Origin of the sequence: Pseudomonas sp. GM60 (assembly GCF_000282415.1) — a bacterium.
In the GTDB taxonomy this organism is placed as follows: Bacteria; Pseudomonadota; Gammaproteobacteria; order Pseudomonadales; family Pseudomonadaceae; genus Aquipseudomonas; species Aquipseudomonas migulae.
The window spans coordinates 1-57,671 of the sequence record NZ_AKJI01000077.1 but is presented as its reverse complement, the minus strand read 5'-3'; the positions used below and the strand labels follow the sequence as shown (position 1 = coordinate 57,671).

Annotated in this window: 49 protein-coding genes and 1 pseudogene (1 of these 50 running past the window's edge); 34 read left to right on the top strand and 16 right to left on the bottom strand. The window is 60.0% G+C overall.

Features of this window, described 5'->3' with window-relative positions:
* The 4 genes from purH to tspR all read left to right on the top strand — a co-directional run.
* On the top strand, nucleotides 1–1,029 hold the 3' portion of the coding sequence (gene purH, locus PMI32_RS10270) for a bifunctional phosphoribosylaminoimidazolecarboxamide formyltransferase/IMP cyclohydrolase (protein WP_008031255.1). Its footprint begins 579 nt before the window's first position; the window shows 1,029 of its 1,608 coding nt (coding positions 580–1,608); its start codon lies beyond the left edge, outside the window; the stop codon is at nucleotides 1,027–1,029.
* A gap of 155 nt (nucleotides 1,030–1,184) precedes the next feature.
* Nucleotides 1,185–2,480 carry a phosphoribosylamine--glycine ligase gene (purD, locus tag PMI32_RS10275; RefSeq protein ID WP_008031253.1) on the top strand — a complete coding sequence of 432 codons (1,296 nt, stop codon included), beginning with the start codon at nucleotides 1,185–1,187 and terminating at the stop codon, nucleotides 2,478–2,480.
* A 99-nt stretch (nucleotides 2,481–2,579) separates the two neighbouring features.
* On the top strand, nucleotides 2,580–5,357 hold the full coding sequence (locus PMI32_RS10280) for a hybrid sensor histidine kinase/response regulator (RefSeq protein ID WP_008031251.1): 2,778 nt from the start codon (nucleotides 2,580–2,582) through the stop codon (nucleotides 5,355–5,357).
* 64 nt (nucleotides 5,358–5,421) lie between these two features.
* Nucleotides 5,422–6,018, top strand: a complete 597-nt coding sequence (gene tspR, locus PMI32_RS10285) for a type III secretion system genes modulator TspR (RefSeq protein ID WP_008031249.1) — start codon at nucleotides 5,422–5,424, stop codon at nucleotides 6,016–6,018.
* A 54-nt stretch (nucleotides 6,019–6,072) separates the two neighbouring features.
* Here tspR and PMI32_RS10290 read toward each other — a convergent pair whose 3' ends face one another.
* The 6 genes from PMI32_RS10290 to PMI32_RS10315 all read right to left on the bottom strand — a co-directional run bounded on the left by PMI32_RS10290 (nucleotide 6,073) and on the right by PMI32_RS10315 (nucleotide 12,535).
* Complete coding sequence (locus PMI32_RS10290) at nucleotides 6,073–6,864, bottom strand: hypothetical protein (RefSeq protein WP_008031247.1); 792 nt, start codon at nucleotides 6,862–6,864, stop codon at nucleotides 6,073–6,075.
* A gap of 412 nt (nucleotides 6,865–7,276) precedes the next feature.
* Nucleotides 7,277–8,980, bottom strand: coding sequence for a precorrin-3B C(17)-methyltransferase (cobJ, locus tag PMI32_RS10295; RefSeq protein ID WP_008031245.1), 1,704 nt, complete (start codon nucleotides 8,978–8,980; stop codon nucleotides 7,277–7,279).
* Nucleotides 8,980–9,711 carry a precorrin-2 C(20)-methyltransferase gene (locus tag PMI32_RS10300; RefSeq protein ID WP_032828913.1) on the bottom strand — a complete coding sequence of 244 codons (732 nt, stop codon included), beginning with the start codon at nucleotides 9,709–9,711 and terminating at the stop codon, nucleotides 8,980–8,982. The genes cobJ and PMI32_RS10300 overlap by 1 nt, the downstream gene beginning before the upstream one ends.
* Nucleotides 9,711–10,337, bottom strand: a complete 627-nt coding sequence (locus PMI32_RS10305) for a precorrin-8X methylmutase (protein ID WP_008031239.1) — start codon at nucleotides 10,335–10,337, stop codon at nucleotides 9,711–9,713. Before PMI32_RS10305 ends, PMI32_RS10300 begins: the two co-directional genes overlap by 1 nt.
* Complete coding sequence (cobG, locus tag PMI32_RS10310; protein ID WP_008031238.1) at nucleotides 10,330–11,637, bottom strand: precorrin-3B synthase; 1,308 nt, start codon at nucleotides 11,635–11,637, stop codon at nucleotides 10,330–10,332. The genes PMI32_RS10305 and cobG overlap by 8 nt, the downstream gene beginning before the upstream one ends.
* 145 nt (nucleotides 11,638–11,782) lie before the next feature.
* Nucleotides 11,783–12,535 carry a hypothetical protein gene (locus tag PMI32_RS10315; RefSeq protein WP_008031237.1) on the bottom strand — a complete coding sequence of 251 codons (753 nt, stop codon included), beginning with the start codon at nucleotides 12,533–12,535 and terminating at the stop codon, nucleotides 11,783–11,785.
* 168 nt (nucleotides 12,536–12,703) lie between these two features.
* On the opposite strand from PMI32_RS10315, the gene PMI32_RS10320 reads away from it, so the two are divergent.
* From PMI32_RS10320 to ureC, 23 genes are all read left to right on the top strand, one after another.
* Nucleotides 12,704–13,915 carry a bifunctional cobalt-precorrin-7 (C(5))-methyltransferase/cobalt-precorrin-6B (C(15))-methyltransferase gene (locus PMI32_RS10320; protein WP_008031235.1) on the top strand — a complete coding sequence of 404 codons (1,212 nt, stop codon included), beginning with the start codon at nucleotides 12,704–12,706 and terminating at the stop codon, nucleotides 13,913–13,915.
* Nucleotides 13,908–15,005, top strand: a complete 1,098-nt coding sequence (locus PMI32_RS10325; RefSeq protein WP_008031233.1) for a cobalt-precorrin-5B (C(1))-methyltransferase — start codon at nucleotides 13,908–13,910, stop codon at nucleotides 15,003–15,005. Before PMI32_RS10320 ends, PMI32_RS10325 begins: the two co-directional genes overlap by 8 nt.
* Entirely contained in the window at nucleotides 15,002–15,724 is a 723-nt protein-coding gene (locus PMI32_RS10330; protein ID WP_008031231.1) for a cobalt-precorrin-6A reductase, read from the top strand. Before PMI32_RS10325 ends, PMI32_RS10330 begins: the two co-directional genes overlap by 4 nt.
* 164 nt (nucleotides 15,725–15,888) lie before the next feature.
* Nucleotides 15,889–16,287 carry a DUF2946 domain-containing protein gene (locus PMI32_RS10335; protein ID WP_008031229.1) on the top strand — a complete coding sequence of 133 codons (399 nt, stop codon included), beginning with the start codon at nucleotides 15,889–15,891 and terminating at the stop codon, nucleotides 16,285–16,287.
* A 48-nt stretch (nucleotides 16,288–16,335) separates the two neighbouring features.
* Nucleotides 16,336–16,815 (top strand): copper chaperone PCu(A)C, encoded by a 480-nt coding sequence (locus PMI32_RS10340; RefSeq protein ID WP_008031228.1) that lies wholly within the window; start codon nucleotides 16,336–16,338, stop codon nucleotides 16,813–16,815.
* Between the two features lie 21 nt (nucleotides 16,816–16,836).
* A complete protein-coding gene (locus PMI32_RS10345) occupies nucleotides 16,837–17,292 on the top strand; it encodes a DUF2946 domain-containing protein (protein ID WP_008031226.1) in 456 nt (151 codons plus the stop codon).
* Nucleotides 17,293–17,460: 168 nt separating this feature from the next.
* Nucleotides 17,461–19,578, top strand: coding sequence for a TonB-dependent copper receptor (locus tag PMI32_RS10350; RefSeq protein ID WP_008031224.1), 2,118 nt, complete (start codon nucleotides 17,461–17,463; stop codon nucleotides 19,576–19,578).
* A gap of 161 nt (nucleotides 19,579–19,739) precedes the next feature.
* Entirely contained in the window at nucleotides 19,740–21,119 is a 1,380-nt protein-coding gene (locus tag PMI32_RS10355; RefSeq protein WP_008031222.1) for a PepSY-associated TM helix domain-containing protein, read from the top strand.
* Between the two features lie 148 nt (nucleotides 21,120–21,267).
* On the top strand, nucleotides 21,268–23,388 hold the full coding sequence (locus PMI32_RS10360) for a TonB-dependent receptor (protein WP_008031219.1): 2,121 nt from the start codon (nucleotides 21,268–21,270) through the stop codon (nucleotides 23,386–23,388).
* 116 nt (nucleotides 23,389–23,504) lie between these two features.
* On the top strand, nucleotides 23,505–24,293 hold the full coding sequence (locus PMI32_RS10365; RefSeq protein ID WP_008031217.1) for an ABC transporter ATP-binding protein: 789 nt from the start codon (nucleotides 23,505–23,507) through the stop codon (nucleotides 24,291–24,293).
* Nucleotides 24,290–25,237, top strand: coding sequence for an ABC transporter substrate-binding protein (locus PMI32_RS10370; RefSeq protein ID WP_008031216.1), 948 nt, complete (start codon nucleotides 24,290–24,292; stop codon nucleotides 25,235–25,237). The genes PMI32_RS10365 and PMI32_RS10370 overlap by 4 nt, the downstream gene beginning before the upstream one ends.
* On the top strand, nucleotides 25,234–26,244 hold the full coding sequence (locus PMI32_RS10375) for a FecCD family ABC transporter permease (protein ID WP_008031214.1): 1,011 nt from the start codon (nucleotides 25,234–25,236) through the stop codon (nucleotides 26,242–26,244). The genes PMI32_RS10370 and PMI32_RS10375 overlap by 4 nt, the downstream gene beginning before the upstream one ends.
* A 315-nt stretch (nucleotides 26,245–26,559) precedes the next feature.
* Nucleotides 26,560–27,825, top strand: coding sequence for an urea ABC transporter substrate-binding protein (urtA, locus tag PMI32_RS10380; protein WP_008031211.1), 1,266 nt, complete (start codon nucleotides 26,560–26,562; stop codon nucleotides 27,823–27,825).
* 143 nt (nucleotides 27,826–27,968) lie between these two features.
* On the top strand, nucleotides 27,969–29,471 hold the full coding sequence (gene urtB, locus PMI32_RS10385) for an urea ABC transporter permease subunit UrtB (protein ID WP_008031208.1): 1,503 nt from the start codon (nucleotides 27,969–27,971) through the stop codon (nucleotides 29,469–29,471).
* Nucleotides 29,471–30,550 carry an urea ABC transporter permease subunit UrtC gene (gene urtC / locus PMI32_RS10390; protein ID WP_008031207.1) on the top strand — a complete coding sequence of 360 codons (1,080 nt, stop codon included), beginning with the start codon at nucleotides 29,471–29,473 and terminating at the stop codon, nucleotides 30,548–30,550. Before urtB ends, urtC begins: the two co-directional genes overlap by 1 nt.
* Complete coding sequence (urtD, locus tag PMI32_RS10395) at nucleotides 30,547–31,416, top strand: urea ABC transporter ATP-binding protein UrtD (protein ID WP_008031205.1); 870 nt, start codon at nucleotides 30,547–30,549, stop codon at nucleotides 31,414–31,416. Before urtC ends, urtD begins: the two co-directional genes overlap by 4 nt.
* A gap of 131 nt (nucleotides 31,417–31,547) precedes the next feature.
* Nucleotides 31,548–32,246 carry an urea ABC transporter ATP-binding subunit UrtE gene (gene urtE / locus PMI32_RS10400; RefSeq protein WP_008031204.1) on the top strand — a complete coding sequence of 233 codons (699 nt, stop codon included), beginning with the start codon at nucleotides 31,548–31,550 and terminating at the stop codon, nucleotides 32,244–32,246.
* Between the two features lie 30 nt (nucleotides 32,247–32,276).
* Nucleotides 32,277–33,116, top strand: coding sequence for an urease accessory protein UreD (locus PMI32_RS10405; protein ID WP_032828893.1), 840 nt, complete (start codon nucleotides 32,277–32,279; stop codon nucleotides 33,114–33,116).
* A 153-nt stretch (nucleotides 33,117–33,269) separates the two neighbouring features.
* A complete protein-coding gene (gene ureA, locus PMI32_RS10410; RefSeq protein ID WP_007907366.1) occupies nucleotides 33,270–33,572 on the top strand; it encodes an urease subunit gamma in 303 nt (100 codons plus the stop codon).
* Between the two features lie 9 nt (nucleotides 33,573–33,581).
* Nucleotides 33,582–34,115 carry a GNAT family N-acetyltransferase gene (locus PMI32_RS10415; RefSeq protein WP_008031200.1) on the top strand — a complete coding sequence of 178 codons (534 nt, stop codon included), beginning with the start codon at nucleotides 33,582–33,584 and terminating at the stop codon, nucleotides 34,113–34,115.
* Between the two features lie 6 nt (nucleotides 34,116–34,121).
* A complete protein-coding gene (locus tag PMI32_RS10420; protein WP_008031197.1) occupies nucleotides 34,122–34,655 on the top strand; it encodes a GNAT family N-acetyltransferase in 534 nt (177 codons plus the stop codon).
* Nucleotides 34,655–34,960, top strand: coding sequence for an urease subunit beta (locus tag PMI32_RS10425; RefSeq protein WP_008031195.1), 306 nt, complete (start codon nucleotides 34,655–34,657; stop codon nucleotides 34,958–34,960). Before PMI32_RS10420 ends, PMI32_RS10425 begins: the two co-directional genes overlap by 1 nt.
* Nucleotides 34,961–35,127: 167 nt before the next feature.
* Nucleotides 35,128–36,828 (top strand): urease subunit alpha, encoded by a 1,701-nt coding sequence (gene ureC / locus PMI32_RS10430; RefSeq protein WP_008031192.1) that lies wholly within the window; start codon nucleotides 35,128–35,130, stop codon nucleotides 36,826–36,828.
* 54 nt (nucleotides 36,829–36,882) lie between these two features.
* Here the strand turns inward: ureC and PMI32_RS10435 are convergent, their stop codons facing one another.
* Complete coding sequence (locus PMI32_RS10435; RefSeq protein ID WP_008031190.1) at nucleotides 36,883–42,174, bottom strand: dermonecrotic toxin domain-containing protein; 5,292 nt, start codon at nucleotides 42,172–42,174, stop codon at nucleotides 36,883–36,885.
* Between the two features lie 236 nt (nucleotides 42,175–42,410).
* On the opposite strand from PMI32_RS10435, the gene PMI32_RS10440 reads away from it, so the two are divergent.
* Nucleotides 42,411–43,532, top strand: coding sequence for a sensor histidine kinase (locus PMI32_RS10440; RefSeq protein WP_008031188.1), 1,122 nt, complete (start codon nucleotides 42,411–42,413; stop codon nucleotides 43,530–43,532).
* 94 nt (nucleotides 43,533–43,626) lie between these two features.
* Here the strand turns inward: PMI32_RS10440 and PMI32_RS10445 are convergent, their stop codons facing one another.
* Both PMI32_RS10445 and PMI32_RS10450 read right to left on the bottom strand, forming a co-directional pair.
* The gene (locus tag PMI32_RS10445; protein WP_008031186.1) at nucleotides 43,627–43,932 is read right to left on the bottom strand and encodes a chaperone modulator CbpM; all 306 of its coding nucleotides are present in this window, start codon (nucleotides 43,930–43,932) and stop codon (nucleotides 43,627–43,629) included.
* Between the two features lie 23 nt (nucleotides 43,933–43,955).
* A complete protein-coding gene (locus PMI32_RS10450) occupies nucleotides 43,956–44,903 on the bottom strand; it encodes a DnaJ C-terminal domain-containing protein (protein WP_008031184.1) in 948 nt (315 codons plus the stop codon).
* A 298-nt stretch (nucleotides 44,904–45,201) separates the two neighbouring features.
* Between PMI32_RS10450 and PMI32_RS10455 the strand changes: the two genes are divergently transcribed.
* A complete protein-coding gene (locus tag PMI32_RS10455; RefSeq protein WP_008031182.1) occupies nucleotides 45,202–46,476 on the top strand; it encodes an Hsp70 family protein in 1,275 nt (424 codons plus the stop codon).
* Nucleotides 46,477–46,594: 118 nt separating this feature from the next.
* On the opposite strand, the gene PMI32_RS10460 is transcribed toward PMI32_RS10455, so the two are convergent.
* The 3 genes from PMI32_RS10460 to PMI32_RS10470 all read right to left on the bottom strand — a co-directional run bounded on the left by PMI32_RS10460 (nucleotide 46,595) and on the right by PMI32_RS10470 (nucleotide 49,000).
* Entirely contained in the window at nucleotides 46,595–47,608 is a 1,014-nt protein-coding gene (locus tag PMI32_RS10460) for an AI-2E family transporter (protein ID WP_008031181.1), read from the bottom strand.
* Between the two features lie 227 nt (nucleotides 47,609–47,835).
* Complete coding sequence (locus PMI32_RS10465) at nucleotides 47,836–48,141, bottom strand: PsiF family protein (protein ID WP_008031179.1); 306 nt, start codon at nucleotides 48,139–48,141, stop codon at nucleotides 47,836–47,838.
* A gap of 64 nt (nucleotides 48,142–48,205) precedes the next feature.
* Entirely contained in the window at nucleotides 48,206–49,000 is a 795-nt protein-coding gene (locus PMI32_RS10470) for an AraC family transcriptional regulator (protein ID WP_032828890.1), read from the bottom strand.
* A 96-nt stretch (nucleotides 49,001–49,096) separates the two neighbouring features.
* Here PMI32_RS10470 and PMI32_RS10475 point away from each other — a divergent pair, with 96 nt between their 5' ends.
* Nucleotides 49,097–49,984, top strand: coding sequence for a DMT family transporter (locus PMI32_RS10475; protein ID WP_008031174.1), 888 nt, complete (start codon nucleotides 49,097–49,099; stop codon nucleotides 49,982–49,984).
* A 90-nt stretch (nucleotides 49,985–50,074) separates the two neighbouring features.
* On the opposite strand, the gene PMI32_RS10480 is transcribed toward PMI32_RS10475, so the two are convergent.
* From PMI32_RS10480 to PMI32_RS10490, 3 genes are all read right to left on the bottom strand, one after another.
* A complete protein-coding gene (locus PMI32_RS10480) occupies nucleotides 50,075–50,965 on the bottom strand; it encodes an esterase/lipase family protein (protein WP_008031172.1) in 891 nt (296 codons plus the stop codon).
* Between the two features lie 108 nt (nucleotides 50,966–51,073).
* Nucleotides 51,074–51,379: a DMT family transporter gene (locus PMI32_RS10485; RefSeq protein ID WP_008031171.1), complete on the bottom strand. Its 306-nt coding sequence runs from the start codon at nucleotides 51,377–51,379 to the stop codon at nucleotides 51,074–51,076.
* Nucleotides 51,380–52,018 (bottom strand): FMN-dependent NADH-azoreductase, encoded by a 639-nt coding sequence (locus PMI32_RS10490; protein ID WP_008031168.1) that lies wholly within the window; start codon nucleotides 52,016–52,018, stop codon nucleotides 51,380–51,382.
* Nucleotides 52,019–52,126: 108 nt separating this feature from the next.
* On the opposite strand from PMI32_RS10490, the gene PMI32_RS10495 reads away from it, so the two are divergent.
* The 3 genes from PMI32_RS10495 (at nucleotide 52,127) to PMI32_RS10505 (ending at nucleotide 54,850) form a co-directional block, all read left to right on the top strand.
* Nucleotides 52,127–53,098: a LysR substrate-binding domain-containing protein gene (locus tag PMI32_RS10495; RefSeq protein ID WP_238541029.1), complete on the top strand. Its 972-nt coding sequence runs from the start codon at nucleotides 52,127–52,129 to the stop codon at nucleotides 53,096–53,098.
* Between the two features lie 238 nt (nucleotides 53,099–53,336).
* Nucleotides 53,337–54,107, top strand: coding sequence for a hypothetical protein (locus PMI32_RS10500; RefSeq protein WP_008031165.1), 771 nt, complete (start codon nucleotides 53,337–53,339; stop codon nucleotides 54,105–54,107).
* Between the two features lie 80 nt (nucleotides 54,108–54,187).
* Complete coding sequence (locus PMI32_RS10505; RefSeq protein WP_008031162.1) at nucleotides 54,188–54,850, top strand: hypothetical protein; 663 nt, start codon at nucleotides 54,188–54,190, stop codon at nucleotides 54,848–54,850.
* Between the two features lie 75 nt (nucleotides 54,851–54,925).
* Here PMI32_RS10505 and PMI32_RS10510 read toward each other — a convergent pair whose 3' ends face one another.
* The gene (locus tag PMI32_RS10510) at nucleotides 54,926–56,995 is read right to left on the bottom strand and encodes an AsmA family protein (protein WP_008031160.1); all 2,070 of its coding nucleotides are present in this window, start codon (nucleotides 56,993–56,995) and stop codon (nucleotides 54,926–54,928) included.
* Nucleotides 56,996–57,383: 388 nt separating this feature from the next.
* Between PMI32_RS10510 and PMI32_RS10515 the strand changes: the two are divergent.
* Nucleotides 57,384–57,671 (top strand): annotated as a pseudogene (locus tag PMI32_RS10515) (hypothetical protein); the annotation flags it as partial.

Here is a 57,671-nt window from a genome sequence, read left to right as displayed (position 1 = left end):
TACATGGGCACCGTGAACCAGGCCGCTGACACCCTCACCACCGAAGGTCGCAGCGAGTTCCCGCGCACCTTCAACAGCCAGTTCATCAAGGCTCAGGAAATGCGCTACGGCGAGAACCCGCACCAGAGCGCGGCGTTCTACGTTGAAGCCAAGCCGGCTGAAGTTGGTATCGCCACCGCGACCCAACTGCAAGGCAAGGAGCTGTCCTACAACAACGTGGCCGACACCGACGCCGCGCTGGAATGTGTGAAGAGCTTCGTCAAGCCGGCCTGCGTGATCGTCAAGCACGCCAACCCGTGTGGTGTTGCCGTGAGCCCGGACGCCGAAGGCGGCATCCGTCAGGCCTACGAACTGGCCTACGCCACCGACACTGAATCCGCGTTCGGCGGCATCATCGCCTTCAACCGCGAGCTGGATGCCGAGACCGCCAAGGCGATCGTCGAGCGTCAGTTCGTCGAAGTGATCATCGCCCCAAGCGTCAGCGAAGAAGCCCGCGCCATCGTCGCGGCAAAAGCCAACGTGCGCCTGCTGGCCTGTGGCGAGTGGTCGGCTGACCGCGCTGCTGCCTGGGACTACAAACGCGTCAACGGTGGCCTGCTGGTGCAGAGCCGCGACATTGGCATGATCAGCGCCGATGACCTGAAAGTCGTGACCAAGCGTGCACCGACCGAACAGGAAATCCACGACCTGATCTTCGCCTGGAAAGTCGCCAAGTACGTCAAGTCCAACGCCATCGTCTACGCCAAGAACCGCCAGACCATCGGTGTCGGCGCTGGCCAGATGAGCCGCGTGAACTCCGCGCGCATTGCCGCGATCAAGGCTGAACATGCCGGCTTGCAGGTGGCGGGTTCGGTCATGGCATCCGACGCGTTCTTCCCGTTCCGCGACGGCCTGGACAACGCGGCCAAGGTCGGCATCACTGCGGTGATCCAGCCAGGCGGCTCGATGCGTGACAACGAAGTGATTGCAGCAGCTGATGAAGCCGGCATCGCCATGGTGTTCACCGGCATGCGCCACTTCCGTCACTAAGAACACGATCAACTGTAGGAGTGAGCCTGCTCGCGATAGCGTCCTTTCAGACACATTGATTCTGACTGTAACGCCGCCATCGCGAGCAGGCTCACTCCTACAGAAAAGCATCTCTGCGGTGCATCACAGAATTAGCGTCATCCGAGGTTTTTGAAATGAATGTTTTGATCATTGGCAGCGGTGGCCGTGAACACGCCCTGGCCTGGAAAGTGGCTCAGGATCCGCGCGTGCAGAAAGTTTTCGTGGCTCCGGGCAACGCCGGCACCGCCATTGAAGCCAAGTGCGAAAACGTCGCTATCGATGTGCTCGCACTGGAGCAACTCGCCGACTTCGCCGAGAAAAACGTTTCCCTGACCATCGTCGGTCCGGAAGTGCCGCTGGTTGCCGGCGTCGTCGACCTGTTCCGCTCCCGTGGCCTGGACTGCTTCGGTCCGACCGCTGGCGCCGCGCAGCTGGAAGGTTCGAAAGCCTTCACCAAGGATTTCCTGGCACGCCACAAGATCCCGACCGCCGACTACCAGAACTTCACCGAGATCGAGCCAGCCCTGGCTTATCTGCGTGAAAAAGGCGCACCGATCGTGATCAAGGCCGATGGCCTGGCCGCCGGTAAAGGCGTGATCGTTGCCATGACACTGGCCGAAGCCGAAGACGCCGTGCGCGACATGCTCGCGGGTAACGCGTTTGGCGAAGCCGGTTCGCGCGTGGTCATCGAAGAATTCCTGGACGGCGAAGAAGCCAGCTTCATCGTCATGGTCGACGGCAAGAACGTACTGCCGATGGCCACCAGCCAGGACCACAAACGCGTCGGCGACGGCGACACCGGCCCGAACACCGGCGGCATGGGTGCTTACTCTCCTGCGCCAGTCGTCACCAGCGAAGTGCACAAGCGCGTCATGGACCTGGTGATCTGGCCGACCGTGCGCGGCATGGCCGAGGAAGGCAATGTTTACACCGGTTTCCTCTACGCTGGCCTGATGATCGACAAGGCTGGTAACCCAAAAGTCATCGAATTCAACTGCCGTTTCGGCGACCCTGAGACCCAACCGGTTATGCTGCGCTTGCAGTCGAGCCTGGTGTTGCTGGTCGAGGCGGCCCTGGCGCAAGCGCTGGACAAGGTCGAAGCCCAATGGGATCCACGTCCGAGCGTCGGTATTGTTTTGGCGGCAGGCGGCTATCCTGGCGACTACGCTAAAGGCGTCGCCATCAACGGTCTGGATGCAGCCGCAGCGCTGGAAGGCAAAGTCTTCCACGCCGGTACTGCGCTCAAGGACGGTCAAGTGGTGACGGCCGGCGGTCGGGTGCTTTGCGCCACTGCCATGGGTGCCAGCGTCGATGCTGCCCAGCAGCAGGCTTACAAGCTGGCCGCGAAGATTGACTGGGAAGGCTGCTTCTATCGCAACGACATTGGCTACCGTGCCATTGCCCGTGAGCGTGGCGAAAATCAGGAATAAGCGATCCATTCGGCAGGGCTTGGGATTCAAGCCCTTGCCGGACTATTCCGGCGCCGCGCATAGTTATATTCTGGCATCAACCTACGAAGGGATTTCGCCGTGCGCTGGCTCAGGATTGCCATAGGTTTCACAGTCACGCTGCTGACGCTGCTCTGCATGCTTCCGGCCCAAGCCGCGCAAGGCAGTGGCTGGGCGCTATTGCTTGACGAACAGGGCGACCTGCAACTCAGCGACATCCGTTCCGCTCGTTTCACCAATCAATTCAGCCCCATCGAACTCGAACGCCTCACCGCGGCCGAGCCCGGTGGTGCACTCTGGCTGCGCTTCAGACTGGCACCCGGCAAGCATGAGCAGTTGTTGCGGGTGTTCGCTCCCGACCTGTCGCACCTCAATCTTTATGTGCTGGACGGCGACAAGCTGATCGAGCAATTGAACACCGGCACCGAACAGCCTCAGGCAGAACGGCCACTACCCAACAGCGACTTCATGTTGCCGTTGCCGCAAAGCGACAAACCCCTCGACGTCTACCTGCGCCTGGTGTCCGAGCACCAGATGCGGCCTTACATCACCCTGCAATCGGCAATCATGACCGCAGCCAATCAGAGCCAGACGCTGATTTACGGTCTGCTGTTCGGCTGCATCGGGATGCTGATCCTGCACAACCTGATCCGTTACGCTTACACCCGCTCGCGCAGCAGCCTGTGGCTGGCAGGTTGTGAAGCGTTGCTGATGCTCAGCCTGGCGCTGCTGCTGAATCTCGCGGGCCCATGGCTGTCGGACTGGCATGCGGTGCAAACGCCGGGCGCTTACCTCGCCCTGCTGCTGACCGCACCGTGCGGGCTGATGTTCGCCTACCGTTTCTTCGCCCCGCTCGGCCCTCACCCGCTGAACAAGCTGCTGCTGGGCGACATCCTGTTCATTGTGGCTTGCGGCCTGTTGCTGTTGTTCGTCAACACGCTGCCGCTGAACATCATCACCTACGCGCTGGTCGCCCTCGCGGGCCTCACCATGTTGTTCGTCAGCGCCTGGCACTGGCAAAAAGGCTATCGCCCGGCCCGGCTGTTCGTGGCCGCCATGGTGGTGTTCAACGTCGGTACGCTGATTATCCTGCCGGCGCTGCTCGGCCTGACGCTGGTAGAACCGCAAGGCCTGATCATTGCCCTGCTGGTGTTCATTTGCATCAGTGGCCTGTTGATGAGCATTGCCCTGAGCGAACGCCAGCGCAGCATCACCGAAGACCGTTTCAGCGTCAGCCGCGATCTGGCCGCCAGCAACGCAGAGATCAATGCCAAGGCCGAATTCCTGGCTAAGATCAGTCATGAAATCCGTACCCCGATGAATGGCGTTCTGGGCATGACCGAGCTGTTGTTGGGCACGCCACTCTCGGTCAAGCAGCGCGATTACGTGCAAACCATTCACAGCGCCGGCAACGAACTGCTGACCCTGATCAACGAGATTCTCGACATTTCCAAGCTCGAATCCGGGCAGATCGAGCTCGACGATGTGCAGTTCGATCTCAATGCGCTGATCGAAGACTGCCTGAGTATCTTCCGCGCCAAGGCCGAACAGCAGAACGTCGAGCTGATCAGCTTTATCCAGCCACAAGTGCCGCGGGTCATCAGCGGTGACCCGACGCGCCTGCGCCAGACGCTGCTGAGCCTGCTGGAAAACGCCCTGAAGAAAACCGACGAAGGCGAGATCCTGATTGTCGTCGCCCTCGACGAGCGCACGGCCAAACCGCGTTTGCGCATTGCCGTACAAGACAGCGGCGAGCCGATGGACGCCGAAGAACGCGACGCGTTGATGCACGCCGAACTGCACAGCAAGAACTTCCTCTCGACCACCCGCCTGGGTGGCAACCTGGGGCTGGTGATCGCCCGTCAGTTGATTCGCCTGATGCAAGGGGAATTCGGCATCAAGAGCGGCGCCAGCCAGGGCAGCACCTTATGGCTGACCTTGCCGCTGGACCCCGACCGCCTCGAACACCCGACGTCCGACCTCGATGGCCCGCTGCAGGGAGCACGGGTATTGGTGGTGGACGACAACGACACTTGCCGCAAGGTACTGGTGCAGCAGTGCAGTGCTTGGGGCCTGAATGTCAGCGCGGTCCCGTCCGGCAAGGAAGCCCTGGCGTTGCTGCGCACCAAGGCCCACCTGCGCGATTACTTCGACGTGGTCCTGCTGGACCAGAACATGCCCGGCATGACCGGCATGCAACTGGCGGCCAAGATCAAGGAAGACCCGAGCCTGAACCACGACATCCTGCTGATCATGCTCACGGGCATCAGCAATGCGCCGAGCAAGATCATCGCGCGCAACTCCGGGATCAAACGCATCCTCGCCAAACCGGTGGCCGGCTACACCTTGAAGACCACGCTGGCGGATGAGCTGAATCAACGTAACAAGGGCCTCGCGGTATCGCAGTTCCCATCCACCGGCCCGACCCTGCCGGTCAAGGTTCCCAGCGACTTCCGCATTCTGGTGGCCGAAGACAACAGCATCTCAACCAAGGTGATTCGCGGCATGCTGGGTAAACTCAACCTGCAACCGGACACCGCCAGCAATGGCGAAGAAGCCTTGCAGGCAATGAAAGCCCAACGTTACGACCTGGTGCTGATGGATTGTGAAATGCCGATCCTCGACGGTTTCTCCGCTACCCAGCAATTGCGTGCCTGGGAAGTCGGCAACCAACGGATTCGCACCCCCGTGGTGGCATTGACCGCACACATCCTCGCCGAGCATAAAGAGCGCGCACGTCAGGCCGGCATGGACGGCCACATGGCCAAACCGGTCGAGCTGTCGCAGTTGCGCGAGCTGATCGAACATTGGGTTGCCCAGCGCGATCAGCAGCAACGGACGGCAACGCAACCGTCCTGAGCCGACAGACCCTGCAACGCCTGATAGACTCCCCCACGACTTCTCTCGCCAGTGAGCCTGCATCATGCTCCACGTGTTGTTCAGCGTTTACCTGAAGATGCTGGTGCTCTACAGCCCGTTCTTCGTGTTGTCCTGTTTCATCAGCCTGACCCGCGGTTATTCGCGCAAGGAACAACGGCGGCTGGCCTGGAAAGTGGCAACGGCCACACTGATTTCCAGTGTCTTGCTGTACTTGTTCGGACGGTACATTTTCAGTGTTTTCGGCATTACCGTGGATGCGTTCCGCATCGGTGCCGGCAGCGTGCTGTTTATCTCGGCACTGGGCATGGCCCAGGGCAAGTCGGCGGTCCAGACCGATAACGTGCAGCAGGACGTCACCATCGTCCCGCTGACCATCCCCCTGACCGTCGGCCCCGGCACCATCGGCGCCTTGCTGGTGATGGGCGTGAGCCAGCCCCACTGGGATGACAAGCTCACCGCCATCCTCAGCATTGCCCTGGCCAGCTTTACCGTTGGTGTGGTGCTTTACCTGTCGAACCGCATCGAGCGCATTCTCGGCGACCAGGGCTTGCAGATTGTCAGTCGGCTGATGGGGTTGTTTGTATGTGCACTGGCAGCACAAATCATCTTCACTGGCGTAAAAGGCTACCTGGTGCCTTAGTGCCAACCCGTCACTGAAAGCCAGGGGCTTATTGCCCCTGGCGGCCGGACTTCATTAAACCGGCGCAAACTCCATGAAAACGGCCTCTCTGAGATCATCAAGGTACTTGATGCACTCAGCCTCTCTCCTCAAGTCTTCTTCGTGAATGGTAAAGTGCGCCTTACCTTGAAAAATCGGAAGTTCGGAAGTATCCCATTCCACAAAAAGAACTTTCGCATTATTGTCCGATGAGTCGTAACGGACCGTCGCCACGGCCATTGTCACTTCAGCTTCTTCGTCTTGCTTGCAAACAGACACGCCAAAATTACCACCACTGGCTTCAGTTGCATGACGCTCAAAAAGCTTGACGGCTTCAGGTTGTTTTTTCAGTGCATCAATAGTTTTGTCTGCGACAACTTTCAGCGCATTCGCGGCCGTACCCGCCAGGCCACCGGCTACAGAATGAACAATATCCAGCGCTACATTATCCAGCGTCAACTTGGCAGAGGTGGATTTGTACTGGGTAAAGGCACTGTGGTATTCGGTCCAGCCCGTGGCAAACATCAGTTTTTTAAAGCACTCGTATCGGGCGATTTTCTGCTCTTTAGCGGGAAACAGCACTTTTGAAGCGATATCGGCATACGCGTACGTGTTTTTTACGATGCGCTTGTTGCGCCGCGACATCCCGTCCAGAAAGCCCACCACACCGCTGCCCATGATCGCGGCATTCATTTCATCCCGGTCAAACGGTAGCTTTACTGCGGAGCGCGCCTGGATTTTCGGACCGGCAAGTTCAAGTTTGGCTCGACATTGTTCAAGACATTGATCGAAATAAAGACTGGCTTCTGCTTCATTCATTTTATTCATCTTATAAACCTTAAATTCAAACATATAAAAGCCGAACTGGCTCCACCAAAAAACTATCGCACCCACCGAATGAATTCAACAGCGTCAGGACTTATAAAAAAACAATAAAACAACCTACAAATATCGAGATGTAACGAACCACAATTAATTACAACAAACCAATAAAAACCAAACTACAGAAAAACCCAATAGATCCGCACACGCCTGCACGCCCCATAAAAAAACAAGAACTCAACTTACGCATAAAGGTAAATAATCCGACTCACCAAGAGAGCTAAAAGGCAAATATCCTCTATTCATTCAGGAATTAACCTACATCCTCTGGCGAATGTTTTTTACGGCACAGCAAAGAAAAAGCCACGGCAAATCGAGTGGAAACCCGGCCGTGGCTTTTTTAGCGAAGCGCAATGCCTCAGGTGGCAGGCTTTTCTCCATACCAACGCGGCGTGTACACCCAGTCACCACCCCCCATACGCGAAAACACGCAGGTCGTAGACGAACCCACCAGGACCATGGTGCGCATATCCACCTGGTCCGGGGTCAACTGGCCAAGCGTCGTCACTCGTAGCGTCTGCCCCGGGCGACCGATGTCACGCCCCAACACCACCGGCGTCGCAGGTATGCGGTATCGCGCGACGATCTCCAGCGCCCGGCCAAGTTGCCATGGACGGGAGCGTGAAATCGGGTTGTAGAACGCCAGGGCGAGGTCGGCCTGTGATGCAAGGTCCAGACGCTTCTCGATGATCTCCCATGGCTTGAGGTTGTCCGACAGCGACAACACACAGAAGTCATGCCCCAGCGGCGCACCGGCTTGAGCCGCAGTCGCCAGTGAAGCAGAAACCCCCGGCAGAATTTCCAGATCGACGTTGTGCCACGCGGCATCGCTGGACTCGTGAAGTGCTTCGAGCACCGCAGCCGCCATGGCGAACACTCCCGGATCACCGGAAGAAACCACCACCACCGACCGTCCTTGCGCCGCCAGTTCAAATGCGTGGCGCGCACGCTGCATCTCTTCGCGGTTGTCGGTGCAATGCATGACTTGATCCGCACGGAACGGGCCGGCCATGCGCACATAGGTTTCATAACCGAGCACATCATTGGCGCGCGCCAGTTCGGCCTTGACCGCCGGCACCATCAGCTCGGCAGCGCCAGGGCCAAGACCGATCACCGCCAGACGACCGCGAGGACGACCGATCGACAATGGGTCCAGAGGTTGCTCGGCCACCGCGATTGCAAGGGTGTCATCGCCGAAGATCTTCACAGACTGACCGAGGGCGTTGCGTGCCAGCTCACTGACTGCGCCGACATCGTTGCCAAAACGCAGCGGCACACCCAGCTCAAGCGCCGCTTCACGCAGCGCCGCACTCGACATTTCGCTATCGGCGGCCAGCAGACAGGCCACCGATTGCACGGCGATCTTTGCCTGATGCAACGCCTCGCGAATCGCACCCGGCAGATCGGCCACGCCGGTCCCGACGGCCACCAACACGTTGCGCGGATAGATCAACAGCTCGTTGGCCGCCGGCGTACGCTCGGCATGACCGACGTGAACGGCCAGCCGCGCCTGCGGGTCCTCGGGCAACTGCGCCTGCGCCAACCACGGGGCCGCGCCTTCGATGCGCACCGTTTCACCGGCGAGCAAATCGGAAACGAAGCGCTTGCCCAGTTCGAGATCGCCCAGGGCATAACCGCTGGGTGGATTGAGCAGGCAGGTGCCGAAGCGCAATTCGCCACTGGTGGTGATCGCCGCCGCGACGTCCAGTGCAGCCGCAATTTCTCGCGCCAGCACGTTCACGCCACCCAGACCGCCCAGCAACGGCACCACTGCGCTGCCGTCTTCAGCAACGGCCAGCACCGGCGGCTCGGCGCCCTTTTCCAGCAGCAACGGCGCCAGGGTGCGAATCACGATGCCAGCGGCGCACAGGGCAATGATCGGCGTGTCCTGCTGATAGAGCTCACGCAGGGTCGCGCCGAACTCGTGATAGATGCGGTCCGCGCCCTCGACCCGCTCAGCCAGTCCGTGGATCAAGGCGCCTGGGTACACCTGCTGAATCTTGCGCGCGGTCGCGAGGCTGCCATTGCCGAGAATGACAATCGCCGGAACTGGACGAGTCATCAGCCTTGCCACCTTTCACCTGGAACGATGATCAGCGAGAAGTACGGCGAGGACATCGGTTCGACCTGATCCAGCGGTACGATCTTCTGATTGGCCATGGTCGCGCGCTCGACATACAGCGCGCGCTCGGCCAACCCGAGTTCTTCCAGCACCTGACGGACTTTGGGAAAGTTGCGCCCCAGCTTCATGATCACCGCCGCATCCGCATCGGCGAGACGCCGCTTGAGATCGTCGTGCGGCAACACGCCGGACAGCACCGACAGGCTCTGATTGCGATACACCAACGGCGCGCCAAGCACCGAAGCACCGCCGAGCATCGAACAGACACCGGGCACGACTTCGGCCTCATATCGCTCGGCCAGGCGATCGTGCAGGTACATGTAGGAACCGTAGAAGAACGGGTCGCCTTCGCAGATCACCGCCACGTCTCGGCCCGCATCCAGGTGCGCGGCAAGTTCTTCGCCGGCCGCATCGTAGAAATCGCTGATCACCTCTTCATAGGACAGCGGTGCCGGCAAGGCTTCGGTGGTCACCGGATACACCAGCGGCAGCAGGGTTTGAGCGTCCTGCAAATGCGCTTCGATGATGCCGAAGGCGTTGCCCTTTTTGCCCTTGGCAACGAAGTACGCCACCACCGGCGATTCGCGCAGCAGGCGCAGGGCCTTGACGGTTATCAGTTCCGGATCACCGGGGCCGACGCCGAGGCCGATCAAACGTCCAGGTTGCTGCATCATTCGATCTCCGTGGCGAGGGCATTGACGGCGGCGGCGGCCATGGCGCTACCGCCCAGCCGGCCTTGCATGATGACAAACGGCACACCGCGACTGTCGGCGGCGAGTGCGGCCTTGGATTCGGCGGCACCGACGAAGCCCACCGGGAAGCCAAGGATCAGCGCCGGTTTCGGCGCGCCGGCGTCGAGCATTTCCAGCAGATAAAACAGTGCGGTCGGCGCGTTGCCGATCACCACCACGCTGCCTTCCAGGTGCGGGCGCCACAGCTCCAGCGCGGCAGCGGAACGGGTGTTGCCCAGCTCACGGGCAAGCTCCGGAACGCTTTCATCGCGCAGGGTGCAGATGACTTCATTGTTCGCGGGCAAACGCGTGCGGGTCACGCCTTCGGAGACCATCCGCGCATCACACAGGATCGGTGCACCGGCGGCCAAAGCATCGCGCCCGGCCTTGCCCGCGCCTTCCGAAAATTGCAGGCCGCCAATCGCATCGACCATGCCGCAGGCGTGTATCACCCGCACCGCGAGTTTTTCCAGATCGGCCGGGATTCGCTCGAGGTTGGCCTCGGCACGAATGATCGCGAAGGAGTTGCGATAGATCTCCTGACCGTCGCGGATGTAATCAAGCATCAAGGGGGCTCCGTGAGCGGGCGTCGAGCAAGGCGTCGACCGCTTCAATAGTAAGGTTGCGTGCATGCAGGGCGCCGAAACCCGGCTGCCCCGCTTCGCGAAAATAGAGGTCGTAATGACCGGGGGCGACGGCCAGCAAAGTGACCGGCGCACTGTGCGCGGCGGCACAGGAGCGCGGGCAACCGCTCAGATGCACGCTCAGCAGCTGGCCATGGCGTTGCAGCAACGCGGCGAGTTGCAGAGCGTCCTGCTTGGTATCGGCCAGGCCCTTGGCGCAGCCCGTCGAGCCAGTGCAGGCAATCAACCGCGACAAGGCCTGACCGGCATCGCAGAACAGGCCCAACGCGTGCAGGCGGCGGATGACTTCATCGGCATTGTCATGGTGAATGTTCGGCAACAACAGGCTTTGCCATGGCGTGAACCGCAGCGTTGCATCGCCGTATTCCTGTGCCAGTCGAGCGGCGCCCCGAAGCATGGTGCTATCGAGACGTCCCAGAGGCGGCACGGCCCCGACATAGACATGACCGGCTTGCGCCTGCGGTTGCGCGCCAATGTGCAGCACCTCGTTACTGACTGAGCGTTGCCAGACGCTAACGGGCTGGAAAGGCAGTCGCCCGGCGAGGCGAGCGAGAAATTCGGCTTGAGGGACGTCGACCAGCAAGTGGCGCATCCGCGTGTGTTCAGGCCCCGCCAGTTTCAGGAACAGCTCCAGCACGGCGACCACCAACGCGTGGCCATCTTCCAGTGGAACACGACCGCCTGGTTGATCGGTGGGGCATCCCGCCAGACCGAAAGCCAGCCACCGCTCGCCCTCTCGCTCGACCGCGGACAACCACAGATCGTGCGGGTGTTCGAGCATCGCCAGGCGTTCACCGCCATCCAGTTGCACGGCGAATTTGGCGCTGAGGTCGTGAAAGCGTTCTTGCCCTTGCAGGGTGGCGAGGATCTGTGCGGCCAATTCACGCGTGTCGAACAGCATCTGCCGATCGATACCTGCGCTCGGGCTCAGCATCAGATTACGTACATCGTCACCCGCCGCATGCGAAGGGCCAAGGCCTGCGGCGAGCAGACTTTCGATCAACGCTTCCTGCTCTTTGACGATGCCGCGAATCTGCAGGTTGGCCCGGTTAGTGGCCTCGATCACTGAGCCGGCATAACGCTGTGCACCTTCGGCGACAGCGTTGGCCTGCTCGGAAGTGAGGGTGCCACCGGCCAGTTTTATCCGGCAGATACCGCCGTCTCTGGCCTGGACGATACGCAGCAGCCCCGGACAGGCCGAGGGGCGTAAAGCGCGGGACATAGGGAGTTCGTTCAAAGGGATGACCGGATCTGAAGTGGGAGCGCCCCCCGTCGGAGGCGAGCGGTATTATGCCTGCTTTGCCGCGCGGCATCATAAGACCGCGTGTCGCATTTGCTCCGACCTTGAATCCATCAGGCGGCCTCCCTCACAGGCGCTCTGAGTAAAACTCGAAAATGGCGTCAGCGATCCGGTCGAGCCGATCGTTCAACTCCGGGCGGACTTCGTCGAAGCGGGCTCTGTTCAGGGTCAAGGGAGCGGCTCGATGCGTGAGCGTCACGTTGCCCTCCTTCCAGTCCCAAAACAGAAAATCTTCCCGCTGCGCCAGCGCCCGAAGCGAAAAGTCATTCAGGTCCAGTGATAATTTCCCTTGTTTGTCGTATTCAGCGGGGGCAATGGAAAACTCCCTGCCACGCAGACTTTCGGTGGCCAATGACCAAAGCGCCGACGAATTAGCCAACAATGAATCAAACATGTTTTTTGTAACTATCGCCATCTGACTATTAACGCCGGAAATTCTGTTCAAATAAATCTGAGTTACTTTTCCTGCAAAGTGACTGTAACTTTTCTCGACAACCCTGCGTTCGTCAATTTCCCAACCCAAGTCCCATAACACCACGGCAAACAAGGAAAACCAGCCTTGGGGATCTGTGTCCCTATTGCGCTGCTGACTCGCATACCACTGCGCATAACGCACGCTGGAGTTGACGTCACGCTTGTCCTGACGCGACACGCCTCTGGCCGTGCTGACCAGGTTGCCCCCCAATAGCGACCCGGCAGCGCCTTGCTGATCCTGCGAGGCGTAAAGTCGAGAATTCTTTGTTTGCCGTGGCGCGAAGTCTCGGTTGAACGCATCGGAATAAGCCATCAAGTCCAGGCTCCCTGCTTTATCAATAACCATAGTCAATTCCTTTCAACCATTATCAAATGAGTACATGAACATTCAAACTACATAACTTAACTACGACCAGCTACAGACCAATCAAACCAACTTAAAACATTCTATTACTCGCCTCCACGTCCGCCGCGTTATCATGTGCCGCTTTATGCAGATGAATAGAGATCACACATGGCACGCTGGCTGACCGTGACAGGCATTGGTGAAGACGGCTTCAAGGGTTTGGGCAGGAATGCCCGGCATGCGTTGCTGGCTGCCTCGAAGATCTTCGGCAGTCAGCGGCAACTGGACCTGCTGCCGCCCTGCATCCGTGGCGAACGCAAACTCTGGCCGACGCCGTTCTCCCTCGATGCGTTGTTGGCCTTGCGGGGCGAGCCGGTGTGCGTGTTGGCCAGCGGCGATCCGATGTTCTTCGGTGTCGGCGCCAGCCTCGCCCGGCAATTGCCCTGCGCGGAAATGCTGATCCTGCCGGCGCCCTCTTCCTGCTCTCTGGCGGCCGCGCGAATGGGCTGGCCGTTGCAGGATGTCGTCACGCTATCGGTGGTCGCTCGCCCGGTCGCGGCACTTAACGCGCAGTTGTTCAGCGGTGTTCGCTTGTTGGTGCTCAGCAACGATGGGCAAAGCCCCGCCGCAATAGCGGCGTTGTTGCGCGAACGTGGTTTCGGACCGAGCCGCCTGAGCGTGCTGGAACATTTGGGTGGCGAGGCCGAGCGACGCATCGACGGTGTCGCCAACGACTGGGCCGACCCGGCTATCGCCGACCTCAACCTGATCGCCATCGAGTGCATCGCCGCCCCCGACACGCCGCGTCTTTCGCGACTGGCCGGCCTGCCGGATTCGGCGTTCAGGCACGACGGTCAACTGACCAAGCGTGATGTGCGTGCAATCACCCTCGCGCGCCTGGCCCCGGTTCCCGGTGAACTGTTGTGGGACGTCGGCGCCGGCAGCGGTTCGATCGGCATCGAGTGGATGCGCGCCCATCCGGGTTGCCGGGCGCTGGCGATCGAGGCCGATGAAGGCCGGCAACTGTTGATCGAGTACAACCGCGACGCGCTCGGCGTGCCCGGCCTGCAATTGGTTCGCGGCAGTGCGCCGCAAGCCCTCACAGGTCTGGAACGCCCGGACGCGATCTTCATCGGCGGCGGCGTCACCCGAAAAGGCGTTCTGGACACTTGCTGGGCAGGGCTCAAACCTGGTGGCCGACTGATCGCCAACGCGGTCACGCTACAAAGTGAAATGACCCTGATGGCCTGGCGCGAGCAACATGGCGGCGAGCTGACGCGTATTCATATCGCCCAGGCGCAACCGCTGGGCGACTTCGATACCTGGCGCCAGGCCTTGCCGATTACTTTGCTGGACGTGGTCAAACCTTTCGATGCGTGACGAAACCGCCGAACAACCCGCACCGTTGCGCAGCGGCCTGACCACCGGCAGCTGCGCCACCGCCACCAGCCTGGCGGCCGCTCGATTGCTGCTCGGCGGAACGAGTGCAGACGCCGTGGACATCGTCCTGCCTAAAGGCAAGCGCGTGCAGATGCGCCTGGAATTCTGCCGGTTGCTGGATGACGGCGCCGAAGCTGGAACGATCAAGGATGCCGGTGACGATCCGGACGTGACCCACGGCGCGCTGCTCTATTCCCAAGTGCGACTGAGCGTAGAGCCGGGCATTCGTTTCTGTGCCGGTCGTGGTGTCGGCACCGTCACCCGTCCGGGCCTGGTGCTGGGCGTCGGTGAGCCGGCGATCAACCCGGTGCCGCGCAAGATGATCAGCGATCATTTGACCTCGCTCGCGCAAGAGCTCGATTACCCCGGCGGCTTCGAGGTCACGGTGAATGTCGAGGGCGGCGAGGCGCTGGCTTTGAAAACCATGAACCCTCGGCTGGGCATTCTCGGTGGCCTGTCGATTCTCGGCACCAGCGGCATCGTCCGGCCGTTTTCCTGTGCGGCGTACATTGCCTCGATCCATCAGGGCATCGACGTGGCAAAAACCAACGGTTACCTGCACATCGCCGCGTGCACCGGCAACGCCAGCGAAGACTCCATGCGCCGAGTCTACGGCCTGCCGGAAATCGCCCTGATCGAAATGGGCGACTTCGTCGGTGCAGTACTCAAACATCTGCGCAAAGTGCCGGTGGCCAGACTCAGCATTTGTGGCGGTTTCGGCAAGATCAGCAAACTGGCGGCCGGGCACATGGATCTGCACAGTCGGCATTCGAGCATCGACCTGCCGCAACTGGCCGAATGGGCTGCGGCGGTCGGCGCGGACGAAGCGCTGCAGCAGGCAATACGTGAAGCCAACACCAGTCAACAGGCCTTGGCCATGGCCAGCGCCGCCGGCATCGCACTCGGCGACGCGGTATGCCGGCACGCACTGGATTTTGCCCGCAGTGTGGTGCCGGCGCAGGTTCAGGTCGAAGTGTTTGCCATCGATCGACAAGGCGGGATTGTCGGCCACGCAGGAGCTTTTCAATGAAACGCCTATTGCTGCTCGGCGGCGTGACGGAAGCGCTGGCCATCGCCCGCACGCTGGGGCCGGAACACATCTACAGCCTGGCCGGCGTCGGTCGTGTGCCGACCGATCTGGCCTGTCGGGTTCGCGTTGGCGGGTATGGCGGCGCGGACGGCCTGGCGCAGTTCATCCGCGACGAAGGGATCGATCTGCTGCTGGACGCGACTCATCCCTACGCTGCGCAAATCAGCCAGAACGCCGCGACCGCCGCTCAAGTGTCCGGCATCCCCTGCTGGGCACTTCGCCGCCCGGCCTGGCAACCACAAGCCGGAGATGACTGGCGCGAAGTCAGTGACTGGGCCGAACTGATCGACGCGCTGAAACCGTTTCGTCGCCCACTGTTCACCCTCGGCCGCGAACCCTTGCAACACCTGCATGAAATCCCTGCGCAGCAATTCTGGACATTGCGCGCCCTGGACGTTTATCCGGGCAACGAGCGCTGCGAAGTGATCGGCGCACGCGGGCCGTTTCTGATCGAGGATGAGCGTGAGTTGTTCGAGCGCCGGCAGATCGATGTGCTGATCAGCAAAAACAGCGGCAGCACCGCCACCGAGCCGAAACTGGAAGTGGCGCGGGAGCGTGGGGTGCCGGTGCTGGTGTTGAAACGGCCGGTGTTGCCGGGGGTGGAGCGGGAGTTTGGGTCGGTAGTGCAGGTGTTGGAGGCGCTCGCCGAAATACTCTGACCGATCAGTAATTATTCCCGGGCCAGCCCCCGGCATTTCAAATGGGAGCCGCTACACTCATTTGAAACACGCTGCGACACCAAACCGCAGGCCGCGTTTTTACTTATCGGCACTGATCAGGCTAAATAGCCGCGCCTGATCTCCCACCCAACCGGATCTGTCCCATGTCCCGACAACGGCTCGCAATTGCATGGATAGCCTGCTTCGCAGTGCTGTTCAACATGCTCGCCATGCCGATGACCGGAGCGATGGCGCAGACGGCGAAATCGCCGGCCGAACAGGTGTTGTGGGGCAGTTTCTGCTCGTCCACCGGCACGAAGATGGTGGCGATTTCTCTGGGGACGCTTGATCAGAAAGCTCCGCAGAACGACGATCATTCCAACATGCAGCATTGCTGGTGCTGTTCCGGTTCTGCGCCATTGGTGGCGTTGCCCGGGCATGTGCCGCAGTTGTATTTCGCGCGCTTCGAAACCAATCGAAGCCTGCCCACCACCGCACTCGACACCCCTACTCCGCGCCAGCAATGGCCGAACCTCAACCCCCGCGCATCCCCTCTGGTGTGATTCCTTCTCGCAATTGACCTGCGTTTTGAATCGTTCTGGAGAACTGCCATGTTGAACAAACTCATCGTTCTGGCTGCATTGCTGCTGCCTGCCTGCTTTGCCAATGCCCATGAATACAAGGCTGGCGAACTGCAAATCGCTCATCCGTGGTCACAGGAGTTGCCACCGAACGCGCCGACCGTTGCGGCTTACTTCGTGATTCAAAACCCCGGCAAAACCGCCGACAAACTGCTCAGCGTCGACTCGCCGATTGCGGGCATCGCCCAGTTGCACGAGCACGTGATGCAGAACGATCTCATGAAAATGCAGCAGGTGCCGGCCGTCGAAATCCCGGCTGGCGGCGACGTCACGTTTGCACCGATGGCGTACCACGTGATGCTGCTGGAACTGAAAGACCGCAGCCTGCTGAGCGACGGCAAGCGGTTCCCGCTGACGATGCATTTCGAAAAGTCCGGTGACGTGACGGTCGAAGTCTCGGTGCAGAAAACCGCACCGGGCGGCGTGCAAGTGCACGCACACAATCCGTAACTGCCAGAGCTGAATACGCCCATGCGCCCGCTTAGCGCCAGGCCATCCGCGCCCCGTCGTCAGCCATTGAGCCTGACACGCGGTAGCTGGATCAGCCTGTTCGCCATGTTGATGATCTTCATCGGCCCGCTGATTTCTCAGTCGATGCCGATGCCGATGGATCAGCGCGCCTCTTCGATGTCCATGAACATGTCGATGGACATGAGCATGGACATGTCAGCGATGGCGCACGGCGAGCACGGCGCGACACCCGCTGCCGAGCACTGTCCACCCAAAACCTCCCATCATGCGATCTGGGAAAAGTGCGGCTATTGCAGCCTGCTGTTCAACTGCCCGGCGCTGACGGGCGGCCAGTCTTTCGTTCCATTCGACGCCCCAAAAACCAGCACCTTCAGTACACCCGCCACCCGCCTGGGCCACGCCCGGCAAACCTTCTTCCCCGGCGCCCGCACCCGCGCCCCGCCCATCGTCGCGTAAACACCTCCCCAATCTCACACGGTTAGAAGACAGCAAAGCAGCCAGTGGGAGCGGGCTTGCTCGCGAAAGCGGTGGGGCTGACCCACCCACATCGCGAGCACGCCCGCCCCCACAGGCATTGCGCAGGCTGCCGGCCGTGTCGTTTACGACTGTTCGATGGAAATTGTCATGTCCAGGTTTTCTGCTGACACACGCTTGAGCGCCGCCCAAGCTTCTTTTGCCCTGAACGAAACGCGCGTTCGTTTCAGGCACGCCACCGCCGTTCTTTGCGGCGTACTGCTGACACCGATGGTGCTGGCCGATGATCATGCTGGCCACAGTGAAGAACTGAGCCCGACGGTGATCACCGCCATCGCACCGAGTTCACCGCTGACCATCGTCACCAACCCCAAAGACCCACGCCAACCGGTACCGGCCAGCGACGGTGGTGACTACTTGAAGACCATCCCCGGCTTCGCCCTGGTGCGCAATGGCGGCACCAACGGTGACCCGGTGCTGCGCGGCATGTTCGGCTCGCGCCTGAACATCCTCACCAACGGCGGCCAGATGCTCGGCGCCTGCCCCGGCCGGATGGACGCGCCGACCTCCTACATCTCACCGGAAACCTACGACAAACTCACCGTCATCAAAGGCCCGCAAACGGTACTTTGGGGGCCGGGCGCATCCGCCGGCACCATCTTGTTCGACCGTGACCCGGAAAGCTTCGGCGAACTCGGCACCCGAGTGAATGCCAGCGTACTGGCCGGCTCCAACGGCCGTTTCGACAAACTAGTGGACGCCGCTGCCGGCGGGTCATTGGGTTACGTGCGAGTGATCGGCAACACCGCGCATTCCGACGACTATCGGGACGGCAACAACGACACCGTGGCCTCGCGTTACGACAAGTGGAATGGCGACGTGGCACTCGGCTGGACCCCGGACGCCGACACCCTGCTGGAGCTGACCGCCGGCAAGGGCGATGGCGAAGCCCGTTACGCCGGACGCGGCATGGACGGCGCGCAGTTCAAGCGCGAAAGCCTCGGCCTGCGTTTCGAGAAGTCCAATATCGGCGACGTGCTCGACAAGGTCGAAGCACAGATCTACTACAACTACGCCGACCACGTGATGGACAACTACACCCTGCGCACGCCGTCCGGCACCGGGATGATGGCCGGCCCGATGGCTTCCAGTGTCGATCGCCGAACCCTGGGCGCGCGGATCAAAGCCACGTGGCGCTGGGCCGATGTGCAATTGATCAGCGGCATCGACGCGCAGACCAGCGAACACCGCAAGCGCGCCGCCATGGGCATCGACACCTACAAGGATCTGCCGCGCAACAAGGACGCCGATTTCCATAACTACGGCGTGTTCAGCGAACTGACCTGGTACGCCGCCGACCGTGATCGACTGATTACCGGCGCACGCCTGGACCGTGCTTCGGCCAAGGATTTTCGGCAGACCACTGGCTCGGGGATGATGACCCGCGCCAACCCGACCGCCGACGACACCCGCGCCGACACCTTGCCAAGCGGCTTCGTTCGTTACGAGCATGATCTGGCAGACAGCCCGACCACGCTGTACGCAGGCCTAGGTCACACCCAGCGTTTCCCGGATTACTGGGAGCTGTTTTCGCCCAACTCGGGACCTGCCGGCTCGGTAAACGCCTTCGACTCGATCAAGCCCGAAAAAACCACCCAGCTCGACTTCGGCCTGCAATACAAGACCGAAGACCTCGAAGCCTGGGCCTCGGGTTACGTCGGACAGGTACGCGATTACATCCTGTTCAATTACAAGACGGGAATGATGGGCACGACCTCGCAAGCCGAGAACATCGACGCGCGGATCATGGGCGGTGAACTCGGGGCGGCCTACAGGCTGACGTCGAACTGGAAGGCCGACGCAACCCTGGCCTACGCCTGGGGCAAGAACAGCAGCGACGGCAAGGCATTGCCGCAAATGCCGCCGCTGGACGCGCGATTCGGCCTGACCTACAGCGAAGACAACTGGAGCGCCGGCGCCTTGTGGCGAGTGGTCGCGGCGCAAAACCGCATTGATCAGAACAAGGGCAACGTGGTCGGCAAGGACTTCGACAAGTCCTCCGGGTTCGGCGTGTTCTCGCTCAATGGCGCCTATCGGATCAACAAGAACTGGAAGGTCAGCAGCGGCGTCGACAACCTGTTCGGCAAGGCGTACGCCGAGCATTTGAACCTGGCCGGCAACGCCGGTTTTGGCTACCCGGCCAATGACCCGCAGGCCATTAAAGAACCGGGGCGAACGCTCTGGACCAAGGTGGATATGAGCTTCTAAAAGCTTTGCCCTGTAGGAGCGAGCCCGCTCGCGATGGTCGTGAACGATGACGCGACCATTCTGAATGAACGCGGCGCCGTCGAGTTCTTCGCGAGCAGGCTCGCTCCTACAAGGACCTGCAAGACAACAACAAAAGTACCAAGCCAAGCGGAGCACAACCGATGAAACAGCCCAAACCGAATTTCTATAACCTGGCCTGGCGCTGGCATTTCTATGCCGGTCTGTTCGTCGCGCCATTCATGGTGATGCTGGCCCTGACCGGTGTCATTTACCTGTTCAAGCCGCAACTCGACTCGTTGATGTACGACAGCCTGATGAACGTCCCGGCCGGCCATCACAGCATCCCGGCCGACGACTTGCTCAAGCGGGTGAAAGACGCGTATCCACAAGCGACGATCAAGCAATACCTGCCGCCGGTGAACGCCGAACGCAGCGCGCAATTTGTCGTACTCAATGGCGGCAATGAGCTGAACGTTTTCGTCGACCCGTACCACGGCGACATCCTCGGCGAGCAAGACGCCAAGAAGAATCTGCAAGCGATAGCGCGAGCGATTCATGGCGAGTTGATGATCGGCACGGTCGGTGACCGGCTGATCGAACTGGCCGCTGGCTGGGGCATCGTGCTGGTGGTTTCCGGGGTCTTTTTGTGGTGGCCACGAGGCCAGGCTGCCGGCATTTTATGGCCGCGCCTGAGCAGTCGCGGTCGCGTGCTGTGGCGCGACCTGCATGCCGTCACCGGGTTCTGGGGCGCCGCGTTTCTGCTGGTGATGCTGCTCAGCGGCATGACCTGGACCGGGTTCTGGGGCAAGCAATACGCCGGGGTCTGGAACGTGTTCCCGGATGCCATGTGGAATGACATGCCCAAGTCCGACGTCGAGGCCCGCAGCCTCAACACCACCACGCGCCAGACCGTGCCATGGGCGATGGAAAACACGCCGATGCCGATGTCCGGCGACCACGCCGAACACATGGCCCACGACAGTGCGCAACCCGGCCCCGCCGCACCGACCATCAGCCTGCAAGACGTGCAGAACATCGCCGTGCAACGCAAGGTCGAGCCGGGTTACAGCATTACTTTCCCGACCACGGCCACCGGCGTATTCACCATCGCCGTGTTCGCCGATGACCCGCGCAACGATGCCACTCTGCACGTCGATCAGTACACCGGCAACGTCCTCGCCGACGTGCGCTGGGAACATTACGGCGCCGTGGCCCGCGCCACGGAAACCGGCGTGATGTTGCACGAAGGCAAGATGTTCGGTGTGCTCAACCAGATCATCGTGCTGCTGATCTGCCTGATGATTCTGCTCAGTGCCGTCAGCGGTGTGGTGATCTGGTGGAAGCGTCGGCCACAAGGCAAGTTCGGTGTTCCACCGCTGCGCCACGACCTGCCGAAATGGAAAACTGGGGTAGCAATCATGCTGGTGCTGGCAGTGGCGTTTCCGTTGGTGGGCGCTTCGCTGGTGGTGGTCTGGTTGCTGGATCGAGTGCTGTTGTCGCGATTCACCCGACAAACTGAATCAGCCTCATCTTCATCATGAAACAGGCGAGATGCGCGTATTAGAGGGATCTGTAGACTTCGGGCGCTTATCGCACGGTCATTTTTAGTGTTACTGTATAACGCAAATGCACCGCCCAACCCGCAGCCATTGCTGCGGGTTTTCTTTTGGAAGAAGTGTCACCCACCCGATGAACAAGTACCTCTTGTCCGGCCTCTGCCTGCTCGCCCTGCACAACAACGCCCACGCGCAATCCTTGACGCTGCCCGCCGGCACCATCACCGCACCGGCCGTTGACGACGAAACCGTCAACCTCGACACGCCGACCACCGCCGGTTCGCGCCTGAACCTCACGGCTCTGGAAACACCCGCCAGTGTGGAAAGCCTGACTGGCGAACAGATCCGCGCGCGCGGTGACCGTAGCGTGCAGGACGCGGCCTCGCGCAGCACCGGGATCAGCCGCACCGGCACGCCGGGCGACGGCGGGACCTCGTTGTCTGCACGAGGCTTTACCGGGCAGAACTCGGTGATGCAGTTGTATGACGGCAACCGGATGTACACCGGCATGGGCACCGTGACCTTCCCGGTCGACACCTGGTCGGTGGAGCGTGTCGATGTGCTGCGCGGCCCGGCTTCGGTGTTGTACGGCGAAGGCGCGACGGGTGCGGTGGTCAACGTGATCCCGAAAAAACCCTTCGAAGGCGAGATCGAAAACCACGTGCGTCTCGGTTACGGCTCTTACGACAGTCAGCAACAAGCGTTCGACAGCGGCGGCTCGCTGAGCGATACCCTGAGCTACCGCTTGAACCTCAATCGCCTGCGCAGCAACGGTTGGGTCGATCGCGGCGATTCCTCCAGCGACTTCGTCAGCGCGGCCCTGCGCTGGCAGGCCACGGACGATGTGGCATTCACCCTCGCCCACGACTACGGCGACCAGAACCCGATGAACTACTTCGGCACGCCATTGATCAACGGTCGCTTCCACGAAGGTCTGCGCGACAAGAACTACAACGTCAGCAACGACAAGCAGCACTACAACGATCAATGGACGCGCCTGACCAGCGACTGGCAAATTTCCGAGAACGTCAGTTCGAGCAACGAGCTGTATTACCTCAAGGCCCAGCGCCGCTGGCAGAACGCCGAAAACTATAACTTCGACCGCAACGCACAGCAGCTCAGCCGCAGCGGCTATTTCGGCATAGGCCACCGGCAGGAACAGGTCGGCGACCGTCAGACCTTCACCTTCAAGCACTCACTGTTCGGCCTCGACAGCCAGACCGTGTCCGGTGTCGATTACAACCGCATCCGCTTCCAGCTCGACAGCAACTCGCCGTTCAATGACGTGTTGCCCGATGGCCAGCCGATCGATTTGTATCATCCACAACGTGGCAGTTTTGAAAGTGCCAATCCGTATCGCGACCAGTTCCAGAGCACCACCAAACAGATGTCGGCCTTCGCCGAAAACCGCACGCAGTTGAGCGAGCGCTGGTCGCTGGTGACCGGTGTGCGTCGCGACTACGTGCACGTCGACCGCGACAACCTGGTCGATGGCAGCCAGAGCGACAAGACCCTGACCGGCAACAACTGGAAAGCCGGATTGGTGTTCGCCGTGACCCCGGACACTTCGTTCTACGGTCAGTACGCCACCAGCACCGACGGTGTCGGCGGCCTGATTTCCCTGAGCCCGAGCCAGCAGCAATATGACCTGGCCACGGCGAAACAGACCGAGATCGGCGTGAAGCAGATGTTCTGGGATCAACGCGGCGAGTGGACGCTGGCGGCTTATCGCATCGTCAAAAAGAAACTGCTGACCGACGATCCGGGCAACCCGACGCTCAAACAGCAGGTCGGCCAACAATCGTCCAATGGCCTGGAAGCCAGCCTCGATCTGCAACTGCCACACGCCTGGCAACTGCAGGCCAACGCGGCCATCGTCAAAGCGAAGTACGACGATTTCGAAGAAGTGGTCGGTGGCGTGCCGGTGTCGCGCAACGGCAATCGTCCGGTGGATGTGCCCAGGCGTACGGCAAATCTGTGGCTGAGCAAAGCACTCAATGAGGACCTGAAGGCCGGGGCTGGCGTACGTTACGTCGACGCGCGTTATGCCGACATGGCCAACCAGAACGAGCTGCCGAGCTACACCGTCGTCGATGCCACGTTGTCATGGAAAGCGCTGCGCAATACGACGCTGGGGTTGCAGGTGAACAATCTGTTTGACCGCCAGTATGCGCAAAGCCAATACAATGAGGGGCAGCAGTGGATCCTGGGGGAGCCGCGTTCGTTCTTTGTCACCGCTGATTATCAGTTTTAAACCGTGTCGCTACCATCGCGAGCAGGCTCGCTCCCACATTTGATCGCATTCCAATGTGGGAGCGAGCCTGCTCGCGAAGGCGTCATCCGCATCACCGTAAATCTCCGAGTAAATGCATGACCTCGCTGAACCTCACCAACCTCGCCTGGACACCCCTGGGCCACGGCCACTGTCATCACCAGTTCCAACTGCGTGATGCCTCGTTGCACGTGGCCGCCGGTGAGTTTGTCGGGTTGATCGGCCCTAACGGCAGCGGCAAGACCAGCCTGCTGCGGTGCGCCTATCGCTTCAGCAAACCGGAAAACGGTGAGGTCCGGCTCGACCACCACAACGTCTGGAAACAATCCTCGCGCTGGTGCGCGCAACGCATCGCCGTGGTGCTGCAGGAGTTCCCCGACGCCTTCGGCCTGACCGTCGATGAAGTGGTCGCCATGGGCCGCACACCGCACAAAGGCCTGTTCGACGGCGACACCCTCGAAGACCGGAATCTCGCGATGCAAGCACTGGAATCCGTCGGCCTCAACGGTTTCGAAGACCACGCTTTCGCCACGCTCTCTGGCGGCGAAAAACAACGCGTGATCCTCGCCCGCGCCCTGGCCCAGCAACCGCAAGTGCTGATCCTCGACGAGCCGACCAACCACCTCGATCCGCGCTATCAGCTTGAGTTACTGCAACTGGTCAAACGCCTGCGGATCGGCACCCTGGCGAGCATCCACGACCTCAATCTCGCCGCCGCGTTCTGTGATCGGCTGTACGTGCTCAATCACGGCCGCATCGTCGCCAGCGGCACACCAAAAGAAGTCCTGACCGCCCCGCTGCTGCGTGATGTGTTCGGCGTCGAAGCGCTGATCGATGAACACCCTTTGCACGGCTACCCACGAATCACCTGGATAACCCAACCATGACTTTGCGTTCCCTGCTGTGCGTTGCTCTGTTGCTGGGCAGTAGCCAAGCGTTTGCCGAAGCAACGAAATATCCGCTGACGATCCAGAGCTGCAACCGCGACGTGACCTTCACGCAAGCGCCGAAACACGCGGTCAGCCATGACATCAACATGACGCAGATGATGCTCGCCCTTGGCCTCAAACCGAGCATGGCCGGCTACAGCGGTGTCAGTGGCTGGAAGTCGGTCACGCCCCAGATGCAGACCATCCTCGACGGCCTGCCGGAGCTGGCGGCCAAGTACCCTTCAGTGGAAACCCTGCTCAACGCCAACGTCGATTTCTTCTTCGCCGGTTGGGATTACGGCATGCGCGTGGGCGGTGATCTCACGCCGCAAACCTTGCAGCCGCTGGGCATCAATGTCTATGAGCTGACCGAGTCCTGCGCCTTCGTCATGAAGCGTCCACCGGCCAGCCTGGAAGACACCTACAACGACCTGCGCAACCTCGGCAAAATCTTCGACGTGCAGGATCGCGCCAATGCATTGATCGCCGACATGCAGGCGCAAGTCGCTGATGTGCGCAAGGATCTGCCGACGGACAAACCCCGGGTGTTCCTCTACGACAGTGGCGAAGACCGCGCCATGACCTCGGGTCGCCTGGGCATGCCGCAAGCGCTGATCGACGCGGCGGGCGGGAGCAACATTCTGGATGACGTCGAAGCGAGCTGGACCCGCGTGAATTGGGAGAACGTGGTCGAGCGTAATCCGCAGGTGATCGTGATCGTCGATTACGGTGAAGTTACTGCTGAACAGAAGACGCAATTCCTGCTCGATAACAAGGCGCTGCAATCGGTTGACGCGATCAAGAACCAGCGCTTCATCGTCATTCCGTATGTGCAGGCCACGCCGGGGATCGACAACGTGCTGGCGGTTGAAACCCTGGCCAAAGGTTTCCACGGCGAATGATCAATCGTCGCTACGCCCTGTTGCTGATTGCCCTCGGCGCGTTGTTGCTGGTGTCGTGCGTGGTGTCGCTGGGCTTCGGCCCGGCGCGGGTGCCGGTGGACGTGGTGTGGCGCATTTTGCTGCACAAGGTGTTCGGTTTTGGCGAGGTGAGCTGGACGGCCGGGCAGGAGCACATCGTGTGGCTGATCCGCGTACCGCGCATGTTGCTCGGCGCCTTGGTCGGTGCCGGCCTGGCGCTGATCGGTGCGGTGCTGCAAGCGGTGACGCGCAATCCGCTGGCCGATCCGCACCTGCTCGGCGTGACCTCCGGCGCCACCCTCGGTGCGGTGATCGTGGTGCTGCATGTCGGTGAAATCGTCGGCCTGCTGACGTTGCCGATCGCCGCATTTATTGGCGCACTGCTGAGCATGCTGATCGTGCTGATGATCGCCAACCGCAACGGTCGTCTGGACAGTGATCGGCTGCTGTTGTGCGGTGTGGCGGTGTCGTTCGTGATGATGGCAATCGCCAATCTGCTGCTGTTTCTCGGCGATCACCGCGCCAGTTCGGCGGTGATGTTCTGGATGCTCGGCGGGCTCGGGCTGGCACGCTGGGAATTGCTCGCGGTGCCGGCTGCCAGTGTGCTGCTCGGGCTGGTTTTATTGCTTGGCATGGCCCGACCACTGAACGCGTTGATGGCCGGTGAACAGACGGCCGTGACCCTTGGGCTCAACGCCCGCACCGTGCGGTTGCGGGTGTTTTTGATTGCGTCGTTGATGACAGGCGTACTGGTGTCGATCAGTGGCTCCATCGGGTTTGTCGGGCTGATGGTGCCGCACATTGCGCGGCGACTGGTCGGGGCTGAACACCGGCGATTGCTGCCGGTGTGCGTATTGCTGGGGAGCATTTTTCTCGTGTGGGTTGATGTCGCCGCCCGAACGCTGATCGCCCCCGAAGACTTGCCCATCGGCGTCGCCACCGCTGCCATTGGAGGCCTGTTCTTCATCGGCCTCATGCGCCGCCGCTGACACACACAGATCAAAACTGTGGGAGCGGGCTTGCTCGCGAATGTGGTGTATCAGTCGCCATTTATGTATCTGATACACCGCATTCGCGAGCAAGCCCGCTCCCACAGGTGAATATCGCCACCCGCCCCAATGTGGCGCATCTCCTCGCACCAACGCGCCAGCCGCGATCCTTCATGGTGCGCCACCCCAACCGCGCAACCGCTCTAATACGACATTTCCCTGCCTTTTTCCGACTGGGCACAGCCCTTGCAAAACAGCCTTCAGTAGTCCGCATCTGCCAACCAAGAAAACTCATAAGTTCATGGAGATCGCACAATGAAGCGTCGCAGCTTGATCAAGGCTTTTACACTCACGGCAAGCATTGCCGCGATGGGCATGACCTGGACTGTCCAGGCCGCCGAGACCATCAAGGTCGGTATTCTGCATTCGTTGTCCGGGACCATGGCGATCTCCGAAACGTCCCTCAAAGACATGGCGTTGATGACCATCGACGAGATCAACGCCAAGGGCGGCGTGAACGGCAAGATGCTGGAACCGGTGGTGGTCGACCCGGCGTCGAACTGGCCGCTGTTCGCGGAAAAGGGTCGTCAGTTGCTGACCCAGGACAAGGTCGCCGTGGTGTTCGGTTGCTGGACCTCGGTGTCGCGTAAATCGGTGCTGCCGGTATTCGAAGAGCTCAACGGCCTGCTGTTCTACCCGGTGCAGTACGAAGGCGAAGAGATGTCGCCGAACGTGTTCTACACCGGCGCCGCGCCGAACCAACAGGCGATCCCGGCCGTGGAATACTTGATGAGCGAAGAAGGCGGCGCAGCCAAGCGTTACTTCCTGCTCGGCACCGACTACGTCTACCCGCGCACCACCAACAAGATCCTGCGTTCGTTCCTGCACTCCAAAGGCGTGGCCGACAAGGACATCGAAGAGGTCTACACCCCGTTCGGTCACAGCGACTATCAAACCATCGTGGCCAACATCAAAAAATTCTCGGCCGGTGGCAAAACAGCGGTCATCTCCACGGTCAATGGCGACTCCAACGTGCCGTTCTATAAAGAGCTGGCCAACCAGGGCCTGAAAGCCACCGACGTTCCGGTCGTGGCGTTCTCGGTCGGTGAAGAAGAACTGCGCGGCATCGACACCAAACCGCTGGTGGGCAACCTCGCGGCGTGGAACTACTTTGAGTCGGTGGAGAACCCGGCGAACAAGAAATTCGTCGCCGACTGGAAAGCCTACGCGAAGAAACACAACCTGCCGGGCGCCGACAAAGCAGTGACCAACGACCCGATGGAAGCCACCTACGTCGGCATCCACATGTGGGCGCAAGCAGCGGAAAAAGCCAAGTCCACCGACGTCGACAAAGTCCGCGAAGCCCTCGCTGGCCAGACCTTTGCTGCACCGTCCGGCTACACCCTGACCATGGACAAGACCAACCACCACCTGCACAAGCCGGTGATGATCGGCGAGATCCAGGCGGACGGTCAGTTCAACGTGGTGTGGCAGACCGAAGGCCCGATCCGTGCCCAGCCGTGGAGCCCGTTCATTCCTGGCAACGACAAGAAGCCGGAGTATGCGGTGAAGAGCAACTAAGCCACTGGATGTCGGGGTCGCCCCCGACACAACACCTGTAGGAGCCAGCTTGCTGGCGATCAGCATCACACGGTTTGCCTGATGGACCGCCATCGCCGGCAAGCCGGCTCCTACAGGGTCCGCGTATCACCAGGACATTTGATATGCCCACTGCCCTTTACCGCTTCATTCTCGCCCTCGCATTTTTATTGCCGATGGCCGCGCATGCCGGCGACGCCGAAGACTTCGTCGCCGCCAACCCTGTACAGCAAGCAAAACTGTTGGAAGCCTGGGCCGCGCAGCCCGATCCGGTTCGTGTCGAGCTGATCAACGCCCTGCAACAAGGCGAGTTGACGATCGACGGCCAACCGAAAACCTTGCGCCTGAACAACCGCCTGCGGGGTCTGATCGACACCGCACTGGCCAGCCATCAATTGCTCGCCACCGACGCCAAAACCCGTCTGACCGCCGCGCAGCAATTGCAGAAAAGCGCAAAACCGGCGCAGCTGAAATTCCTCGACCAGCAACTGGCTGGCGAACACGACGAAAACGTTCACGCCGCGCTCAGCCTCGCGCTGGCCAACCTGCAACTGGTGGACACCGACCCGGCCGTACGCCTTGCCGCTGTGCGCCTGCTCGGTGAAACCGGCGATCCACTGGCTCGCACTCGACTGGAGAGTCTGCTGGCACCGGGGGTCGAAGCCGACGCCAATGTGCGCACGGCTGCCGAAACCAGCCTGGCCCAAGTCAAACGCAAACTGCTGATCGGCGAGATGCTCGGTCAGGCCTTCAGTGGCATGTCCCTCGGTTCGATCCTGCTGCTCGCGGCGCTCGGGTTGGCGATCACTTTCGGCCTGCTCGGCGTGATCAACATGGCCCACGGTGAGATGCTGATGCTAGGCGCCTACTCGACCTACGTCGTGCAGTTGCTGTTCCAGCGCTTTGCCCCGCAAGCCATCGAGTTCTATCCATTGATCGCGTTGCCGGTGGCGTTTTTCGTCACGGCGGCGATTGGCATGGCGCTGGAACGCACGGTGATTCGCCACCTCTACGGCCGCCCATTGGAGACCCTGCTCGCCACGTGGGGTATCAGCCTGATGCTGATCCAGCTTGTCCGATTGGTGTTCGGCGCGCAGAACGTCGAAGTGGCCAACCCGGCATGGTTGTCAGGCGGGATTCAGGTGTTGCCGAACCTGGTGCTGCCGTACAACCGCATCGTGATCATCGCCTTCGCCCTGTTTGTGGTGGTGCTGACCTGGCTGCTGTTGAACAAGACACGTCTGGGCCTGAACGTGCGCGCCGTCACTCAGAACCGCAACATGGCCGCCTGCTGCGGCGTGCCCACCGGGCGCGTGGACATGCTCGCCTTCGGCCTCGGCTCGGGCATCGCCGGCCTTGGCGGCGTGGCGCTGAGTCAGATCGGCAACGTCGGCCCGGACCTCGGTCAGAGCTACATCATCGACTCGTTCCTGGTAGTAGTGCTCGGCGGCGTCGGACAACTGGCCGGTAGCGTGCTCGCCGCGTTCGGGCTGGGCATCGCCAACAAGATTCTCGAACCGCAGATCGGCGCCGTACTCGGCAAGATCCTGATCCTCGCGCTGATCATTCTGTTCATCCAGAAACGTCCGCAAGGCCTCTTCGCACTGAAAGGACGGGTGATCGACTGATGAACCAGCCTCTGATGCTCACGGCCAGCCAAAAGGCCGGCCCCAAAGTCACGATTGCCGTCGGTGCGGTGATCCTTGTTTTGCTGTTGACGTTGCCGCTGCTGTCGCTGTTGTCGCCCGACAGCGCCTTCCATGTCTCGGCCTACACGCTGACCCTGGTGGGCAAGATTCTTTGCTACGCCATCGTCGCCCTCGCCCTCGATCTGGTCTGGGGTTACGCCGGCCTGCTGTCCCTCGGTCACGGTCTGTTCTTCGCCCTTGGCGGTTATGCGATGGGCATGTACCTGATGCGCCAGGCCTCGGGCGATGCCTTGCCGGCGTTCATGACCTTCCTGTCGTGGACCGAATTGCCGTGGTACTGGACCGGCACCAGCAGCTTCCTCTGGTCGATGTGCCTGGTGGTGTTGGCGCCTGGATTGCTGGCGTTGGTGTTCGGCTTCTTTGCCTTCCGCTCGCGGATTAAAGGCGTGTATTTCTCGATCATGACCCAGGCCCTGACCTTCGCCGGGATGCTCCTGTTTTTCCGCAACGAAACCGGGTTTGGCGGCAATAACGGCTTCACCAACTTCCGCACCATTCTTGGCTTTGGCATCACCGAACCGGGGACGCGCGCGGTGTTGTTTTTCGCCACGGTGGTGTTGCTGGTGGCGAGCCTGTTTATCGGCTGGCGCCTGGCGCAGAGCAAGTTCGGGCGGGTGTTGACGGCGTTGCGCGACGCCGAAAACCGCTTGATGTTCTGCGGTTACGATCCACGCGGTTTCAAGCTGTTTGTCTGGGTCTTGAGCGCCGTGCTGTGCGGACTGGCTGGCGCGCTGTACGTGCCGCAAGTCGGCATCATCAACCCGAGCGAAATGTCGCCGACCTACTCCATCGAGGCCGCCGTCTGGGTCGCGCTCGGCGGTCGCGGCACGCTGATCGGCCCGTTGCTGGGCGCTGGCGTGGTCAACGGCATGAAGAGCTGGTTCACCGTGGCCTTCCCCGAATACTGGCTGTTCTTCCTCGGCGCGCTGTTCATCGTCGTGACCTTGTACCTGCCCAAAGGCGTGATCGGCCTGCTGAAGAAAAGGGGTGACCAATGAGAGTGACTGCGACGGCTGAATTCATGCTCGAGCCGGCCTTCTATCCACCGCAGCCGAACAAGGACGCCGGCACCAGCCGCGACGCCATCGGCCTCGGGCAGCGCGTCGGCCCCGGCCTGAATACCCGCCACGGCACCATCCTGACCCTGGAAGACATCAGCGTCAGCTTCGATGGTTTCAAGGCACTGAACGATTTGAACCTGTACATCGGCGTCGGCGAATTGCGCTGCATCATCGGTCCCAACGGCGCGGGCAAAACCACGCTGATGGACGTGATCACCGGCAAGACGCGCCCCAGCCATGGCAAAGCCTGGTTCGGTGAAACCCTCGATCTGACTCTGATGAGCGAGGTGCAAATTGCTCAGGCCGGCATCGGTCGCAAGTTTCAGAAGCCGACGGTGTTCGAAGCCCTGAGCGTGTTTGAAAACCTTGAACTGGCGCAGAAAACCGACAAGTCGGTGTGGGCCAGCCTGCGGGCTCGCCTGAGCGGCGAACAGAAAGATCGCATCAGCGAAGTGCTGGAAACCATTCGCCTGACCACCTCGGTCAATCGCCCGGCGGGCCTGTTGTCCCACGGGCAGAAGCAGTTTCTGGAGATCGGCATGTTGTTGATGCAAGACCCGCAATTGCTGCTGCTCGACGAACCCGTGGCGGGCATGACCGACGCCGAAACCGAATTCACCGCCGAGCTGTTCAAAAGCCTGGCGGGCAAGCATTCGCTGATGGTGGTGGAACACGACATGGGGTTTGTCGGCTCGATTGCCGACCACGTCACCGTGTTGCACCAGGGCAGCGTGCTGGCCGAAGGGTCTCTGGAGCAGGTGCAGGATAACGAGCGGGTGATCGAGGTGTACCTCGGTCGCTAAAGCTGCAAACACAAACCCCCTGTAGGAGCCGGCTTGCTGGCGATAGCGGTGGGTCAGACGATATTGATGCTGGCTGATTCGCCGCCATCGCCAGCAAGCCGGCTCCTACAGGAGTTGAGAGGGATTTGAGAATGCTGCAAGTCGACAAGCTGCACCAGTACTACGGCGGTAGCCACATCCTGCGCGGCCTGACGTTTGACGTGAAGGTCGGCGAAGTCACCTGCCTGCTCGGGCGCAACGGTGTGGGCAAGACCACGCTGCTCAAATGCCTGATGGGTTTGCTGCCGGCCAAAGAAGGCGCGGTGAACTGGGAAGGCAAACCGATCACCACGTTCAAACCGCACCAGCGGGTGCATGCCGGGATTGCTTACGTGCCTCAGGGCCGCGAGATTTTCGGTCGGCTGACGGTGGAGGAAAACCTGCTGATGGGCCTGTCGCGATTTCCGGGCAGCGAAGCGAAAGAAGTCCCGGCGTTCATCTACGAGCTGTTCCCGGTGTTGCTGCAAATGAAGCAACGACGCGGTGGTGACCTGTCCGGTGGCCAACAGCAGCAACTGGCAATCGGCCGGGCGCTGGCCAGCCGCCCTCGGTTGCTGATCCTCGACGAGCCGACCGAGGGCATTCAGCCGTCGGTGATCAAGGAGATCGGTGCGGTGATCAAGAAACTCGCAGCGCGCGGTGACATGGCGATTCTGCTGGTTGAGCAGTTCTACGATTTCGCTGCTGAACTGGCCGATCAATACCTGGTGATGTCCCGTGGCGAGATCGTGCAGCAGGGCCGCGGCGAAAATATGGAAGCCGAGGGTGTGCGTGGCTTGGTTACGATCTAATCTGTAGCGTCCTAACGATAATTAGACATCATGAATTTACCTGCCCACACAATGCTGTTCACGCCTAGCTGGCACGCCGAGCTGGAACTGGGCTACGCCCGATTCGGCGACAGTACACGCCCGGTTCAGCGTCGGCATAAAGGACCGTTGCGGGTGCAAAAGCATCTGTACGCCGAAGGGCCCGAGGTTTGCCAGCACATCATCGTGCATCCGCCCGGCGGGATTGCCGGTGGTGATCGGCTGGATATTTCGGCCAGCGTTGGCCGCGATGCGTGGGCACAAATCACCAGCCCCGGCGCGGCCAAGTGGTATCGCGCGGCAGGTCCCGCTTATCAGCAGCTGAGTTTGAAGGTGGCGGCCGGCGCAACACTGGAATGGTTGCCGCAAGAGACGATCATTTTCAGCGCCGCCCAAGCGGAGCTCAGCACCTGCATCGACCTTGAAGGCGATGCGCGGCTGTTCTACTGGGACGTGGTGGCGCTGGGCCGGCCGGCCAGTGGCGAGCGCTTCGACCTCGGGCATTTTCAGGCGCAGCTGGATATCCGCCGCGACGGCCAGTTGCTCTGGCACGAACGCCAGCGCATTGTCGGGGATGACGGGTTGCTCGATTCGCCGATTGGCCTGGATGGGCAACCGGTGTTTGCGACGTTGTTGGTGACGGGGGAGATTGACAGTGAACTGCTGGAAACCTGTCGCTCGCTGCCCAATGACGTACGCGGGGATTTGACCCAGTTGCCGGGCCTTTTGGTGGCTCGGTGCCTGGCCAGCGAGGCGCTGTTGGCGCGAGGCTGGTTGATTGATTTGTGGCGATTGCTCAGGCCTGCGTTGCTCGGTCGAGAAGCCGTCCCACCCAGAATATGGAGCACCTGAACACCGATCCTTGTAGGAGCCGGCTTGCTGGCGATGGCGGCCTGTCAGGCGCCTGATTTGTTGAATGTGCCGACGCCATCGCCAGCAAGCCGGCTCCTACAAGGTATGTGTTTACAGATCCGATTTTTTATCTGCCCAGATGGATTCCAAACGATGGACCTGACCCCACGCGAAAAAGACAAGCTGCTGATCTTCACCGCCGGCCTCGTGGCCGAGCGGCGTTTGGCGCGCGGCGTGAAACTCAACTACCCGGAAGCCATGGCCTACATCTCCGCAGCGCTGCTCGAAGGCGCGCGTGACGGCCAGACCGTGGCCGAGCTGATGCACTTCGGCACCACCCTGCTCAGCCGCGAACAAGTGATGGAAGGCATCCCGGAAATGATCCCGGAGATCCAGGTCGAAGCCACCTTCCCCGACGGGACCAAACTGGTCACCGTCCACCAACCCATCGCCTGAGGCCGCGCCATGACTTACCACATCCGCGATGCGGTGCACGCCGATCTGCCGGCAATCCGCGACATCTACAACGACGCCGTGCTCAACACCACGGCGATCTGGAACGAACAAGCCGTGGACCTCGGCAACCGCCAGGCCTGGTTCAGCGCCCGGCAGGCCCAGCGCTATCCGATCCTGGTGATCGTCGACGGCGATAACAACGTACTCGGCTACGCTTCATTCGGTGACTGGCGACCGTTCGACGGTTTCCGCCACACCGTCGAGCACTCGGTCTACGTACGCAGCGATCAACGCGGCAATGGACTGGGTCCGCAATTGATGGACGTGTTGATCGAGCGCGCCAAAGGCTGTGACAAGCATGTGATGGTCGCTGCCATCGAAAGCGGCAATGCCGCTTCCATCCGCCTGCATGAACGCGTCGGCTTCGTGACCACCGGGCAGATGCCGCAGGTGGGCACCAAGTTCGGCCGCTGGCTGGACCTGACCTTCATGCAACTGACACTCAATCCTGGCGCTGAACCGCCGCCCGCCAGCAAGGAGTAATGCCCGATGAACGCCGCCCAACTGCGCCGCGTCAATGTTGAAAGCTTTGCGCACTATCGTCAGGGTTTGATTGATCTGCTGCTCGACGCTGTCAGCTATGGCGCCAGTGTCGGGTTCATGGCCGATCTGGATGCCACACAGGCACGCGCCTGGTTCGATGGCGTTCAAGAGGAGCTGAACAAGGGCAACGTGCTGCTGTGGGTGGTGGTCAAGGACGAGCAAGTGCAGGCCAGTGTGCAACTGACTTTGTGCCAGAAAGCCAACGGCTTGAACCGCGCCGAAGTGCAGAAGCTGCTGGTGCGTGAACACGCGCGCCGCCGTGGGTTGGGCCAACAATTGATGAGCGCCCTGGAACAGGCCGCGCTCCAGCACAAGCGCGGCATGCTTTACCTCGACACCGAAGCCGGTTCCCCGGCCGAGGATTTCTACAAGGCCCTGGGCTACACCCGTGCGGGAGAAATTCCCGACTACGCCTGCGACCCGAGCGGTCGTTACAAGCCGACCGCCCTCTACTACAAGATTCTCCAAGGAGCCCATTGATGATTCCCGGTGAGTACCAGATCCAGCCCGGCGACATCGAACTCAACGTCGGCCGCCGCACCGTCAGCCTGAAAGTCGCCAACAGTGGCGACCGGCCGATCCAGGTCGGCTCGCACTACCATTTTTTCGAAACCAACGACGCCCTGACTTTCGACCGCGCCGCCAGTCGCGGCATGCGCCTGAACATCCCCGCCGGCACTGCTGTGCGCTTCGAACCGGGGCAGAGCCGCGAGGTCGAGCTGGTGGACCTGGCCGGGCATCGCCGGGTGTTCGGGTTTGCCGGGCGGGTCATGGGGAATCTATAGGTCATTCAGCGCCTGTACCGGCCCCATCGCCAGCAAGCCGGCTCCTACAGGGAATTGCATTCCACGCGGATGGACGGGTGAAACGCGATCCATTGTAGGAGCCGGCTTGCTGGCGATAGCGAGCACCGTGAGCGGTCTCAACATCAATTGAATCTCAAGGCATGCCCATGAAAATCTCAAGACAAGCCTACGCCGACATGTTCGGCCCCACCGTCGGTGACAAGGTCCGTCTGGCCGACACCGAGCTGTGGATCGAGGTGGAAAAAGACTTCACCACCTACGGCGAAGAAGTGAAATTCGGCGGCGGCAAAGTCATCCGCGACGGCCAGGGCCAAAGCCAGCTGTTGGCCGCTGAAGTCGTCGACACGGTGATCACCAACGCGCTGATCATCGACCACTGGGGCATCGTCAAAGCCGACGTTGGCCTCAAGGACGGGCGCGTCGCCGGCATCGGCAAGGCCGGCAACCCGGACGTGCAGCCGAACGTCACCATCGCCATCGGCGCCAGCACTGAAGTGATCGCCGGCGAAGGCATGATCCTCACCGCCGGCGGCATCGACACCCACATCCATTTCATCTGCCCGCAGCAGATCGAAGAGGCGCTGATGAGCGGCGTGACCACCATGATCGGCGGCGGCACCGGCCCGGCCACCGGCACCAACGCCACCACTTGCACCTCCGGCCCATGGCATCTGGCGCGGATGCTTCAAGCGGCGGATGCGTTCCCGATGAACATCGGCCTGACGGGCAAAGGCAACGCCAGCCTGCCGGAGCCGTTGATCGAGCAGGTCAAGGCCGGCGCCATCGGCCTCAAGTTGCACGAAGACTGGGGCACCACTCCGGCGAGTATCGACAACTGCCTGACGGTGGCCGATCAGTACGATGTGCAGGTGGCGATCCACACCGACACCCTCAACGAGTCCGGTTTCGTCGAGACCACCCTCGCCGCCTTCAAGGGCCGCACCATCCACACCTATCACACCGAAGGCGCGGGTGGCGGGCATGCCCCGGACATCATCAAGGCCTGCGGTTTTACCAACGTGCTGCCAAGCTCGACCAACCCGACCCGGCCCTTCACCCGCAACACCATCGACGAACACCTCGACATGCTGATGGTCTGCCATCACCTGGACCCGAGCATTGCCGAAGACGTGGCCTTCGCCGAAAGCCGCATCCGCCGCGAAACGATTGCCGCCGAAGACATCCTCCACGACCTCGGCGCGTTCTCGATGATCAGCTCCGACAGCCAGGCCATGGGCCGCGTCGGTGAAGTGATCACCCGCACGTGGCAGACCGCCGACAAGATGAAAAAGCAGCGCGGCCCACTGCCGGGCGATGGCGAAGGCAACGACAACTTCCGCGCCAAACGTTACATCGCCAAGTACACCATCAACCCGGCGATCACCCACGGCATCAGCCATGAAGTGGGCTCAATCGAAGTGGGCAAATGGGCCGATCTGGTGCTGTGGCGCCCCGCGTTTTTCGGGGTCAAACCAACATTGATCCTCAAGGGCGGTGCCATTGCGGCCAGCCTGATGGGTGATGCCAACGCCTCGATTCCGACGCCGCAACCCGTGCACTACCGCCCGATGTTCGCCAGCTACGGCGGCTCGTTGCACGCCACCAGCCTGACGTTCATCAGCCAGGCGGCGCAGGAGGCAGGTCTTCCCGAAGCGTTGGGTTTGAAGAAAAAAATCGCTGTGGTCAAAGGTTGCCGCGATGTGCAGAAAACCGACTTGATCCACAACGACTACCTGCCGAGTATCGATGTCGACCCGCAGACGTATCAGGTCAAGGCCGACGGCGTTCTGCTTTGGTGCGAGCCAGCGGATGTACTGCCGATGGCCCAGCGTTACTTCCTGTTTTAATCGGCCAAATCACCGGAGCCTGGCGTGCCTGGCTCCGGCGTAAAACAGAAGCGATCAGGTGTTCGACTGTACGGCGAAAGGGATTTCTACCCGTCGCAGTTTTGCCCGTTCGATCGCCTGTTGGGTGAACAGTTTGAGCAACGCTTTTTTGTCTTCGTTGATTGCATCCAACTCTGCGTCATATTCCGCTCCGGTCATGATGCGTCCCGGTGCAAAGGCGCTTTCCGGTTTGTTCAGTTCAGCGCCGAGCACCCTGAGCTCTTCCTTCAATTCTGCCTTTTGCTCAAGAGAAAGCGTCGTTTCGGTCGCACGCGTATCCAGTGCCGTGTAGAGCTCTGTCGTGGCATTGATACGGCGCTTGATGCCCTTGAACACTGCGCGGTTGGAGCCTTCGACGTAGGATGCCCAGAACGGCTGATCAATGAGCAAATAACTGAGCAACTCCCCTTCTTCAAGGTCGAGCACGCGTCGATACGCCGACTCGATCATCGCAGGTGTGACACCGGCAATTTTTCTGAATTGCATTTTTCGCGTCTGCCAGGGTAGATCCAGTCGGTCGGCAAGATCCGTCATGAATGCCAGGTGAACTTCCACTTCATCGATCGTTCCGGTTACCTGACCCGCGGCATTCACACGCCTGAATTCCTCGCCCATCTTCACGCGTTCGGAAATCGTTTTGCGGGCAATCGCGCCCAGTTCATCCAGGCGTGACTTGCCCCGAGCCAACGACACCAGCTCACCCTCCACCAGCGCGGGATTGGCCAGTTCATAGGCCTCATGAATCAGCACCTCGATCCCCATGGCATTGAACAACTGCGCGCCAGCATCCACACACCCTGTCGGCACAGTGGTCAGGGTGAAGAGTTTTTGCCGCAGCTCGGTATTTTTCGACATCGCATCGAGCATTCGCCAGACCTTGGCGGTCATGTCGAGCCGAAACCCGGGGTCGCGATTGAAATGACCCGACTCGGTGAGTTTGCGAATCTCGTTGAAGAAGCCGACCGAACCGATCTCATCCTCGACGCTGTTCCAGACTTCCTGCCTGGCCACCCATTCCGGCCGGGTCAAGCCGGCTTCCCAGTCGAGGCTGTCGCGCACGCCACGAGGCGGATACGGTCGATCAGGGTCCATGCCGACGGACGCGATGTACTCCCTGAGCGTCTGCAAATTGAAGGCCGGCAAAAACTCCGGCTCCCGGTTCAACAACGTGCGCGCCAGCAATTCCGCCTGGACCGAACCACGCGTGACCATGGGCACGTAGGTGATTTCGTTGCGCTGCATGTCCAGGTAAAAATGCCGGAACCGTGGCTGCGCGAACAAGCCGTCCGGCCAGGTCCGAATGCCGGTGTCGGCCAGGATCAGCGTATGTAACACGCGCATGCTGCCAATATCCGGAACCTGCCCCAGAGGATTGCTGTGCAAGTCCAGGATCTGAAGCCGCGTCAGGTTGCGCAGGTCTGCGACGCCTTGCGCATCCAGGACAATGCGGTTTGCGCGCAGGTTCAGCTCCGTCAGCGCGCGCATGCGGCCGATGGCACGAGGAAGTCGGGTAAGCGCATTACCGTTGACGTTGAGCGAGCGCAATCGCGGGAAATGATCGAGCAAGGAAACTTGTGCGTCGGTCAATTCGGTCAGGGTCAGATTGAGGCGAGTGACGTGATCGAAGTTGCCCTCCAGTGCGGGCATCGTGCGCAGATGCCGCCCCAGCGGCAGATTCTCGAGATCGAGCACGAAGCCTCGCAGCTCGCCGTACGAATCCACATCGCGCAAGCCTGTGTGCTGCCAACATTCCCTGACCGCTTTGTACACCGCGTTTCTGGACTGCCATTCGGCGATGCCGGCGGACGTAAAGCGGAATGCCTCGGTCGGTGATTTCAGCCAGCGTTGGAAATTGGTGTTCAACCGATTGAATTCCGCTTCGAGGTCGCTCGCCCTCTGCTCAAGACTGACGTCGCTGCCCCCCGCTTGCAGATAGGACTGCGCTTCGGCCTCCGTCCATCCGGGGCGAACGACGCGGACCCGCTCTTGCGGCGTTATTTGCCCCTGAACTCGACGCAGACCTTGAGCCATCCCGCGCATGCCCCCACGCAGACGCATCGTGGCTGGATCGTACGCAGGTTTTCGAACAGGGTTATCCGCCAGAAGCGCGTTGAACCTGTCCCGCGGCAATGGCGTTTTTTGAATGGCGCGCTTGAGCGTCGCGCCTTGATTGATCTGGTACCCCAGCGCGTTCCGCTCGGCATCAGGCAAGGCATGCAACACCGAAGCGTAGAGGTCATCGGCCCCATGCAGATGCAGATCATCGGCATCGCGGGCCTGGTACTGACCGTCCTCGCTGACAAGGATTCGGCGCACGGCGGCATCTGCCGGGCCGACACTGTCGCGCAACGGTCCATCGAATGAAGACTCACGGATTTCGATCCGCACGTTTGCGGGCCAGTCGGGCAACGCTTGCAACGAGTGCAACGAGTGCAACGCCAATCGCTCGCTATCGACACCGTACGCACCATCGAGGTAAAGCCCTTCGTAAGCACGTGCGGCGCGTAACGTGCGCAAGGCCAGCCGCGTGCGCTCTCTGAGCTGCAAGGGAATGCGCGAAGACTCGGTGATAGTGAGCAAGTCCTGCGGTTCGATGTCGGCCAGCAACTCACGGGCGATCACCGTCGGGAGGTTGCTGAAAGCGTCCTGGAGCACCCGCACTTGCCGGTTGTCTGTCTGCTGCAAACGGCGATTGAGCGCGTCAAACAAAGGTCCCGGATGACTGCCTGCCCGCCCCGCGAGCTGGTTTTTCAAGGCGTCGATGCGGATACGCTCGTCAGTGGAAATACTCTGTCCGAACAACGCATGGATGTCGGCTTCATTGACAAACTTCACGGCCAGCTCCGGAAGTTTCCCGGCACCGACCTCGGCACGGCTTATCTTCAGCGTATTGGCCGGCGATGCGTCGAGATTGCCGTACTTGATCGAGCGCCCCGACTGTCCGGCGCCGTCAAAAAGCTCGATGCTTTTTTGCTCAGGCCAGCCCGGCAGTTCCACCAGCAAACGGGGCACCTGCTCGATGAACGCTTCGGGAATCTCATCGAGCACTATCTGCCCGGGCAGCTTTTGCACATCAGCCCAGGTCTTGAAGCGTTCGATCGTGTCGGTCAGCAGCGCGGGCGGTGGTTCGTTGACGACATGCAGCCGGCGCAACAGGTCTTCCTCGACACCGCTGGCGATACGAATCTGCTCCAGTGTGGCCTCGGACAAATCCTCAACCGCCAGCCCCAGACGTCGCATGAGCGTGACTTTGTCCCACTCGACGGGTCGGTCGAGCTCGGTCTTCCACACACCCGCACCGTCGTGTTCGAGTGTGGGCTGATACGCCTGCGGCCGATCCGGATGTTGCAGGCGTGGCTGGCCCGTGAGTGGGTCGTTTCTGACTTCGAAGTATTTGTTTTCATGCTTCAGGATGGTTTTTTCGCTGTGCCGGAACAGCCCCTGTTCACCTGGGGTCGCCGTTTTGGGCAACATCAGGTCATGGGCGTAGGGCGACAGGTCCGGCTTCCAGAGGCGTGTCTTGCCCTCAGGCAACTCAACCTTTTGCAACCGATCGATAAACGCCGACGGTTTGACCGACGCCGCCGCACCGGCGGGCAACACATGCCCCGCCGCCATGATTGCCAGTTGCGCGAAATTGATCATGACACTGGTCAGATGGGCCGCTGCTTCGTCCCTGTCGCCCTTGCTCCACTCCTCGATGCCCTCCATGGTTTCGAACAGCATCTGCCCGACCATGACCGCCAACATCGCTTCGCCCAGGCCAGGAACCAACATCGCGCCGAAGTTGAACACGTTCCAGCCGATGCTCAGATAGCTGGTCAACCGATTCCAGCGGGTGGTCGCGTCTTCATCGTCGGTCGGCACCGCGATATGTCGCACATCCGCAATCGCCTTGTCCCTGCGCCAGCGACCGATTTGCGGCCAAATATCGCCAGAAATGATGTTGGTGATGGGCTCTGCGTTGGCGTTTTCAATCGCGGTCTCTCGCCACCACGGCCCCATGTCCAGCGGCTCACGTTGCGTCCAGGTGAACGTGGTGAAACGCTCGCGAACCCGGGCAAAGAATTTGCCATGGTCTTTTTGTGCCACGAACCGGCTGAAAAACTGTTGATAGTCCGGCGAACGCAACTGGCTCGTCAGTTCCTTCATGAAGTCAGTGAAGGACGCATACTCTTTGAAGGGATGGTCAGGATCATCCGGGACATAAACGATCAACGTCCCGTCGAGACGGCTTTGTTGAAAACCATCTTCCCTTTGCAAAGTGGCTTCGACGAGACCGCTGGGGCCATTGGCGAAAAACGCCTCGAGTAATTCGAACTGTTCAAACTCCTGACCCGGTAGCAGCGTCAGACTTCTGGACCATTCCATCAGTGTGCGCTGGTGCCGGGGAACCAGACTGTCGTAAATTCTTTTAACTTCAGTGGGGTCTGCCACTGCACTGAACAACAGGATGCCGGACAACCTGAAGCCCATTAACGAAAGTCGATGGCATTGCAAAGGACGATGATTCCACATAACGCCTTTTTCATTATCACGAACTTGCTGAAGTTTCCCGTAGCCATAGGAACTGATGTCGTTTTTCAAATACGCGATCAATGCGGATTCGTTGAAGATGGCTTTTTCACTGGCCATGCAGTGCCGCTCGATTATTGCCTTGGCCGCGATATCTTCAGGCATCAGTGCGGCCTTGATGTGACGCTGATAGTGCGCACCGATATCAAGCGTCCGGCACAGGGCCGCGAATTGTTCGACCGTCAGTGCATGCCGCTGCAACTCGTTTTCGTGGTCCCGGATGAAGATGCCGGAGCCGTCGCGAAACGCGCCCGCCTGCGTTTCAGGCGCCTCGAAATTGTGCAGCGCCGCTTCCAGCAACGTCGATTGCCTGAGCCGACTGGCATTGGTATCGATGCCAAAACCCAGTTTTGCCGGGATATACAGGCGAATGAGCGTCGCATTGACGTCCAGCTCCAGATTCAGCTGGTCCTTTAATGCTTTAACGAGCAAAGGTTCGGCAAAGGCAAGAATGTCCCGCTGTACATTCTCCAACGCGTCGTCCAACGGGACCTGAAGGCGCCAGCGCTCATCCGTCATTTGCTTGAGGTACTGACGGTCGATGGCGCGTGCATTCAGATACCACTGTGGAAAATCCGCGGTCGAATCGGCCATCCCAAGCAATCGTGAAACTGGTGCGTCTTTTAGCGGCGAAGGCAGTTTGCCCAGCAGATAATCACGATGAACATTGGCTTTGCTTCTTCCATGCCCGGTAATAACTTGCAACGCCGGAGCGTCCAATCGTTCGTTCATTTCGCAGATCCTTATGCGATGAAAAGAACCACCAGACTATTGAGTGCAGTTAAAAACAAAAGATTAAAAAACCACTTGGAAAACCGCACCAGACCGACAATGCATTCAATTTCAGGATCTAAAAAATATTTAATTAGCACCCTGAGGCCACCAAAGAATGGTCGCCGGCGCAGTGGTAGTTTTTAGGGGGTGCCAAAGGGGCTAAGATGCCTCGGATTGCCATCAGGAAACCGACCATGCGCTTATCCGAATTCATCAGGCAACACGTAGACCGTATCGTCGATGAATGGGAGCAGTTCGCCAGGACGATTACCCCGGCGGCAGAAAATATGGATCGAGTGGCCTTGCGTGATCACGCCAGGGAAATCCTGTTGGCGGCAGCGCGGGACATGACCACCGCGCAAACCGCCAGCGAGCAACTCGCCAAGGCCAGGGGCGAAGGTCCGGAGAAAACCCCGAGCCTGGACGAAGCCGGCGCCAGTCATGGTGAACTGCGCCATACCGTGGGCTTCGATCTGTTGCAGATGACCAGCGAATTCCGTCACCTGCGCGCCTGTGTGATCCGGTTGTGGGTCAACAGCCTGGAATCACCGGACCTCGCTTACTTCCAGGACATGATCCGTTTCAATGAAGCCATCGATGAAGCCCTTGCCGAATCCACGGCGGCCTATGCCGAACAGGTCAATCATTCGCGGGATATCTTCCTGGCTATTCTCGGCCATGACCTGCGCGCCCCCTTGCAGGCCGTGAGCATGTCCACCGAATTGCTGATGCGCAAAGCCACGCTTGAAGGCGATGCCTTGGCTTGTGCGGTCAACATCAAGCGCGGCGCGCGGCATATGGCGGTGATGGTCGGCGATTTGCTGGAGTTGGTGCGCAGTCGCCTGGGTAAGAGCCTGCCGATTGAACCGAAACCGATGGACCTGGCCGATGCCGCCCACGCAGCGATTGCCGAAGCCTGTGCCGGTAATCCCGAATGCGATCCGACGGTTCATGCAGAGGGCGACACGACAGGCGTGTGGGATGCCGGACGCCTGGCTCAACTGCTGCAAAACCTGATCGGCAATGCGTTGCAGCATGGGTCGAACAAACATGATGTGACGGTGACCCTCACCGGCGAACCAGACACCGTTCGTCTAACGGTGCATAACTTTGGAGCGCCGATACCCGAAGACGCGATCGGTACGATCTTCGATCCGCTGGTACGCAGCGCCGATGAAGAACTCGGCCAGCCGTCCACCAGTCTTGGCCTGGGGTTGTTCATCGTCAAGGAAGTGGTCGATGCGCACGGCGGGACGATCGAGGTCAATTCGAACGAAACTGACGGGACGCTGTTCACTGTGGTGTTGCCCAGATAGACCGCCATCTGTAGGAGCCAGCTTGCTGGCGATGGCGATCTTACGGACGCCATCGCCAGCAAGCTGGCTCCTACAGGAATCGAATTCGCTTCAGCTATTCGACAACCAACCGCCCCAACCGCTGCTTGAGCATCCGGTTCTCGGCCCGCAGTTGCTGAACCTCCTCCAGCAAATCCAGCGCCAGGGCAACCCCCTCCCACTCCAGATCCAGGTCGTGCCGCAGCTTCGCGGCACGCTTGGCCAGCGCCAGCTCATAATCGGTGAAACGCCAATCCTTGGGCTGCTTGCCCTGAGGTTCGAGGATGCCGTGCTCGACGATTTCGATCACGTAGACGTCCGACAAATCGGTCGCCTCACAGAATTCTGCCATGTCCAGTTGAACGATCAGGGGGTTGCTCATGATGGGCTACTCCGTCTCTTGGATCAGAAGTTTTCTCTCGGGTCGAATGCGGCTTTTTTCGCCAGTTCCTGCCACAACGCCTTGACCTCGTCGCTCGAGGTTTTCGGCATGACCGCCTTCAATTGCACGAACAGATAACCGCGTTGACCGGCCTTGTTCAGCAAGCCGTGGCCCTTGGCACGCATGCGCTGGCCGTTCTGGCTACCGGCGGGCACCTTGAGGTTGATCTTGCCTGTCAGTGTAGGCACGGCCACTTCGGTTCCCAACGCCAATTCCCATGGGGCCAGCGGCAGCGTAATGATCAGGTCCTCGCCTTCGACGTCGAACTTCGGATGCGGCGCAAAACGAATGATCAGGAACAAGTCGCCGTTGGCGCCACCACCGATGCCCGGTGCACCCTGGCCTTTGAGGCGGATGCGCTCGCCGTCGGTCACGCCGGCGGGGATTTTCACGTTCAGGCTTTTGCTGGTGTTGCTGACGTGCTGGCCGGCAGCGTTGTACTGCGGTACCTGGAACGTGACCTTCTTCGATTCGTTCGAGAGGGTTTCTTCCAGAAAGATCCCAAGTTCCATTTCCACGTCTTGCCCTCGACGTCCGGCACTGCGACGCGACTCTCCACCACCAAACCCAGGACCACGGTTACCGAAGATCGAACTGAAGAAGTCCGAAAAATCGCCCGAGTCCTGACCGCCACCAAAACCACCGCCGCCACGCCCCTGCCAACCTGGCGGGCCCTGGAACGGTTGGCCGTGCTGGCCGTATTTGCGTAAGTCGTCGTATTCGGCGCGCTTGTCGGCGCTTTTCAGCGCTTCATAGGCTTCCGAAGCGTCCTTGAATTTGGACTCGGCGTCCTTTTCCTTGCTGACGTCCGGGTGGTATTTGCGCGCCAGCTTGCGATAAGCCGCCTTGATCGTCTTATCGTCCGCGGTCGGTTCCACACCGAGAATCTTGTAATAGTCTTTGAAGTCCATCGTGGAATCACCATCCATTATCAAAATCGCGCCATCACCGGCAGCATGCGCTCATTGGCAGCCGCAGGGTTGACCGATCTCAAGATTGTGACCGGGGCGCGTATCAGAAGTTTATCGGCAGCGGCGGGCGGTTCTTTTGACCATCCCAATGGCTGCCAGGGCCAATGCAGACAAGTTTGGGGCATGGGGCCATCTTATCAAGGCGCTAATTACCGAGATTTAGCGGATAGTCGGCCTTCGAATCTGCGCCGCACTGGCATACACTGCGCGGCCGTTTTTTAACCGGAACCTGATAGACATGAAAAACGCATCTCCAGCCCGTGCCTGTGGTATCGACTTCGGCACGTCCAACTCCACCGTCGGCTGGCTGCGCCCCGGCATGGAAACGCTGATCGCGCTGGAGGACGACAAGATCACCCTGCCCTCGGTGGTCTTCTTCAATATGGAAGAACGCCGCCCGGTGTACGGCCGACTGGCGCTGCACGAGTACCTGGAAGGCTACGAAGGCCGGCTGATGCGCTCGCTCAAGAGCCTGCTGGGTTCCAAGCTGATCAAGCACGACACCAGCGTTCTCGGCACGGCGATGCCGTTCAAGGACTTGCTCGGGTTGTTCATCGGTCAGTTGAAGAAACGTGCTGAAACCGCCGCTGGTCGCGAGTTCGATGAAGTGGTGCTGGGTCGTCCGGTGTTTTTCGTCGATGACGACGAAATGGCCGACCAGGAAGCGGAAAACACCTTGGTGGACGTGGCCCGTGCCATCGGTTTCAAGGATGTGTCGTTCCAGTACGAGCCGATTGCGGCAGCGTTCGACTATGAGTCGACCATCGAAAAGGAAGAGTTGGTACTGATCGTCGACATCGGCGGTGGTACGTCTGACTTCTCGCTGGTGCGCCTGTCTCCTGAACGCCGCAACCACGACAATCGTCACGAGGACATCCTCGCCACCGGCGGCGTGCATATCGGCGGGACCGATTTCGACAAGCAGCTGAGCCTGCAAGGCCTGATGCCACTGTTCGGCTACGGCAGCCGGATGAAGAGCGGTGCCTACATGCCGACCAGCCACCACATGAACCTGGCGACCTGGCACACCATAAACTCGGTGTATTCGCAGAAGTCGACCCTGGCCCTGGGCAGCATGCGCTACGACATCGAAGACACCGGCGGCATCGACCGTCTGTTCAAGCTGATCGAGCAACGCGCCGGGCACTGGCTGGCGATGGAAGTGGAAGAAACCAAGATCCAGCTGACCCACGCCGACAGCCGCCATGTGCCGCTGGACCGCATCGAGCCGGGCCTGAGCGTGGAGTTGAGCCGGGCGTTGTTCGAATCGGCCATCGACAACTTGCTGGAGCGCGTGCGCAACAGCGTGACCCAGATGCTGAACGACGCCGACGTGCGGGTCGATCAGGTGGATACGGTGTTCTTCACCGGTGGTTCGAGCGGGATTCCGGCATTGCGCAACAGCGTCTCGGCGATGTTGCCGAATGCGCGGCATGTGGAAGGCAACATCTTTGGCAGCATCGGCAGTGGTTTGGCGATTGAAGCGGCCAAGCGTTATGGGCCGATGGACTGATCCAAAACCGAGTCGCGCCCTTCGCGGGCAAGCCTCGCTCCTACAGGGATTGCATTGATTCTGTAGGAGCGAGGCTTGCCCGCGAAGGCGTCAGATCAGGCAATACATATCGACCGGATCAAACCATCCCAACCTGCTTCAACTCACTCTTCAAATACGCGTAATAAATCGGCCCCGCCACCACCCCCGGCAGGCCGAACGCGGCCTCGAACACCAGCATCGCCAACAGCAACTCCCACGACTTGGCACTGATCTGCCCGCCGACAATGCGCGCGTTGAGGAAGTATTCGAGCTTGTGGATAACAATCAGATAACCCAGCGCGGCCACCGCGACCCAGATCGACAGCGACAAACCGACGATTGTGATCAGCGTGTTCGACATCAGGTTGCCGATCACCGGCAACAGGCCGAGCAGGAAGGTCAGCACGATCAGGGTTTTGGTCAGCGGTAGTTTGATGCCAAACATCGGCAGGACCACCGCCAGGAAAATCCCGGTGAAGAAGGTGTTGAGCAGGGAAATCTTGATCTGTGCGAACACGATGTTGCGAAACGCCTGGACCAGCAGGTGCAAGCGATCAAACAGTGCGGCGGCCAGCGGCTTGCGCTTGGTCAGGTCCGGCACCCGTTGCAGGGCGATGATCGCGCCGAGCACCATGCCGATCAGCAACGTCACGAACATGTGCGCCGCGTCCTTGCCCACCAGTTGCAGGTCGCTGAGGTGTTTGCTCATCCACTCGCCAATCGCCACGCGAAACTCGGCGGCGCTGGCCGGCAGGTAAACGTCGATGAACGGCGGCAACTGACCGCGAGCGCGGTCGACCACGAGCATGAATTTATCGAGGGAAGCGCCGGGGTTTTCCGCCTCATGCAGCAGAAAACTGAAGGCGCCGGCAAAGATCAGCGTCAGCACACTGACCACTAGCGTCCCCAGTAACGCCACCGCCAGCCAGCGCGCACGCCGACCTTCGATCAGTCGCTGCAATTGCGGGGTGAGCATGTTGACCAGTTCGAACACCAGCAGACCGGCCAGCAGGCTTGGCAGCAAGCGCAACGGAATCACCAGCAGCAAACCACCAAAGATGATGACCCAACTGATGAGCAGCAAGACTTGGCGTTGAGAAAACGTTGGCATACAGCCTCAAAACGAACGGCGTAAAAGGATTGGCAGTCTGCCAGCGTTCGGGTGTCAGCACTAGGGATTGTGTGGGGCGACGTTGGTCGGGGGCAGAGGCGATTTCTGCAGCGCTCTGGCCGGCCTCATCGCGAGCAGGCTCGCTCCCACAATGGATCTGCATACACAGGACAAATGTGGGAGCGAGCCTGCTCGCGATGGGGCCCTCACAATCCCCGCAAATCCGTTTATTTTTTCTTCAGGCAATCACTCATGAACGCCTTGCGCTCATCACCCTTGAGGGCCTTGGTCGCCGCATCGGCATTGCAGGTTTTCATCTTCTCTTGCTGAGGGGTCAAGGCTTTCGCGTCATTGGCGGCGGGTGCGGCTTTAAGGCAGGTGCTCATGAAGGCTTTGCGCTCATCGCCCTTGAGGCTTTTCGCGGTAGCGTCGGCATTGCAGGTGGTCATCTTGTTCTGTTGGGCAGTGGCGGCGAAGCCCTGGGAGCAGAGCAGCAAACCGATCATCAACAAAGGGACACGCAACATCGTCATGGAGTTTTCTCCTTGTTGCCGCACCGAGGGGCACGGCCTCGCTCTGGAGTGTAGACAAAGCCTGTTACAGCTTCCTGCCCGGCAGATGGCTTCGGCGATACTGCTCCGGCGTACACCCGGCCTGGCGCTGGAACATGGCGATAAACGCCGACCCGGTGCTGTAGCCCATGTCGAAGGCGATTTCCTGAATGCTGCGATGGCTGTCCAGTGCTTCGATAGCCGCCAGAAAACGCAAACGCTGCCGCCACTCGCCGAAACTCATGCCCAACTCGCGCACAAACTGCCGCGCCAGGGTGCGCTCGCTGACGTGAATCTGCTCGGCCCATGCCGACAGTGGCCGGTTATCTCCGGGCTCAACCTGCAAGGCTTCCAGAATCCCGAGCAGCCCGGGACTGCTGGCGTAGGGCAAGTAGCATTGGTGGATGGGCGCCTGCTGCAGTTGATCCACCAGCACTTGAGCCAGACGTTGGTCGGCCTCTTGCTCGGGAATCTTCACGTCACGGGCGGCGAAGTCCTTGAGGATTGCCTTGAGGATGTCGCTGATCGCCAGGGTACAGGCCTGCTTCGGCAGTTCGTGGCACAGCGCCGGCGCCAGGCAGACGGCGCGGTAGTTGATCGGTTGATTGCTGTAGAAACTGTGTTCGATCTGCGGCGGCACCCACACGGCATATTGCGGCGGCGACATGAAACGGCTGCTGCCGATTTCCATGTGCAACACACCGTTGGCCGAATACTCCAGCGTGCCCCAGGGGTGACGGTGGGCCGAGGCATATTCGTGGCTATTGAAGTCGGCGTAGCGGAAGTACACCGGCGCGGGCAACTCGCTGAAATCCAGCAGGTCGATGTGTTTGCTGTTCATGCTGTCTGTCATCAGGGTCAGGTTGTCTGGATCGCAGTATAGGCTTGCATCCGGACAGGCGATAATTCTCCCTCATTAACGTTCTGGTTGTTCCTGATGCAATACGCTTATCCCCTGCTGGCCATTTTCATTTGGGCTGGCAATACCGTGATCACCAAAATGTCGGCCGGGGCGATCTTCCCGGCGGAGATCGGTTTTTACCGCTGGCTGCTGGCCGGATTGTTGTTCACGCCCTTTATGCTCAAACCGGTGATCGCCCATTGGTCGGCCATCCGCCCGAACCTGTGGAAGATTTTCATCCTCGGCGTGCTGGGCATGGCGGTTTATCAGAGCCTGGCGTACTTCGCGGCGACGCTGACCTCCGCCACCAACATGGGCATCATCCTGTCGCTGATGCCGTTGATGTCGCTGGCCATGGCTATCGTCAGCCTGGGCCAGCGCCTGACCGCCGGTGCGCTGGCCGGTGCGGTGTTGTCGTTTGGCGGTGTGTTGGTGGTGGTGTCGTCCGGCAGCCTCAGTGCATTGCTTGAGCACGGGGTGAACCTGGGCGATGCAATGATGCTGATCGCCACGCTGGCCTATGCGATTTACAGCACGCTGCTGAAAAAATGGCAGCTGCGCTTGCCGCCGCTGGTGTTGTTGTATCTACAGGTGTGGGTGGCGGTGGTGGTGCTGTTTCCGTTGTTCGCCGTGTCGCCGAAAATCGGTCCGACGCTGCAGAATATTCCGCTGGTGCTGTATGCCTGCCTGCTGGCGTCGATGGTTGCGCCGCTCGCATGGATGCAGGCCGTGGTGCGTCTGGGACCGAGCCGGACGACGCTGTTTTTCAATTTGCTGCCGGTGATTACCGCATTGATTGCCGCGCTGGTGTTGCACGAGCAATTGGCGATGTATCACCTGGTGGGCGGGATGTTGACGTTGGGTGGGGTGATTGTTTCGGAGCGTTGGACCATGGTGTTGGGCCGTAAGGTTGGCGTCGCCTGAATTGACGCCATCGCCAGCAAGCCGGCTCCTACATTTGAAATGCATTCCAAGTGTAGGAGCCGGCTTGCTGGCGATGAACGATAACGCGGTCTAAACCCCGGCGGCCTTGAGCCGCGCCGCATGCTCCACAAACAACCGGATCGGCTCGGCCCCCTTCCCCACCAACCCCAGCGATTGGTTGACGATGTCAAAGTGATCCAGCGGATACTCATCGCCAATCACCGTGCCCAGATGCGAGCTGTAACGCCCGACCATCCCGTCGCAATGCCCGACTTCACGCACGAAGGTTTTAGCAAACAGCCGACAACTGCGATTCGTCCCGTCGAACAGATTGCGCCCGCGATCTGTCTTGCCTGGCTGCAACGTGCCGGACCACGAGTAATAGCGCACGCCGTTGACCTCTTCCGGCCCGTGCCCGCCCCATGTTTCAGGCAAGCCCTGTGGATAACGTTGGTTGAACAACGCCACACCCGCCGTCGTCAGCGATTCATGGGACGCGTGGATGTCCACCGGCAGCTTCGGCCCGCGATAGCCGGTTTCCAGCCAACTCATCAACGCACCGATGAGTCGAAGAAAAAACGCCAGCAGCCGCCCCCTCGCGCTGTCCGCCGGGTAATGTTTGTGCAAGTAATCCGCCAGTTCCGAGCCGTGATTGGGGCCGGCCACCGAGGTCACGGAAGCCACGCGATCCGGGCGTTTGGCGGCGGCGTAACGGGCGGTCAGCGAGCCTTGGCTGTGGCCGATCAGGTTGACCTTCTCGGCACCGGTTTCGCGCAGGATTTCATCGATCCGCGCCAGCAATTGTTCACCGCGCACTTCAGTCGAGTGCAGCGGCGACACCTGAACCGCAATCACCGTCGCCCCTCCCTGGCGCAACGCCGCCACGATCCCGTACCAGTACGGATAAAGCACCAGACGGATAAACCCGAGCATTCCCGGGACCAGCACCAACGGATAACGCGTGGCAGAACCTTGCGACATGGGCAAACGTCCTTGTGATCGGTGAGGTGACGCAAGGCTGAATACAAGACATCAGCCCAGCATCGACATCGAATGTGACAGCTCGACGACCAGTCTATGACATCCGCTCTATTTCAGCCCCGCCACCCCCGCCACGATCAATCCGACCGATACCAGTTTGACTGCCGTCAGGCTTTCGCCGAGCAACGCAAACCCGAGAAACACCGTGCCCAGCGAACCGATAGCGGTCCAGATCGGGTATGCGATGCTCACCGGCAATTCCCGCATCGCCAGGGTCAGGAAATAAATCCCGCCCACCGCCGCCACGACCGTGATCAGCGACGGCCAGAGCCGGGTGAAGCCTTCGGCATACTTCATGCCCATGGCGAAGGTGACTTCGAACCCGGCGGCGATCAGCAAAAACACCCAGGCCATCTAGAACTCCCTGGCCAGCGTCAGCAAACGCTGCTCGGCCTCGGCTACGGAGATCTCGAAGGTGCGCTCGGCGGATTCTTCACCCTCGGCAGCCACGACGATCACGTCGGTAATGCCGATAAACCCCAGCGCCGTGCGCAACAGCGTATCGGCATGGTTCAAGGCTTCCAATTCACCACCGGGACCAAAACCGAACCCGCCACGGCTGGTGACGATCAGCGCTTTCTTGCCGTGCACCAACGGCTCGTATTGCGCGACACCATTGTCCAGTGTGTGATTGAAGGTCAGCCCGAGCCGCACGATTTGATCGATCCACGCTTTGAGGCCGCTGGGCACGCTGAAGTTGTGCATCGGCGTGGAAATCAGCAGCAGATCGTGGCCCAGCAACTCGGCGACCAGTTCATCGCTGAACGCGAGGTCGGCCTGCATCGTCAGCGGCCGCGCCTCGGGCTCGGGGTAAAACGCGGCGGCCACAAACGCTTCGTTGACCGGAGGAATCAACGCCCGTCCGACTTCGCGGCGAGTCAGTTGCGCTTGCGGATGGCGGGCCTGCCAGGCGCCGAGAAACACTTCGGCCAGGCGACGGGAGTGGGAACGTTCGCCCCGTGGGCTGGCGTGAATGGCAAGAATTGTGTTCATCTGAATCTCCTGAGGACTAAACTCAAACCGCGTGTGGCATGCAGCTTGTGCCCGCGACCGTCTCGCCTCAAATGAGCAAAAATCAGCTTGGATGAATTCATTTCATCCATGGAGTGTTCAATGTTTGCCTCGCTGCCACTGACCGCCCTGCGCGCCTTCGAATCCGCCTCACGCCTGCTGAGTTTCAAGGCCGCCGCCGAAGAACTGTCGGTGACGCCAACAGCGGTTTCTCATCAGATCCGCTCGCTGGAAACCTGGCTCGGCGTGCCGCTGTTCGAGCGACTGCCACGGCAAGTGCGCCTGACCGAATGCGGCGAGCGTCTGTTCCACAGCCTGCACGGTGCTTTTCTGGAAGTGGCGCAAAGCGTCGACACCTTGCGCCCGCAACGCAGCGGCACCAGCCTGACAATCTCCACCACCGCGGCTTTTGCCGCCTTGTGGCTGGTACCGCGACTGGGGCGTTTTTACGCCCGGCATCCGAACATCAGCGTGCGGCTGGACACCCATTGCGAAGTCATCGATTTGCATCAGGACGCCAGCGTCGATCTGGTGGTGCGCTATAGCCTCGATGACTACCCGAACCTTTATGGCCTGTGCCTGTTCGATGAATCGTTCGGCGTTTATGGCTCGCCGGAACAGGTTGCACAGGCCCGCATCCGGGCACCGACGTTGATCAGCGTGCGTTGGCACAACTCGAAGCTGTACGCCCATGGCTGGGAGGCGTGGTGCTCGCAGTCTGCAGAAACCTGGCTGACGGCAAACCCGGCGGTCCGCGAATACGACGAAGAGCATTACGCGCTGCAAGCAGCGATCGCAGGGCAAGGCCTGGTGCTGGCGAGCAATATTCTGGTGTCCGAGAGCGTGGCCAGCGGTTTGTTGGTGGCTTACCGGAGTGACATTCAGGTGAATGGCGCCGGTTACAGCGCGCTGTGCGTACCGGGTCGTGAACGCCATCCGCCGGTGCGGGCATTTTTTGCGTGGTTGCAGGAGGAAGCCCGATTGTCTGGCCTGCTGCCAAGATCGCAAATCACATCAAATTTTTCGCCGCGCTTGTCACTTGATCATTCAGAACATCAGTAATGTAAGACCCGATCTGGCTCAGAAAGAAGAGCATGCCGATAATATCGGCCAATACATTGAAATACTTATAAACGACAACTAAATTCTTATCGCCAAAATAGCCACAAGAATTCAACCAACAACTAACCACCCTTCAAACCTAAGGTTACAAACACTGAATAGACATTTTTCAGTATGGACTTATTCTAACAACCACAACCCAATGGTTGCTTAAATAAACTTATAAAGGACTATACCCATGCATTTGGAAGAACGACTTGAATTTATTGACTCCCTGCCACCACTGCCAGCGGTTTCGAATGAACTGATCATCACACCTCGCTCACTGACCAACGCGCCTCCACACGACATCAACAAGCCAACCGCCAGTGTCATGCCTGATACGATCGATGCATTCTTGCCAGGCGTTTCACAGCAAATTATCGACGATGTTAATCTGTGCAAGTTGGTGATGCAAAATGCCGCAACCAAACTATACCCTGAAGATGCACAGCTCTTCGAATGGTACAAATACTATGTGGGTGGCCTGGACAAACTTGGCTGGGTTGTTCAAAACAAAAACATGGAAACTGTCACCATCCGAAAGATTGGCCTGACCATGGATCAGGTTGCCCTTCACGTCGCAACCGCACTGATCGGAGCGGGTCCTGCCGCAATCTTGGCAAACGTTGCGCAACTGGCCGTCGGCGCCGTGCAAAAAGACCCCGGCGCCATTCAGATCTTTGACCGGAACAGGAAAACCGGTACGCAGGCAAAATTTGATATCGCTCCGGTTTGGGTCGATAAAAACAATCAACCGAACATGCTCCTCAATTGCATCTCCCTGGATGCACGGGAAAGCACGCGTGGCATTCTGTTCTGGAAGTCCACCCAGCAGAGCACCACCATAAAAACAGGAGCTGTACGCACCTATCTGGATGCTCAGACTTTCTCGGGACTGCGCTCCGATCTTTATTCGAAGTTCACGGAAGCCGGGAAAAAATTCATCAAAGACCTTCCTGACTTTTAATCACCTATGAATATTTAAATCGACAAATAATTGTCGATTTAAATAACTTTTCCGCGCATAGGCTGCGCCCGGAGACAATCATGGATACATCCACATTCGATGTATATCTTGTCAATGGCAACATTACTATTTTTTGCGGCACTCACTCTGACAAGTTCAAGAACGATATTTTAAATTCAAGCCTCTATGCAGAACTGGTGGCGACGCAGCGCAGTGGTGATCGAGAAGCGTCGTGGTTAACCTACACAGACATCGTGAGCAAGTTCAAGTGGGTCATAAACAGTCGAGAGACACAGCGTACTGCGTTTGACAATTCAAGCTTGCTGGAGCTCTTGACTCAGAGCGCAGAAAGCGCTCTGCCACACAACGAACGACAAATACTGACCAACGCTTTTTCGCGACTAAAGAAACTCGCGCGCGACTCATTGGCCATTAAAACAATTATCGACAAACTCAGCGCCAACGGCTCTGCGGCTGCCGGTGGAACACACACGCTGTTGAATATTGTTCGCAAAGACAAAACCTTGTTAACACTGCAACTATCCTTCAAAACACCTACCGTGATTGATATCGACATCCTTGACAAACCAGTGCTGAAGTCAATCAACGATGGAAAAACCAACATTCGATTGTTACGTAGCTCACTGGATGAGCTTCAATACAACGAAGTCAGAAATACGGTTATCAATAAACTGGGAAAAAAAATCAGTACGGACCTGCTACATATCCCCACACCAAACTGATTGAACTGAAATTTTCCCCTGGTTTAATCGCTCTCGAATCATCAGTTCGAAAGCGATTAAACCGTTCAGGCGGGGTCAGTTTTTGACCGTTTTCGGCGCCTTGCCCGCCTTCATCTGCTCCAGCAACGGCGCACACTGATTCGGCTCACCACCACTCGGCGCCACCAGCGCCAGTAACCCCGCCGCCGGCGCCGCAATCACGCCCAAGGCCACCATCCCCGCCCCGCGCAGCAACAGCGGCACCGCTTTAACGCCAGCGTCCGGCTTGATGAACTTGCCTCGCACGTACAGCGGCGAACGCAGGGAAATCAGGCGCCAGCCCTTGGATTCCGGGGTGATGGTCAGGTCCAGTTGCTCAGTGGCCATGTTCGCCGTGCCATCGATGTAGATGATCGCGTTCTCGGTATCGAAGACAAACAACCGAGTGGTCGCCAGGCCGGTCTTGATGTCGAAGTCGGCTGCAGCGCAATTGATCTTCACTTCTTTGTCGCCAAAGATTTTACCGACCACGTAGTTGCCAACGTTGAGCCCGGCCAGTTCCATCAACTCGCGGCTGATGGCTCCGTCGTTGATCAGCATCTTCAAATTGCCATTGGCCGTGCCCAGCAGCTTGGCCACCGAGTTGCCGTGACCACTGATGTCGGCATCGCCATTGAGTTCGCCGAAACTGGTCTTCATCGGTTCAAAAGTCGGGAACAGCTGCTTGAGCTTGAAACCGCGCCCGGTCAGCTTGGCGTTGCCTTCCAGCGGTTCGGTGCGACCGTTCAGGCGAATCTGCGCATCCAGTTTGCCGCCGGCCACGCCGAAACGCAGGGGTTCGAGGCTGAGCACGCCGTCGGTCAGCACCAGGTGCGTGTAGAGATCGTTGAACGGCAGTTTTTCACTGTGGACGATGCGCTTGCCGGTAAATTCGACGTCAGCGTCCATGTCGCGCCAGCGCTCGGTCTTGAACTCTTCGACCGGTAACACCTTGTCCGCCGGCTGCTTGCTTTCGCCGCCTCGGGCCTTTTGCTTGGCGTTGGAGTCGGCGCCGATCAAGGGCGCAAGGTCGGTAAACAACAGTTGATTGGAGAGCAGCGAACCGCTGAGTTTCGGCCGAGGTTGGCTGGCGACGTAGGCCAGGCTGCCATGGATGTCGCTCTCGCCGATCTTTCCGTTGAACGCTTCGTAATGGAACACCGCGCCGCCCGGCTCATGCAGCTTGGCGATCAAGTGGCCGTCGGTGGCGTAGGGCGGTGTATCCGGCAGGGTCACGCCGGTCAGCGGATAGAGGTTGCCCAGGCTGCTGCCGGCCAGTTTCAGCCGCAGGTCCAGCGCACCAAGGTTGAGTGGGTCGGTCAGCGTACCGGCGAGCTCGACGCTGGTGTCGGCAATCTTGACCTGGGCCTGGAGCGGGAACGGTCGGGCCGAATCCTGCAAGGCCAGCAGGCCGCCGATCTTGCCTTCGCCCGTCAGTTTCTGGCCGTGGTATTGGCCTTTGACCTTCAGTGCAAACGCGTAATCCTGGGGGGCCGCGCCCTTCTCCTGCGCAGTTTTCGCGGCTTTTTCGCCGACGATGTCGCTGAATGGGATCGGCTTGCCCAGCGGGTCGATGATCAGGTCGAGCTGCGTTTTCAGGCTCTGGTCGTCGAGGGTGACGTGGCCTTTGTCGAAGCCGATCGAACCAATGTCGACCACCCAGCTGGAAGGTTCGGCGTTCGGGTCTTTCGGGTCGAACTTGAAGGTCCAGTTGGCGCGGCCATCGGCCAGGCGCTGGAGGTCTGCGTTCGGTTCGGTCAAGTCGATGCGCGGGATCGTCACCCGTTGCGCCAACAGGGCCAGCGGCGAAATGCGCAGCTCGACGCGTTTGAGCGTGACCATCTGGGGCTGCTTCGACCAGTCCGGGTTGCCGAGGCTCAGGTCTTGCGCCACCACATGCGGCCACGGCACCCAGGCGCGCCACCCACCTTCGTCAAGCTCACGCCGCCAGACCACCGACAGGTCGCCATTAATAGCGAACGGGCGGTGCAGCTCTTCGGAGACTTTGGCGTTGAGGGTCGGTTTGATCCGGTTCCAATCGAAGAACGCGATGATCAGAACCAGTATCGCCAGTAACACAACCAGGCTGGCAAAGGTCCAGGCAAAAATTTTCGGGGTGCGCGTCATTGCACAGGGCTCCTGAATACGACTGAGCGCCCTGACCGCGACGCGCGTGTGAAACCTCAGGCCAGAACCGGCCTGGCATGAAGCCTAGGACTGGGAAACGGCGCGCAGGTTTAATCGAAATGCGGCTTAACGTTCAAATAATCGGTCGGGGACACCCTGCACTCGAAATCCGGCGTTACCGACCCCGCACTTTTGTGCGACGCACGTGAGTAGAAAATACCCACATCAGTGCGAAAACAACCGCCGGAAAGGCCCGGTCTAGAGCCTTCGCACGGAACAATCAATTCTGTTGATTATTACCATTGCGTTTATGAACTTTTATATCGACTTATCGAGAGTAGCATTGCCCTCGTACCCACTTTGCCGCCCTCCCACGGAGCACATGATCATGAAACGCCAACTACTGTTTAGCCTTACCCTCTCCATGCTGGCCAGCACTGCTTTCGCCCTGCCAGCCGCTGACCAGGCCACCCCACAAGTGAAAGACAGCCACTCGGTGTTCAGTCAAACCGTTGCCGAAGGTGGTAATGATCGCCTGAAAGAAAAAGGCCTGATCACTCAAGATGGTTCGGACCGCACTCCACAAGGCCAAACCCTGGCTGCTGACGGTTCCGACCGCACCCCACAAGGCCAAACCCTGGCTGCTGACGGTTCCGACCGCACTCCACAAGGCCAA

Coding starts and splice junctions, on each gene's coding strand:
- PMI32_RS10445 (WP_008031186.1), bottom strand. CDS start 43,932: ATGAGCAACCCCCTGATCGTTCAACTGGACATGGCAGAATTCTGTGAG.
- urtD (WP_008031205.1), top strand. CDS start 30,547: ATGAGAGTGACTGCGACGGCTGAATTCATGCTCGAGCCGGCCTTCTAT.
- ureC (WP_008031192.1), top strand. CDS start 35,128: ATGAAAATCTCAAGACAAGCCTACGCCGACATGTTCGGCCCCACCGTC.
- cobG (WP_008031238.1), bottom strand. CDS start 11,637: ATGTCCCGCGCTTTACGCCCCTCGGCCTGTCCGGGGCTGCTGCGTATC.
- PMI32_RS10355 (WP_008031222.1), top strand. CDS start 19,740: ATGAAACAGCCCAAACCGAATTTCTATAACCTGGCCTGGCGCTGGCAT.
- tspR (WP_008031249.1), top strand. CDS start 5,422: ATGCTCCACGTGTTGTTCAGCGTTTACCTGAAGATGCTGGTGCTCTAC.
- PMI32_RS10360 (WP_008031219.1), top strand. CDS start 21,268: ATGAACAAGTACCTCTTGTCCGGCCTCTGCCTGCTCGCCCTGCACAAC.
- PMI32_RS10315 (WP_008031237.1), bottom strand. CDS start 12,535: ATGGTTATTGATAAAGCAGGGAGCCTGGACTTGATGGCTTATTCCGAT.
- PMI32_RS10495 (WP_238541029.1), top strand. CDS start 52,127: ATGGAGTGTTCAATGTTTGCCTCGCTGCCACTGACCGCCCTGCGCGCC.
- PMI32_RS10505 (WP_008031162.1), top strand. CDS start 54,188: ATGGATACATCCACATTCGATGTATATCTTGTCAATGGCAACATTACT.
- PMI32_RS10300 (WP_032828913.1), bottom strand. CDS start 9,711: ATGCAGCAACCTGGACGTTTGATCGGCCTCGGCGTCGGCCCCGGTGAT.
- PMI32_RS10460 (WP_008031181.1), bottom strand. CDS start 47,608: ATGCCAACGTTTTCTCAACGCCAAGTCTTGCTGCTCATCAGTTGGGTC.
- PMI32_RS10330 (WP_008031231.1), top strand. CDS start 15,002: ATGAAACGCCTATTGCTGCTCGGCGGCGTGACGGAAGCGCTGGCCATC.
- PMI32_RS10450 (WP_008031184.1), bottom strand. CDS start 44,903: ATGGACTTCAAAGACTATTACAAGATTCTCGGTGTGGAACCGACCGCG.
- PMI32_RS10320 (WP_008031235.1), top strand. CDS start 12,704: ATGGCACGCTGGCTGACCGTGACAGGCATTGGTGAAGACGGCTTCAAG.
- PMI32_RS10465 (WP_008031179.1), bottom strand. CDS start 48,141: ATGACGATGTTGCGTGTCCCTTTGTTGATGATCGGTTTGCTGCTCTGC.
- PMI32_RS10425 (WP_008031195.1), top strand. CDS start 34,655: ATGATTCCCGGTGAGTACCAGATCCAGCCCGGCGACATCGAACTCAAC.
- PMI32_RS10455 (WP_008031182.1), top strand. CDS start 45,202: ATGAAAAACGCATCTCCAGCCCGTGCCTGTGGTATCGACTTCGGCACG.
- urtC (WP_008031207.1), top strand. CDS start 29,471: ATGAACCAGCCTCTGATGCTCACGGCCAGCCAAAAGGCCGGCCCCAAA.
- PMI32_RS10405 (WP_032828893.1), top strand. CDS start 32,277: ATGAATTTACCTGCCCACACAATGCTGTTCACGCCTAGCTGGCACGCC.
- PMI32_RS10370 (WP_008031216.1), top strand. CDS start 24,290: ATGACTTTGCGTTCCCTGCTGTGCGTTGCTCTGTTGCTGGGCAGTAGC.
- urtE (WP_008031204.1), top strand. CDS start 31,548: ATGCTGCAAGTCGACAAGCTGCACCAGTACTACGGCGGTAGCCACATC.
- urtA (WP_008031211.1), top strand. CDS start 26,560: ATGAAGCGTCGCAGCTTGATCAAGGCTTTTACACTCACGGCAAGCATT.
- PMI32_RS10325 (WP_008031233.1), top strand. CDS start 13,908: ATGCGTGACGAAACCGCCGAACAACCCGCACCGTTGCGCAGCGGCCTG.
- urtB (WP_008031208.1), top strand. CDS start 27,969: ATGCCCACTGCCCTTTACCGCTTCATTCTCGCCCTCGCATTTTTATTG.
- PMI32_RS10480 (WP_008031172.1), bottom strand. CDS start 50,965: ATGTCGCAAGGTTCTGCCACGCGTTATCCGTTGGTGCTGGTCCCGGGA.
- PMI32_RS10345 (WP_008031226.1), top strand. CDS start 16,837: ATGCGCCCGCTTAGCGCCAGGCCATCCGCGCCCCGTCGTCAGCCATTG.
- PMI32_RS10290 (WP_008031247.1), bottom strand. CDS start 6,864: ATGAATAAAATGAATGAAGCAGAAGCCAGTCTTTATTTCGATCAATGT.
- PMI32_RS10335 (WP_008031229.1), top strand. CDS start 15,889: ATGTCCCGACAACGGCTCGCAATTGCATGGATAGCCTGCTTCGCAGTG.
- PMI32_RS10305 (WP_008031239.1), bottom strand. CDS start 10,337: ATGCTTGATTACATCCGCGACGGTCAGGAGATCTATCGCAACTCCTTC.
- PMI32_RS10365 (WP_008031217.1), top strand. CDS start 23,505: ATGACCTCGCTGAACCTCACCAACCTCGCCTGGACACCCCTGGGCCAC.
- PMI32_RS10475 (WP_008031174.1), top strand. CDS start 49,097: ATGCAATACGCTTATCCCCTGCTGGCCATTTTCATTTGGGCTGGCAAT.
- PMI32_RS10350 (WP_008031224.1), top strand. CDS start 17,461: ATGTCCAGGTTTTCTGCTGACACACGCTTGAGCGCCGCCCAAGCTTCT.
- PMI32_RS10340 (WP_008031228.1), top strand. CDS start 16,336: ATGTTGAACAAACTCATCGTTCTGGCTGCATTGCTGCTGCCTGCCTGC.
- PMI32_RS10485 (WP_008031171.1), bottom strand. CDS start 51,379: ATGGCCTGGGTGTTTTTGCTGATCGCCGCCGGGTTCGAAGTCACCTTC.
- PMI32_RS10415 (WP_008031200.1), top strand. CDS start 33,582: ATGACTTACCACATCCGCGATGCGGTGCACGCCGATCTGCCGGCAATC.
- cobJ (WP_008031245.1), bottom strand. CDS start 8,980: ATGACTCGTCCAGTTCCGGCGATTGTCATTCTCGGCAATGGCAGCCTC.
- PMI32_RS10440 (WP_008031188.1), top strand. CDS start 42,411: ATGCGCTTATCCGAATTCATCAGGCAACACGTAGACCGTATCGTCGAT.
- PMI32_RS10375 (WP_008031214.1), top strand. CDS start 25,234: ATGATCAATCGTCGCTACGCCCTGTTGCTGATTGCCCTCGGCGCGTTG.
- ureA (WP_007907366.1), top strand. CDS start 33,270: ATGGACCTGACCCCACGCGAAAAAGACAAGCTGCTGATCTTCACCGCC.
- PMI32_RS10470 (WP_032828890.1), bottom strand. CDS start 49,000: ATGAACAGCAAACACATCGACCTGCTGGATTTCAGCGAGTTGCCCGCG.
- purD (WP_008031253.1), top strand. CDS start 1,185: ATGAATGTTTTGATCATTGGCAGCGGTGGCCGTGAACACGCCCTGGCC.
- PMI32_RS10510 (WP_008031160.1), bottom strand. CDS start 56,995: ATGACGCGCACCCCGAAAATTTTTGCCTGGACCTTTGCCAGCCTGGTT.
- PMI32_RS10420 (WP_008031197.1), top strand. CDS start 34,122: ATGAACGCCGCCCAACTGCGCCGCGTCAATGTTGAAAGCTTTGCGCAC.
- PMI32_RS10435 (WP_008031190.1), bottom strand. CDS start 42,174: ATGAACGAACGATTGGACGCTCCGGCGTTGCAAGTTATTACCGGGCAT.
- PMI32_RS10490 (WP_008031168.1), bottom strand. CDS start 52,018: ATGAACACAATTCTTGCCATTCACGCCAGCCCACGGGGCGAACGTTCC.
- PMI32_RS10500 (WP_008031165.1), top strand. CDS start 53,337: ATGCATTTGGAAGAACGACTTGAATTTATTGACTCCCTGCCACCACTG.